At 70.0% G+C, this 41,815-nt stretch carries 32 protein-coding genes and 1 riboswitch; of the genes, 12 read left to right on the top strand and 20 right to left on the bottom strand.

From position 1 onward, the window contains the following. The first annotated feature begins 149 nt into the window (after window positions 1–149). Window positions 150–1,091, top strand: coding sequence for a hypothetical protein (locus ABZ664_RS38115; protein WP_362521881.1), 942 nt, complete (start codon window positions 150–152; stop codon window positions 1,089–1,091). 140 nt (window positions 1,092–1,231) lie between these two features. Here ABZ664_RS38115 and ABZ664_RS38110 read toward each other — a convergent pair whose 3' ends face one another. Further along, the gene (locus ABZ664_RS38110; protein ID WP_362521879.1) at window positions 1,232–1,678 is read right to left on the bottom strand and encodes a sterol carrier family protein; all 447 of its coding nucleotides are present in this window, start codon (window positions 1,676–1,678) and stop codon (window positions 1,232–1,234) included. A gap of 232 nt (window positions 1,679–1,910) precedes the next feature. Here ABZ664_RS38110 and ABZ664_RS38105 point away from each other — a divergent pair, with 232 nt between their 5' ends. Further along, the gene (locus ABZ664_RS38105; protein ID WP_362521877.1) at window positions 1,911–4,016 is read left to right on the top strand and encodes a PhoX family phosphatase; all 2,106 of its coding nucleotides are present in this window, start codon (window positions 1,911–1,913) and stop codon (window positions 4,014–4,016) included. A gap of 173 nt (window positions 4,017–4,189) precedes the next feature. Here ABZ664_RS38105 and ABZ664_RS38100 read toward each other — a convergent pair whose 3' ends face one another. Genes ABZ664_RS38100 through ABZ664_RS38090 form a run of 3 tightly spaced genes read right to left on the bottom strand, consistent with a single transcriptional unit; the run spans window position 4,190 to window position 8,481 of the window. Beyond that, window positions 4,190–5,662: an MFS transporter gene (locus ABZ664_RS38100; RefSeq protein WP_362521875.1), complete on the bottom strand. Its 1,473-nt coding sequence runs from the start codon at window positions 5,660–5,662 to the stop codon at window positions 4,190–4,192. 44 nt (window positions 5,663–5,706) lie between these two features. Further along, complete coding sequence (locus ABZ664_RS38095; protein ID WP_362521873.1) at window positions 5,707–6,375, bottom strand: Crp/Fnr family transcriptional regulator; 669 nt, start codon at window positions 6,373–6,375, stop codon at window positions 5,707–5,709. 57 nt (window positions 6,376–6,432) lie between these two features. After that, window positions 6,433–8,481, bottom strand: a complete 2,049-nt coding sequence (locus tag ABZ664_RS38090; RefSeq protein ID WP_362521871.1) for an adenylate/guanylate cyclase domain-containing protein — start codon at window positions 8,479–8,481, stop codon at window positions 6,433–6,435. Window positions 8,482–8,724: 243 nt separating this feature from the next. Between ABZ664_RS38090 and ABZ664_RS38085 the strand changes: the two genes are divergently transcribed. Next, window positions 8,725–9,696 (top strand): hypothetical protein, encoded by a 972-nt coding sequence (locus ABZ664_RS38085; protein WP_362521869.1) that lies wholly within the window; start codon window positions 8,725–8,727, stop codon window positions 9,694–9,696. Between the two features lie 395 nt (window positions 9,697–10,091). On the opposite strand, the gene purL is transcribed toward ABZ664_RS38085, so the two are convergent. The 4 genes from purL to purS form a co-directional block, all read right to left on the bottom strand. Next, window positions 10,092–12,347, bottom strand: a complete 2,256-nt coding sequence (purL, locus tag ABZ664_RS38080; RefSeq protein ID WP_362521867.1) for a phosphoribosylformylglycinamidine synthase subunit PurL — start codon at window positions 12,345–12,347, stop codon at window positions 10,092–10,094. Further along, window positions 12,344–13,027, bottom strand: a complete 684-nt coding sequence (gene purQ / locus ABZ664_RS38075) for a phosphoribosylformylglycinamidine synthase subunit PurQ (RefSeq protein WP_362521865.1) — start codon at window positions 13,025–13,027, stop codon at window positions 12,344–12,346. Before purQ ends, purL begins: the two co-directional genes overlap by 4 nt. A 261-nt stretch (window positions 13,028–13,288) precedes the next feature. After that, a complete protein-coding gene (locus tag ABZ664_RS38070) occupies window positions 13,289–13,723 on the bottom strand; it encodes an ATP-binding protein (protein WP_362521863.1) in 435 nt (144 codons plus the stop codon). A 175-nt stretch (window positions 13,724–13,898) separates the two neighbouring features. Continuing rightward, window positions 13,899–14,144, bottom strand: coding sequence for a phosphoribosylformylglycinamidine synthase subunit PurS (purS, locus tag ABZ664_RS38065; RefSeq protein ID WP_350950147.1), 246 nt, complete (start codon window positions 14,142–14,144; stop codon window positions 13,899–13,901). Between the two features lie 410 nt (window positions 14,145–14,554). Between purS and pdhA the strand changes: the two genes are divergently transcribed. The 5 genes from pdhA to ABZ664_RS38040 all read left to right on the top strand — a co-directional run bounded on the left by pdhA (window position 14,555) and on the right by ABZ664_RS38040 (window position 21,343). Next, on the top strand, window positions 14,555–15,646 hold the full coding sequence (gene pdhA, locus ABZ664_RS38060) for a pyruvate dehydrogenase (acetyl-transferring) E1 component subunit alpha (protein ID WP_362521861.1): 1,092 nt from the start codon (window positions 14,555–14,557) through the stop codon (window positions 15,644–15,646). Then, window positions 15,643–16,620 (top strand): alpha-ketoacid dehydrogenase subunit beta, encoded by a 978-nt coding sequence (locus ABZ664_RS38055; RefSeq protein WP_362521859.1) that lies wholly within the window; start codon window positions 15,643–15,645, stop codon window positions 16,618–16,620. Before pdhA ends, ABZ664_RS38055 begins: the two co-directional genes overlap by 4 nt. A 14-nt stretch (window positions 16,621–16,634) precedes the next feature. After that, a complete protein-coding gene (locus ABZ664_RS38050; RefSeq protein ID WP_362521857.1) occupies window positions 16,635–18,224 on the top strand; it encodes a 2-oxo acid dehydrogenase subunit E2 in 1,590 nt (529 codons plus the stop codon). Between the two features lie 888 nt (window positions 18,225–19,112). After that, window positions 19,113–20,843, top strand: a complete 1,731-nt coding sequence (locus tag ABZ664_RS38045; protein ID WP_362521855.1) for an ABC transporter ATP-binding protein — start codon at window positions 19,113–19,115, stop codon at window positions 20,841–20,843. Window positions 20,844–21,049: 206 nt separating this feature from the next. Then, on the top strand, window positions 21,050–21,343 hold the full coding sequence (locus ABZ664_RS38040) for a Dabb family protein (protein WP_362521853.1): 294 nt from the start codon (window positions 21,050–21,052) through the stop codon (window positions 21,341–21,343). 39 nt (window positions 21,344–21,382) lie between these two features. On the opposite strand, the gene ABZ664_RS38035 is transcribed toward ABZ664_RS38040, so the two are convergent. The 6 genes from ABZ664_RS38035 to ABZ664_RS38010 form a co-directional block, all read right to left on the bottom strand. Continuing rightward, complete coding sequence (locus ABZ664_RS38035; RefSeq protein ID WP_350950153.1) at window positions 21,383–21,607, bottom strand: DUF6458 family protein; 225 nt, start codon at window positions 21,605–21,607, stop codon at window positions 21,383–21,385. Window positions 21,608–21,659: 52 nt separating this feature from the next. Beyond that, a complete protein-coding gene (locus ABZ664_RS38030) occupies window positions 21,660–22,886 on the bottom strand; it encodes an adenylosuccinate synthetase (RefSeq protein WP_362521850.1) in 1,227 nt (408 codons plus the stop codon). A 296-nt stretch (window positions 22,887–23,182) separates the two neighbouring features. Beyond that, complete coding sequence (locus ABZ664_RS38025; RefSeq protein WP_362521849.1) at window positions 23,183–24,139, bottom strand: hypothetical protein; 957 nt, start codon at window positions 24,137–24,139, stop codon at window positions 23,183–23,185. A gap of 126 nt (window positions 24,140–24,265) precedes the next feature. Then, window positions 24,266–25,231 (bottom strand): lipopolysaccharide kinase InaA family protein, encoded by a 966-nt coding sequence (locus ABZ664_RS38020; RefSeq protein ID WP_362521847.1) that lies wholly within the window; start codon window positions 25,229–25,231, stop codon window positions 24,266–24,268. Next, on the bottom strand, window positions 25,228–25,980 hold the full coding sequence (locus tag ABZ664_RS38015) for an NUDIX domain-containing protein (protein WP_362521845.1): 753 nt from the start codon (window positions 25,978–25,980) through the stop codon (window positions 25,228–25,230). Before ABZ664_RS38015 ends, ABZ664_RS38020 begins: the two co-directional genes overlap by 4 nt. Before the next feature lie 229 nt (window positions 25,981–26,209). Beyond that, the gene (locus ABZ664_RS38010) at window positions 26,210–28,039 is read right to left on the bottom strand and encodes an acyl-CoA dehydrogenase (RefSeq protein WP_362521843.1); all 1,830 of its coding nucleotides are present in this window, start codon (window positions 28,037–28,039) and stop codon (window positions 26,210–26,212) included. A gap of 191 nt (window positions 28,040–28,230) precedes the next feature. On the opposite strand from ABZ664_RS38010, the gene ABZ664_RS38005 reads away from it, so the two are divergent. The 3 genes from ABZ664_RS38005 to ABZ664_RS37995 all read left to right on the top strand — a co-directional run bounded on the left by ABZ664_RS38005 (window position 28,231) and on the right by ABZ664_RS37995 (window position 30,077). Next, complete coding sequence (locus tag ABZ664_RS38005) at window positions 28,231–29,016, top strand: class I SAM-dependent methyltransferase (protein ID WP_362521841.1); 786 nt, start codon at window positions 28,231–28,233, stop codon at window positions 29,014–29,016. A 21-nt stretch (window positions 29,017–29,037) separates the two neighbouring features. Then, window positions 29,038–29,103, top strand: a riboswitch (guanidine-III (ykkC-III) riboswitch). Between the two features lie 19 nt (window positions 29,104–29,122). Next, window positions 29,123–29,446, top strand: a complete 324-nt coding sequence (locus ABZ664_RS38000) for a multidrug efflux SMR transporter (RefSeq protein WP_362521839.1) — start codon at window positions 29,123–29,125, stop codon at window positions 29,444–29,446. Between the two features lie 259 nt (window positions 29,447–29,705). Further along, window positions 29,706–30,077 carry a VOC family protein gene (locus ABZ664_RS37995; protein ID WP_362521837.1) on the top strand — a complete coding sequence of 124 codons (372 nt, stop codon included), beginning with the start codon at window positions 29,706–29,708 and terminating at the stop codon, window positions 30,075–30,077. A 245-nt stretch (window positions 30,078–30,322) separates the two neighbouring features. On the opposite strand, the gene ABZ664_RS37990 is transcribed toward ABZ664_RS37995, so the two are convergent. From ABZ664_RS37990 to ABZ664_RS37975, 4 genes are all read right to left on the bottom strand, one after another. Continuing rightward, entirely contained in the window at window positions 30,323–30,787 is a 465-nt protein-coding gene (locus ABZ664_RS37990) for a hypothetical protein (RefSeq protein WP_362521835.1), read from the bottom strand. Between the two features lie 86 nt (window positions 30,788–30,873). Further along, the gene (locus tag ABZ664_RS37985) at window positions 30,874–32,892 is read right to left on the bottom strand and encodes a molybdopterin oxidoreductase family protein (protein WP_362521833.1); all 2,019 of its coding nucleotides are present in this window, start codon (window positions 32,890–32,892) and stop codon (window positions 30,874–30,876) included. A 217-nt stretch (window positions 32,893–33,109) separates the two neighbouring features. Next, complete coding sequence (locus ABZ664_RS37980) at window positions 33,110–34,951, bottom strand: M20/M25/M40 family metallo-hydrolase (RefSeq protein WP_362521831.1); 1,842 nt, start codon at window positions 34,949–34,951, stop codon at window positions 33,110–33,112. A gap of 136 nt (window positions 34,952–35,087) precedes the next feature. Beyond that, the gene (locus ABZ664_RS37975; protein WP_362521829.1) at window positions 35,088–35,525 is read right to left on the bottom strand and encodes an RpiB/LacA/LacB family sugar-phosphate isomerase; all 438 of its coding nucleotides are present in this window, start codon (window positions 35,523–35,525) and stop codon (window positions 35,088–35,090) included. A 73-nt stretch (window positions 35,526–35,598) separates the two neighbouring features. Here ABZ664_RS37975 and ABZ664_RS37970 point away from each other — a divergent pair, with 73 nt between their 5' ends. Then, a complete protein-coding gene (locus ABZ664_RS37970) occupies window positions 35,599–38,025 on the top strand; it encodes a lysylphosphatidylglycerol synthase transmembrane domain-containing protein (protein WP_362521827.1) in 2,427 nt (808 codons plus the stop codon). Between the two features lie 120 nt (window positions 38,026–38,145). Here ABZ664_RS37970 and mgrA read toward each other — a convergent pair whose 3' ends face one another. After that, on the bottom strand, window positions 38,146–39,174 hold the full coding sequence (mgrA, locus tag ABZ664_RS37965) for an L-glyceraldehyde 3-phosphate reductase (RefSeq protein WP_362521825.1): 1,029 nt from the start codon (window positions 39,172–39,174) through the stop codon (window positions 38,146–38,148). Then, window positions 39,171–41,231 (bottom strand): S9 family peptidase, encoded by a 2,061-nt coding sequence (locus ABZ664_RS37960; protein WP_362521823.1) that lies wholly within the window; start codon window positions 41,229–41,231, stop codon window positions 39,171–39,173. Before ABZ664_RS37960 ends, mgrA begins: the two co-directional genes overlap by 4 nt. Window positions 41,232–41,815: the final 584 nt, after the last annotated feature.

The raw sequence follows: 41,815 nt of genomic DNA, 5'->3' as shown, positions 1-41,815 counted from the left end.
GGGGGGGGCCGGCCCCCCCCGGGGGGGCGGGGGGGGGGGGGGGGGCGCGGGGGGCGGGGGGGGGGGGGGGGGGGGGGGCCCCCCCCCCCCCGACCCCCCCGACGCCGTCGGTTCCCGAGCCGTGGGAGGAGCCGGACCCAGAAACACCCGTGCCCGATCCCAACGAGCCGACCTGGCGGCCGTCCTCCATCCCCACGGAACCGCAGGTGCCGCCGCACCCGGACACGCCGACCGCGCCCGAGGTACCCCCGCCCGACCAGGGGGGTGGCAGGCACGTCACGCCGGGGTCTCCCGGGACCCCGGGAAGCCTCGGGGCGCAGGGATCGCCGATCGGCCCGTCGTCCGAGGGGGCACCCGAGAGGACACCCGAAGGAGCACGGGAGGGGACGTCCAAGGGAGCCGGGGAGCCCGAGGGGCAGCCCTACACGGTGCCCGGCACCACGCCGTCCGCCTACCCCGGCTGGGAGAGCGCCTCGGAGACCTCCGGCGAGTCCGGCAGGCCCGAGACGGATCACCCCGAGATCCCTGAGCCCCCCACCCCGCCCTCGCGCTACGAGCAACCGGGACCGGGACGCTACGAGCAACCGGGACCGGGATACGAGCAGCCGAGATACGGGGAGACGCAGCAGGCCGGGCAGCCCTACGGTGGTCCGGGAGTGCCGCCACCCGGGACCGACCCCTCCCAGCAGCCCTATGCCGGCACCCCGTACCCCGCACCGCCGGGCGCGCCCGCCTACCCGTACGCCACGCCCTATCCGGCGTATCAGGACGAGGGGCGCCGGTCCAGCGGGAAGCTGGGCACCGCCGCGCTCGTGCTCGGGATCGTCGCGATCCTCTCGCTCGTCGTCTGCGGCCTCGGCGTACTGGTGGCGGTCGTCGGCCTGATCATCGGCATCGTCGCGCTCACCAAGCGGTCGGCTCCAGGCCGCGCCTGGGTGGGGATCGTGCTGAGCCTGCTCACCCTGGTGATCGCGGCGGTGTTCCTGAGCTGGGTCTACAGCAAGGTCGGCGACTGCATGAACCTGCCTCCCGAGCTCCAGCGGCGCTGTGTCGAGGACAGGTTCGGCATCCAGGTTCCGCCCGCCCCGTAACGGCGGGCGGGGCTCACGGGCGTACGTGGGGGCACGTGACGGCGGGTGGGGATCAAGGGCGTGCGGTGAGGGCACGTGACGGCGTACCACGGCGTACCCGGGGGCCGAGCGTCGCCGGGGGTGCCCGGCGTATCCGGGGGTTATCGCAGAGGCAAATGGCCGGACAGGTCGGCGCGGGCGCCGCTCGCCGCGATCTTTCCCGCCGCCGTCGCCTCCGACCAGGTCAGGCCGCCGGTGGCGAGTTCCAGCCAGGTGCGCGCGTCGGTCTCCACCACGTTGGGCGGGGTGCCCCGGGTGTGACGGGGCCCCTCCACGCACTGCACCGCCGCGTAGGGCGGGACCCGCACCTCGACGGTCCTGCCGGGGGCCGCTGTCGCGAGCTCGTCCAGCAGGTGCCGTACGGCGAAGCGGGTGATGTCCCGCTCCGGGCGGACCTCCCGTGCGAAGGCTCGAAGCACCACGCTCACGCAGGCGCCGAGCAGCGCCGCGAGCCCACCCGGCCCGTCGTAGGGTGGTTCGTCGAGGGCGCTCAGCTGGGTGTCGAGAGCGGCGCGGACCTTGGCCGGGTCGGGTTTGTGAGGTGGCACGCCCTCCATGATGCCCGCCTGAGCGGCGCCCGCGGACGGCTCCGGGCCCACTCGCACCTTCCGGACGGTGTCGGAGCGGCCCGTACGGGCCCGCTCGTCCGGGGCGTGACGCTCGCCTGAACAGCTCATTCGGACAGACGGTTCATTATCCCGGCAAACGTCGTTCACCTCAGGTTCGGCCGGCGCACGTAGCCTCCGGGCCGGAAGACCTCGCCCCTTTTTGGAGGACCCCGTGGCGAACACGTCACCGCGCCGACTGCTCCCCCTGCTCACGAGCCCGCACAAGGGGGGCCGCAGCGCGCTCACCTGCCGGTTCCGCTGCGGTGACCAGTGCGCTCACGATGTGGTGAACACCAGCGACAACACCTACTTCGGCGACGTGGTCGCCGAGGCGATGACCCGCAGGGGCATGCTGCGCGCCGGCGCCCTGGGCGCGGTCGTCGCCGGAGTCGGGCTCGGTACGGCGGCCCCCGCCCTCGCCGACCCGGACACGGATGTGAACGCGAAGACCTCCGGCGGAGGTCACGGCCACGGTCCGGGCCACGGCCCTGGTCAGAAGGACGGCCTCCGCTTCACCGCCATCGCGCCGAACACCGACGACAAGGTGACGGTCCCCTCGGGCTACCTGTCGGCGGCCGTGGTGCGCTGGGGCGACCCGGTTCTGCCCGGCGCCCCCGCATTCGACTTCGAGAAGCAGACTGCCGCCGCGCAGGCCAAGCAGTTCGGCTACAACTGCGACTACGTCACCCTCTTCCCGATGGGGCAGCACCGGGGTCTGCTCTGGGTCAACCACGAGTACACCGACGAGAACCTCATGTTCCGCGGCTACACGGACGGCACCGCCGCGACGGAGGAGCAGATCAGGATCGCGCTGGCGGCGCACGGCGGCTCGGTGGTCGAGATCGAGCGGGTGGGCGGCTCCGGCCAGTGGAAGCTGGTCACCAAGGGCCCCCGCCGTTACAACCGCCGCATCACCGTGCAGACCCCCATGAGGTTCGCCGGCCCGGCGGCCGGAAGCGCCCTGCTGAGGACCACGGCCGACCCCCGGGGCACCACGCCGATCGGCATGCTGAACAACTGCGCGGGCGGCACCACGCCGTGGGGCACGGTGCTCAGCGGCGAGGAGAACTTCAACCAGTACTTCGTCAACGGCAACGGCGTGCCCGAGGCGCAGAAGCCGTACCTCGCCCGGTACGGGGTGAACACCACCACGGGCATCCCGAGCGGCAACCGCAGGTTCGACCGGGTCGAGGAGCGCTTCGACCTGGCCAGGCACCCGAACGAGATCAACCGCACCGGCTGGATCGTGGAGATCGACCCGTTCGACCCCGACTCCACCCCGATCAAGCGCACCGCCCTGGGCAGGATGGCCCACGAGGGCGCCACCACCTCCCTCGCCGCCGACGGCCGGGTGGTCGCCTACATGGGTGACGACTCCCGGTTCGAGTACGTCTACAAGTTCGTCTCCCGGCAGCGCTACATCCGGGGCTTCGACCGGCACAACCGGACCCTGCTGGACGACGGCACGCTGTACGTGGCGAAGTTCACCGGCGACAGCCCGGCCACCGAGATCGACGGCACCGGCAGGCTTCCCGCCGACGGACTGTTCGACGGCTCGGGCGAGTGGATCCCGCTCGTCACCGGCAAGGTCTCGCACGTTCCCGGGATGACGGCCGAGGAGGTGCTCGTCTACACGCGTACGGCGGCCGACAAGGTCGGCGCGACGAAGATGGACCGTCCTGAGGACGTGGAGCGCAACCCCGTCACCGGCGGCGTCTACGTGGCACTGACGAACAACACCAACCGGACCCCGGCCCAGGTGGACGAGGCGAACCCGCGCCCGGCCAACAAGCACGGCCACGTCCTGGAGATCGTCGAACGGCGCAACGACGCCGGGGCCACGACCTTCGCCTGGTCCCTGCCCCTGGTCTGCGGCGACCCGAACGACCCGGCGACCTACTTCGCGGGGTTCGACAAGACCAAGGTCTCGGCGATCTCCTGCCCCGACAACGTCGCCTTCGACGCGGACGGCAACCTCTGGATCTCCACCGACGGCAGCCAGCTCGGCGCCAACGACGGCCTGTTCGTCATGCCGGTCAGTGGTCCCGAGCGCGGCCACCTGAAGCAGTTCCTGAGCGTGCCGGTCGGCGCCGAGACCTGCGGTCCGCTGGTCAGCGAGGACCAGCGCAGCGTCTTCGTCGCCGTGCAGCACCCCGGTGAGACCAACGGCGCCACTCCGGAGGCCCCCAGCAGCCGCTGGCCCGACGGCGGCACCTCCCAGCCCCGCCCGTCCGTCGTGGTCGCCTGGCACGCGAAGGGCGGCAAGATCGGTTCCTGACCCGCGTCCCCCTCGATCGGCGAGACGACACGCGACGTCGACCGTGCACGGTCACCCCCGGCGCCCACGCGAGAGTCAGGGGGATCCGCCGGGGGACGGTGGGGTCGTCTCGCCGATCACGGGGCGGCGGGGAAGGTGAGTACGCGGTTCGCGAAGGCCGACCGGGGGCGGCGTCACGCTGGACGGTCGAGGAGACGGGGACGGGCGAGGGCGGCCGTGAGGGCGCCCGTGAGCGCGACGACGAACAGGACGGCGTAGGTCCTCTGGAAGCCGGTCATCAGATGCTCGACGGCGACGGGGGACAGGCGCGACAGCGTGCCCGCGTAGACCTGGCCGCGCAGTTCGGCACTGACCGAGCCGGACAGGATGCTGAGCGTGAGGGCGACGCTCAACACGATCCCGACGTTCATGATCATGAGTCGGAAGCCGTTCACCACGCCCAGGCTCCCCGCGGGCAGGGCGGACATGACCTGGGTCGTGTTGCCGGTTATGAAGGTGCCGCTGCCGCAGCCGCACAGGAACAGACCCGCCGCGATGATCCAGTACGGCGTGGCGGGGGCGGTGTTCAGCAGCAGGACGCCCAGCCCGGTCGCGCTCATCAGGGCGCCGCCCACCGAGAGCGCGTACGGCCTGATGCGGCGGCCGAGGGCGCCGGTGATCGGGGAGGCGAGGGCCATGCCGATCGGGACGGGAAGCACACCCAGGGCCGCGGTGACGGCGTCGAGACCCCTGGCGGCCTGGAAGTAGAGGGCGACCAGCAGGATCAGCGCGGAGCGCGCCAGCGCGTTGCAGAAGGAGGCGAGGTTGGCGAAGGCGAGCACGCGCTCGCCGAACAGCCCCACGTCGAGTACGGGATGCGAGGCCCGGCGCTCCACCACGACCAGCGCCGGCACCAGTACCGCCGCGATCGCCACGCCGACGATCACCACGGGGCTCGACAGGCCGCGCGATCCCGCCTCGGACAGCGCGATCAGGGCCGCGGAGAGAGCGGCGAACACGATCAGGTTGCCGAGCGCGTCCACCGGCCGGCGCGCCCCCCGCGGGACGTGGCGCAGCGTGAACGCGCCCCAGACGAGGGCGATCAGCCCTGCGGGCACGTTCATCCAGAAGACCCACTGCCAGCCCGCGGTGTCGGCGATGAGGCCGCCCAGGGTGGGACCGGCGAGCTGGGCGACCGAGAGGGTGCCGATGTAGACGCCCATGCCCTGGCTGAGCCTGTCGGGAGGGAAGGCGTCGGTGATGATCACGGTGCCGTTGGCGAGGATCATCGCGGCACCGATCGCCTGCACCGCGCGCATCGCGATCAGGAACCAGATGCCCGGCGACAGTCCGGCGAGCAGTGACCCCACGGTGAACAGGACGAACCCCGCGAGGTAGATCTCCCGGCGCCCGAGCAGGTCGGCCACCCTGCCGAAGAACACCAGCGTCGCGGTGTTGACGAGCAGAAAGGCGAGCAGGACCCAGCCCGCGGAGAACGCGTCGGCGTGGAAGTGCCTGACCACGGTGGGAAGCGCCACGTTCAGGGTGCTGCCCGAGATGCCGATCAAGACCAGGCCGAGGCTGGTGACCGAGCAGACCCGCCATGCGTAACGGAGCTTAGATGCGTATTCGGGGGATCCGGGTAGGTCTTGGGGGATTGCGACCATACCTCCAAGTCTGCCGGACGTCGTACGTCGCCCCGTCGGGGCCCTCAGCGGGCTCGTTTGCGCAGGCCCTCCATGTCGTGGATGATCACGCGGCGCCGGCCCGTCTCGATCAGCCCGCGATCACGCAGGGAGCGCAGCGCCTTGCTGACCGCCTCGCGGGAGGCCCCGGTCCAGCCGGCGAGCTCGTCCTGAGAGAGGGGCAGCGCCACCCGCACCCCGCCGTTGTCCGGCTCGCCGTACCGCTCGGCCAGCTCCACCAGCCGGGTGGCCACGCGGCCGGTGGTGTCGAACGCGCCGTACTCGATGCGCTTGCGGTCGGAGTCGCGCATCTTGCCGATCACCATCCGCATCAGCAGTACGGCGACCCTCCCGTGGGCACGCAGGTACGAGGAGAAGTCGCGGATCGTGATCCCTTCCACGGGTTCGAGGGCGGTGACCGTGGCGGACCTGGGCAGCCCGTCGATCGCCGCGAACTCGCCGAGCAGCGCACCGGGTCCCCGTACCGCGAGGACCACCTCACTGCCGACCGCGGTGTGCGAGGAGACCTTGACGCGACCGGAGGTGAGGACGAGCACCCAGTCGCTCTCGTCGCCCTCGGTGCACACCGTGTCACCCCTGTCCCAGCGCCGGGGCCTCCCGGCGGCGTACAGAGCCTTCACCTCGTCTTCCGTGAGCAACGTGATGAATTCGCCCGGTTCGGGGGAAGAAATCATGACCACCTCCTGGCGACTTCGATTGTGTTCGCACCGCTCTCGCGGCGAAAGGTACTTTTACCTGAGATCGGCCAGTACGTAGGCATGGACGGGTTGCGCCCTGCCCTTGAGGCTGAGCGGGCCCAGCGGTCGGGTCTCGGCCCGGGGGCCGACCAGGTCGAGGGTGCTCTGGCCGATCACGACGCTGCCCGGCTCGGCGATCCCCTCAAGCCGGGCGGCCACGTTGACGCAGTCGCCCATCGCGTTGAAACCACGCAACTCGGGGCTGCCGATGTTTCCGACGAGCGCCTCACCGGTGTTGATCCCAATTCTGAAGCGAGGATATCCGGGCATTCCCTCCGCGATCTCCTCAGCGGCCCGCTGCATCGCGAGGCCCGCCCGCACCGCGGCGAGGGCATGGTCCTCCTGCCGGGCCGGGGCGTTGAACAGCGCGAGCAGCGCGTCACCCACGAACTGCACGATCGTGCCGCCGTTGCCGAGCACGATGGGCACGGCCGCGGTGTGGTAGCGGTTCAGCATCTCGACGATCTCGCCGGGCGCCACCCGCTCGGAGAAGCTCGTGAAGCCCTTCAGATCGGCGAAGAGCGCGGTTAGCTCCACCAGCTCACCACCGAGCGCCGCGGTCTGGGGGTCGGCGAGCAGCGACTGGGCCACGTCCGGTGACATGTACTGCCGGAAGAGGGTCTCCAGCTCGCTGTAGAGCCGGGCGTTCTCCAGGGAGATGGACATCTGGCCGGCGAGCGTGGCGGCGAGCGCCTCGTCCTGCGGGGTCCTGCCGATCGGCACCTCGATCGCCCCGGCGAGCCTGCCCTTCACCATCAGCGGGTGGATGACCTTCCCCTCCAGCCGGATCGGCCGGTCCTCGGGGAAGTCCCGCCGGCCGTACTCCGTGGAGTTCACGGTGACCCGGCCGTTGTCGACCAGCTTGATCCGTACGTCCCCGTACGCCTGCCGGACGCGGTCGAGGCCCTGGGCGAGCATCTCCTTCTCCGGCAGGCCCACGCGGGCCTGCCTGCCGATGTCGACCAGCGCCGCGAGCCGGTCGCTCAGCTCCCGCTCGTTGGCGAGCGCCTCACCCGCCCGGTCGAGCACCGCCGCCTGCGACTCGGTGAGCCCGAACTTGCCCGCCAGCCTGTCCGCGATCGGGACCCTGCTCTCCTCCCTGCGCCGCAGGTGGCCGACGAGCTCCTCCAGGGCGGCCTCGTAGTCGGCTCTGATCCTGCGGACCGTCGCCGACAGCGCCACCGAGTCGAACAGCCCCGCGCTGGTGCCCTCACGCCGGAACTGCAGGTAGGCGCTGTAGGCGACGAAGACGAACGCGGTGGTCAGCAGCGCGTGCCACAGCCACCACGACAGGTGCCAGTTGCGGTGGGACAACCCCGCGACCAGCGCCTCGGCGAGGAGCGCGTACGCGGTGACCAGGCTGATCAGCACGACCGCCGGGCGTCTGCGGTGCAGCTGGAACATCATCGCCGACGCAGCCGCGAACAGGGCCACCCCGACCCACTCCAGCCCGCCCAGGCCCGTCCCCATGGGAGGCGAGCCGCTGAGCGGGGTGAGGTCCGGTACCAGACAGGCCACCCCCCACCCGATGATCAGGGCGGCGAGTCCTCCGCGCAGCCACATCTGGTTTCTCAGCACGGCCTCGGCCGCCCGCTCGCCCAGGGGGAGCGCCGACGCGAACGCGAACACCGAGGCGACGAGAAGACCGACCGGATGGGAGAGGTCGAAGCCGTAGCTCGTGCCCTCCAGGATGATCCCCGGCGTGGTCAGCCCGTGCACCAGGAACGATCCCGCGCCGCTCAGGAAGACCAGGGAGACCAGCAGCAGGCGGGCGTCCGAGCGCCGGGCCGACGCCTCGCCGACCATGAGCCCCAGGACCAGGTTGATCCCGGCGATGGTGATGATCAGCCAGAAATGACTGGGATTGTCGTGCAACACGATGTTCAGGTCGGGCTCGGCGAGCAGCAGCCAGAGCCCGAGCATCGGCAGCGCCAGATGCAGCGCCCACACCACGGTGCGGATCGGCTGGGTCGCCGGTGGAAGGTACGGTTCCCGCCGGGCGTGGTCTTCCGAGACCGCGTCTGTCGGGTTGATGGTCGGCACGGTGGCCTCCGCGTCTGGAGAACCCTGTCGGTTCCCTGTCTTTGTTCGTCCGCGCCCAGCGGGCGGGTTCCCCCGAACGGCCCGATTATCCCGTACGCGGCAGGTGTCGGCAGGCGAGTCGAACGGCAGGGTTTCGAGGCCTAAGCGTGATGTTTGGCGTGCCAACCCTTGGAACGCTTGAAACGTGTACTACGTGTACCTCTTCAATCACACCAGGCTCTGGTGTCGCAGAAAGGAAGCCCAGTGGCTATCAGGTTGCCGGGCGGACGCTCGCTCGCCGCCGTCACCGTTGGCGTGCTCGTCGGAACGCTGTTCACCGCGGGCGGCAGTGCCGTCGCCTCGTCGGCGGGCGCGGAGATTCACGCGTGCGTTCACAAGCAGACGCGCTACACCCGGATCGTCAACGCGACGGCCAAGTGCAGGACGACCGAGATCCGGATCAGGTGGGGGCAGCAGGGCGAGGCCCAGCAGCAGGGCATCGCCAGCGCCGGCCCGCAGGGCGAGCGCGGTCCGCAGGGCCTCAAGGGCGACGCCGGACCGCAGGGCCCGCAGGGTCCGCAGGGGCTGCGCGGGCTTCCCGGCAAGAACGGCGCCACCGGCCCGCAGGGTGTCAAGGGCGAGGCCGGCCCGCAGGGTCCCAAGGGGGCCGACGGGGAGAAGGGCAACACCGGCCCACAGGGTCCGCAGGGTGAAGAGGGCAAGCCGGGCGCTCAGGGACCCGCCGGTCCCAAGGGTGACAAGGGTGACAAGGGCCTTCAGGGTCCCGCCGGTCCCAAGGGCGACAAGGGCCACCAGGGTCCCGCCGGTCCCAAGGGTGACAGGGGCTTCCAGGGTCCCAAGGGTGACGACGGCAAGCAGGGGCCTGCCGGTCCTGCCGGTCCCAAGGGTGACAAGGGTCTCCAGGGTGAGGACGGCAAGACCGGTCCGGCCGGACCCGCGGGACCTGCGGGTCCTGCCGGTCCCGCAGGTAAGGACGGCAAGGGCGCTGTCCCGACCATCACCACCGTCACCGACTCCTTCTCATTCGGCGGTCAGGGCGGAAGCAAGAGCGTGAGCTGCGGTGCGGGCAAGGTCGTCACGGGTGGCGGCTTCAGCAGCAGCGGTGGTAGCGCTTCAGGTCAGATCTACACGAGCGCGCCCAGCGGCAGCGGCTGGACCGTGGCCGGCAAGAACACCAGCGGCACCGCCTACGCGCTCTGCATGAGCGCCTCCTGATCTACGGCGGCACTCCACCGGCACGTGAGAGATCCCGGACGGTTGTCAGGGCGCTCACGTGCCGTGGAACGCGGACGGCCGCGCGATCCACCGTGTGATGCCACCGGTGGCGGTCACAGGAAGGGAATCCTCGTGCCCGGGCGCCGTCCTCGTGATCCGTCCGGTCGCCCGACCCGGTTCACGGGAACGCGACCCACGTGATCCGTCCGGCCCGTTTTCGCGGGAACGCGAAGGGCGGGCGGCGCGGTGGGGACTCACCGTCCTCACCACGCCGTCTCCCCGCGCCGACCGTGTGATCCATATAGATCGGCCGGGCCCCTCACCGTCACACGACGGTGAAGGGCCCGGCCTCCCAAAGAAAAGACCTCCGAGATCCCTGGGATCTCGTACGAGGATCAGCCGAAGATGCCCGGCAGGGTGGACGTGTGGGTCTCCCTGAGCTCGGCGACCGGGATCTCCAGGACGCCCTCCACCTTCAGCGAGTCGCCACCGGTGGTGCCCAGGCCGTAGCAGGGGACGTCGCGGGCCGCGCACAGCTGCGCGAAGGCGTCGAACGACTCCGGCGCGACGGTCACCAGCGCGCGGGCCGACGACTCGCTGAACAGGTCGACGAACGCGTCGTCGCCCGTCAAGGAGACCTCGCAGCCCACGCCCTGGGCGATGCAGGCCTCGGCGAGGGCGATGGCCAGCCCGCCGTCCGACAGGTCGTGAGAACCGGTGAGCAACCCCTGTGCGGCGGCCTCCGTCAGGACGAGGGCGAGGTCGCGCTCCGACTCCAGCCGCGCCACCGGCGGCAGGCCACCGAGGTGGCCGTGGGCCACGTGCGCCCACTCCGAGCCGCCGAACTCCTCCTCGGTCTCGCCGAGCAGGACGATCCTGTCGCCGCCGCCGGTGAAGCCGGTGCGCACCCGCGAGGCCACGTCGTCGATGACGCCCAGCACGCCGACGACCGGCGTCGGGTGGATCGGGACGGATCCCGTCTGGTTGTAGAACGAGACGTTGCCGCCGGTCACCGGGACGCCGAGGGTCTTGCAGGCGTCGGCGAGACCGCGCACGGCCTCGGAGAACTGCCACATGACCTCGGGGTCCTCGGGGGAGCCGAAGTTGAGGCAGTTCGTCACCGCGAGCGGCGTCGCGCCGGTCACGGCCACGTTCCGGTACGCCTCGGAGAGGGCGAGCTGTGCCCCTGCGTACGGGTCGAGGCGGGTGTAGCGGCCGTTGCCGTCGGTGGCGAGCGCGATGCCCCTGGTCGTCTCCTCGGCGCCGGGCATCGCCTCGCTGATGCGCAGCACGCCCGCGTCGGCGGGCTGGGCCAGCACGGTGTTGCCGCGGACGTACCGGTCGTACTGGGAGGTGACCCACTCCTTGGACGCGAGGTTCGGCGAGCCGAGGAGTTCGAGCAGCGTCGCGCGCAGGTCGGCGGGGCGGGCGAGACGGCCGGGGGCGTCGCCGTTCAGCGCGACCTGGCCGGCGGGCTCGTGGAACGGCCGCTCGTAGACCGGGCCCTCGTCGGCCGCGGTGCCCGGCGGGATGTCGACGATGGTCTCGCCGTGCCAGGTCATCACGAGGCGACTGGAGTCGGTGACCTCGCCGATCACGGTCGCGGGGATGTCCCACTTCGCGCAGATCGCCATGAAGGCATCGATGTCGTCGGGGGTGACGACCGCCATCATGCGCTCCTGCGACTCGCTCATCAGGATCTCCTCGGGCCGCAGCGAGGGATCGCGCAGCGGTACGAGGTCGAGCCTGACGTCCATGCCGCCGGTGCCCTTGGCCGCGAGTTCGGTGGTCGCGCAGGAGACGCCTGCGGCGCCGAGGTCCTGGATGCCGACGACCACGTCCGCCTGGTACAGCTCCAGGCAGCACTCGATCAGCAGCTTCTCCATGAAGGGGTCGCCGACCTGGACGCTGGGGCGCTTGGCCTGCGACTCGTCCTCGAACGTGGCAGAGGCGAGCACGGACGCGCCGCCGATGCCGTCGGGGCCGGTGAGGGCGCCGAACAGGACGACCTTGTTGCCGGGACCCGGTGCCACCGCGAGCTTGATCTGGTCCTTGCGCAGCAGGCCGACGCACAGGGCGTTGACCAGCGGGTTGCCGATGTAGCAGGGGTCGAAGACGACCTCGCCGCCGATGTTGGGCAGGCCCAGGCAGTTGCCGTAGTGGCTGATGCCCTCGACCACGCCGGGCAGCACCCGGCGGGTGTCGTGGGCGTCGGCCGCGCCGAAGCGGAGCGCGTCCATCACCGCGATCGGCCGGGCGCCCATCGACATGATGTCGCGGACGATGCCGCCGACGCCGGTCGCCGCGCCCTGGTGAGGCTCGACGTAGGACGGGTGGTTGTGCGACTCGATCTTGAAGGTGGCGGCCCAGCCGTCGCCGATGTCCACGACCCCGGCGTTCTCCCCCATCCCGACGAGCAGCGCCTCCGACTTGGGGGCCTTGGTGCCGAACTGGCGCAGGTGCACCTTGGACGACTTGTAGGAGCAGTGCTCGCTCCACATGACGCTGTAGATGGCGAGCTCGGAGCCGGTGGGCCGGCGGCCGAGGATCTGGCGGACCCGCTCGTACTCGTCGAGCTTCATGCCCAGCTCGGCGTACGGCTGGCGCTCGTCCGGGGTGTCCTCGGCCCGCTTGACGGTGTCGAGACTCATGCGTTCACCAGATTCTTCAGGATCGAGGAGAAGAAGCCGCGGCCGTCGGTGCTCGGGGCGCCGGTGAGATCCTCGACGGCGTGCTCGGGGTGCGGCATGAGACCGACGATGTTTCCGGCCTCGTTGCGGATGCCCGCGATGTCGTTCAGGGAGCCGTTGGGGTTGCCGCCCGCGTACCTGAAGACGACCTGCCCGCCCGCTTCCAAAGCGCTCAGGGTCGCCTCGTCGGCGACGTAGCGGCCCTCGCCGTGCTTGATCGGCAGCACGATCTCCTGACCCTCGGTGAAGTCGGAGGTCCAGGGGGTGGCGGTGTTCTCGACCCGGATGCCCTGGTCGCGGCAGACGTAGTGCAGCCCGGCGTTGCGCATCAGCGCCCCGGGCAGCAGGTGGGCCTCGCAGAGGATCTGGAAGCCGTTGCAGGTGCCGAGCACCGGCAGCCCGGCCCTGGCGGCGGGGATCAGCTCCTCCATCAGCGGCGCGAACCTGGAGATGGCCCCGCAGCGCAGGTAGTCTCCGTAGGAGAATCCGCCGGGCAGGAAGACCGCGTCGACTCCCTTGAGGTCGGGGTCGGCGTGCCACAGCGGGACGGCCTCACCGCCCGCGTGGCGCACGGCGCGAGCCGCGTCCTGATCGTCGAGAGTTCCGGGAAAAGTGACCACGCCCACGCGGGCAGCACTCATCGTGTTCCTTTCAGCGCGGAGACCCTGCCTTCGGCTTCAGCCGTGGGGAAGAAGACAAGACAGCGTTCCCCTCCACAAACGAGCACCGCGCCGGCGTCTCACACACTCGGACGTCGGTCCGCGGCGGTGCTTCCAGGTTATCCGCTCCCGGTGGGCGCTCAGGCGCGGAGTGTCCGATCGCACAGCTCAGCGGGCGGCCGCCGGGTTCGTACGGCCTCGTACGATCTTGTATGGCCTCGGGTGCGCGGCCGGGCGGGCCTTTCAGACGGCGGCGAGCACCCGGTCGCGGAGGTAGGCGGCGTCGTGGTCCCAGTCGAGGTGCTTGCACAGGTGCACGACGGTTCCGCGGCCGGGAGTGATGTCGAAGGAGATCTCGTCGACCACGGCCTGCATGATCAGCAGGCCCCTGCCGTTCTCGGCGTCGGTCGGCGGGTAGTGCTCGGGCACCCGGACGAGGCCCTGGCCCCGGTCGATGATGCGGACGTCGCAGCGACCGTGGCCGATGGTGGTCTCGACCTCGTAACGAGTGGCCGGACCCCCGTGTCTCACGGCGTTGGCGCACGCCTCGGTCACCGCCAGCAGGATGTCGGCGACGCAGTCTTCCGTGACGCCGAGTGAGCGCAGGGAGTCACCGAGCGCCCTGCGGACCATCGGGATACCGACGGCCTGTCGTGGCAGAGCCAGCGAGAACTCCATGTCCACCGGTTTCCTCCCGGGGTAAGACGTCACCTCGTGAAGGCTTCCCTGCAGAATCCGGGCTAACCGCAAAATAACCGTAATGTTATTGACTGGTGGTCAAGCCGTGGGATTGCTCCGCCCATAAAGCCGGATATAGCCGGATTTGTGCAGTCGATCTGCGTGGAGTGACGGCCTAGGACTCGACGGTGACGGTGTAGTCCTCGATCACCGTGTTGGCGAGGAGGGTCTCGGCCATTTTTCGGACGTCCGCAATTGCCGCCTCGTCGGCGGGCCCTTCGAGCTCCACCTCGAACCGCTTGCCCTGCCGTACCGCTGAGACACCTGCGAAGCCGAGCCGCGGCAGTGCACGGGCGATCGCCTGCCCCTGCGCGTCGAGAATCTCGGGCTTCAGCATGACGTCGACGATGACGCGCGCCACGGTATTCCTCCTGGTTGAGACGGGGACGGTCCGGCGCCTCAAGAGTAACGGGCTCCGGCCGCGCTCCGGTGCAGGGGCCGGACCTACAGATCCCGCGCGAAAGGTCACGGATGGTGAGCGGTCGCGGATCTCTCGGGTGAAGGGACCCGGCGGCGGGTGACGCCCCTGGATCCCCGACGTGGCAGGCGATACGCCGGATCTCGCGCGGAGGTACGGGCGGGTGAAAAGGAACGCGCGGGGAACGGGGATCATATGGACGTCGAGGCAGGTCTTGCGCACAGGTATGTGACCTCTGCCACGATGGCCACAAGCGCGGACGAACCACCACCAGAAGGGTCGAACGCGTCGCGAATCGGCCGGACGACGGTGGAGAACCCATCCAGACGGCCCCGAGCACACAGGAGTGGCACGTGACAGCCGACGCCTCTCGTGGTGCGGAAGCACCTCCGGAGCTCATCCAGCTGCTGACCCCCGAGGGAGAACGGGTCGAGCATCCCGACTACGACATAGATCTGACACCCGAGGAGATCCGCGGGCTCTACCGGGACCTGGTCATGGTCCGCCGCGTCGACCTGGAGGCCGTCGCACTGCAACGCCAGGGCGAGCTGGGGCTCTGGGCCTCGTTGCTCGGGCAGGAGGCCGCGCAGATCGGCTCCGGCCGAGCGCTGACCGAGGCCGACATGGCCTTCCCGACCTACCGCGAGCACGGGGTGGCCTGGTGCAGGGGGGTCGACCCGGTCAACCTGCTCGGCCTGTTCCGCGGCGTCAACCACGGAGGCTGGGACCCCGCAGAGCACAACTTCCACCTCTACACGATCGTGATCGGCAGCCAGACCCTGCACGCGGTCGGCTACGCGATGGGCATCCAGCGCGACGGCGCCGAGGCCGCGAGCATCGTCTACTTCGGCGACGGCGCCACCTCCCAGGGGGACGTGAACGAGTCGTTCATCTGGGCGTCGGTGTTCAACGCGCCGGTGGTGTTCTTCTGTCAGAACAACCAGTGGGCGATCTCGGAACCGCTGGAGAAGCAGTCGCGCATCCCCCTGTACCGCAGGGCGAGCGGGTTCGGGTTCCCCGGCGTCCGTGTCGACGGCAACGACGTCCTCGCCTGCCTCGCCGTCACCCGCAAGGCGCTCGCCGACGCCAGGTCCGGGCAGGGGCCGATGCTGATCGAGGCCTTCACCTACCGGATGGGTGCCCACACCACCTCCGACGACCCGACCCGCTACCGGGTGGCCGCCGAGCTGGAGGCGTGGAAGCTCAAGGACCCGATCGAGCGGGTCAGGGCCTACATGTTCAAGAACCAGTTCGCCGACCAGGAGTTCTTCGACGCGGTCGACGCCGAGGCCGACGAGCTGGGACGCGACGTCCGCAAACGCTGTCTCGAACTACCCGACCCCGAGCCGTCGGCCATCTTCGACCACGTCTACGCCGAGCGGCACTCCCTGATCGACGCCGAGCGTGCCGAGTTCGCCACCTACCTGGAGGGGTTCGAGGCATGAGCATTCTCACGATGGCCAAGGCGCTCAACGAGGGGATGCGCAAGGCCATGGAGGACGACCCCAAGGTCCTCGTGATGGGGGAGGACGTGGGCAAGCTCGGCGGGGTGTTCCGGGTGACGGACGGCCTGCAGAAGGACTTCGGCGAGCAGCGGGTCATCGACACCCCCCTGGCCGAGTCGGGCATCGTCGGGACGGCCATCGGCCTGGCGCTGCGCGGCTACCGCCCGGTCTGCGAGATCCAGTTCGACGGGTTCGTCTTCCCCGCGGCCGACCAGATCATCACGCAGCTCGCCAAGATGCCGCTGCGCTCGCTGGGCAAGCTGAGGCTGCCGGTCGTCGTACGGATTCCGTGCGGCGGGGGCATCGGCGCGGTGGAGCACCACAGCGAGTCGCCCGAGGCCTACTTCACCCACACCGCGGGCCTGCGCGTCGTGGCCTGCTCCAACCCGGCCGACGCCTACACCATGATCCAGCAGGCGATCCGCTGTGACGACCCGGTGATCTTCTTCGAGCCCAAGCGGCGCTACTGGGAGAAGGCCGAGGTGGACGTCGAACCCTCCGGCTGGCCGCCCTTCGACGAGGCCAGGGTGGCGCGGCCGGGGACGGACCTCACCCTGCTCGCGTACGGGCCGATGGTGAAGACCTGCCTTGAGGCCGCGAAGGCGGCCGAGGAGGACGGCCGCTCCCTGGAGGTCGTCGACCTGCGCTCGCTCAACCCGCTCGACATCGCGAAGGTCACGGAGTCGGTGCGCGCGACCGGGCGCTGCGTCGTGGTGCACGAGGCGCCCGTCTTCAACGGCTTCGGCGCCGAGGTCGCCGCCCGCGTCACCGAGGAGTGTTTCTACCACCTGGAGGCCCCGGTCCTGAGGGTCGGAGGACCCTCCACCCCCTACCCGCCCTCGCGGCTTGAGGACCACTACCTGCCCGACCTGGACCGGGTCCTGCACGCCGTCGACCGCGCGTTCGCGTTCTGAGGAGGGGCGGAGAGATGAAGGAGTTCAAGCTCCCCGACGTGGGGGAGGGCCTCACCGAGGCGGAGATCGTCCGCTGGCACGTGAAGGCCGGTGACCCGGTCAAGGTCAACCAGATCATCGTGGAGATCGAGACCGCCAAGGCCGTCGTCGAGCTTCCCTGCCCGTTCGAGGGCGTGGTGGCCGCCCTGATGGCGGACGAGGGCGAGGTCGTGGACGTCGGCAGGCCGATCATCTCGGTGGACGACGGCACGGGCGCCTCTCCGGCCCCCGCTCAGGCCCCTGCTCAGGCCACGGCCCCTGACGGGGCGGCGGCGCGGACGGAGGCCCTCGCCGACGACATGGTGCCGACCCCGCCGGCCGAGGTCCGGCAGCCGGTGCTGGTGGGGTACGGCGTGAAGCCGGGTACGGCCAAGCGTCGTCCACGCAAACCGGTCTCGCCCGGTACGTCCCCCGCTGCGGGGGCGACGCGGCCCGGTGAGGGGACGGCGGGTGCGTCCACGGGGACGGCGCCCACGACGCGGGCCCCCGAGCCGGTGCCGTCCGGTGTGAACGGTCCGGCTCGTCCCGGTATGAACGGGCCTGGTATGAACGGGCCCGGTGTGAACGGGCCCGGTGTGAACGGGCCTGGTCCGGGCGGTCCCGGGGTGGCCGGTCCCGGTGCGGGTCCGGCCTCGTCGCCGGGAAAGATCGCGGTTCTGGCGAAACCCCCGGTGCGGAAGCTCGCCAGGGACCTGGGGGTCGACCTGGCCTCCCTGGTGGGGACGGGCCCGCACGGCTCGATCACCAGGGGTGACGTCCAGGCCGCCCTCGGCGCCGCCTCCACCCCCGGGGACGCCGCCGAGGCCGGGCTCCTCACCGAGAACGACGTCAGGGCACGAGTACCGGTCGCGACCTGGGAGGGCGAGGACGAGGAGCGAATCCCGATCAAGGGGGTGCGGAAGGCGACCGCGCAGGCGATGGTGTCCTCCGCGTTCACCGCGCCGCACGTGACGGAGTTCCTCCAGGTGGACATGACGGCGACCATGGACGCGGTCCAGCGCCTCCGCGGGCTGCCCGACTTCGCCGAGGTCAAGGTCTCCCCGCTGCTCATGGTCGCGAAGGCGGTGCTCGTCGCCGTCCGTCGTCACCCGATGATCAACTCTGCCTGGGACGAGGCCCGCCAGGAGATCGTGGTCAAGCACCGCGTCAACCTGGGCATCGCCGCGGCCACCCCGCGCGGCCTGCTCGTTCCCAACGTCAAGGACGCCCACCGCCTGTCGCTGCCCGACCTGGCCGCCGCCCTCGGAGCCCTCGCCGAGACCGCGCGGGCAGGCCGTACCCAGCCCGCCGACATGGCGGGGGGCACGATCACGATCACGAACGTGGGTGTCTTCGGGGTGGACGCGGGCACCCCGATCCTCAACCCGGGTGAGTCGGCGATCCTGGCCTTCGGGCAGGTGAGGGAGATGCCGTGGGTGGTGGACGGGCAGGTCGTGCCGCGCAGGGTCTGCACGCTCGCCCTCTCGTTCGACCACCGGGTGGTGGACGGGCAACTCGGCTCGCTCTTCCTTCGCGACGTCGGGGCCATGCTTGAGGACCCCCTCCGCATGCTCGCCTGGGCCTGACCCCGCGACGTGGTGACCCCGCGACGTGGTGACGTGGTGACGTGGTGACGTGGTCTCCCCCTCCGCGGAGGGGGAGACCACGTGCGCGTCCCCTCCCGCCGCGGTGAGAACTCCCTCCCGCGCCCGAGAACGCGGATTTCCCGCGGCCGCGAGCGTCTCCTCCCCGCGCGGGTAAGGGCTCTTTCCCGCCTGCCAGGAGAGGGCGGGGTCCTTCCGGCATGTCCGTGAGGGCACCTTTCCCTTCGTGCCCGTCGGGAAAGCGGGGTGGGAGAGAGGGGTGCGATATACCCCCGGCGCTCGCCTTCCCTTTCCCTGCTGCACAGGCCCGATTACCTCGGCGGGAAAACGAGGGCGTGCCTCGGGAGGGTCCGTACCGGACAGTCGGAACGCCGTGCGGGCCGTCGCTCGGCCGGTAATGGGAAACCCCTTTTCTCTCCTGCGGATCGATCTTTAAGGTGCGCGTTCCCGGCTCCGGTGGGGCAGCAGAGCGATGCCGAGAGGTCGAGGCGGTCTTTACTCTCGATCCGTTTTGTGGCCTTTACGAATTGCTTGGTGAAACATCTTGAATACGTGATAAATATGACGGTTTGTCCGGGTATGAGAGTTAGTGCGTGATTGGTAAGCGCGACAAGCTCAGTGCGAAGGGGGAAGCCATGACTTTCAAACAGCTCTTCCCGGCCGGCCGTTTCCTGGACTGGGGAGGCGGCTGCTGCCGTCGTCGCCGCCGCTGTGGATGCCGCTGCGGCGGAGGGTGCGGTGGCGGATGGTGGTGGTGAGCCGGATCCGGTGCTAGCGGAAACAAATGAGAGCCGGCGGGTCAACCGTCGGCTCTCATTCTCAGAGTCGCCCTCGCCCCACGGAGCGAGGGCCACCGTACGCCGTCCTCCGGTGGCACCCACGGTCTCCATCCGCAGGACCTTCCGGGAGTTCTGGCCGTACACCCGCGGCCTCCGTCATCTGCTCGTAGCCGGTGGCGTGCTCGCCATCGTCGCGGCCGTCTGCGAGGTCGCCGCGATCGGCCTGTTCGGGTACATCACGGACGAGGTGCTCAGCAAGCAGAACCTGGGGGCCTTCTGGTTCCCCGCCACCGTCTGGCTTGGCCTCGCGGCCGTCGCGGGTCTGGTCTCCTTCGCGGGGTCCTACCTCACCGCCCTGGGGGGCGAACGCTTCCTGCTGAGGTTGCGCGACAGGGTGTTCGAGCACATCCAGACGCTCACGCCCGACTTCTTCGACAACCGCCGCCTGGGCGACCTGATGGCGAGGCTCACCGACGACATCGAGGCGATCGAGGAGCTCGTCGGCTCCGGCCTGGTCAGACTCTTCACCACGCTCGTCAGCGTGGTCTTCTTCGCCGGTGCCGCCTTCTACATCAGGTGGGACCTGGCGCTGCTGACGTTCCTCCTGGTCCCGGCCTTCCTGCTGGTCGCGAAGGGCTTCGCGAGCAGGTTCAGGATCGTGTCGGCGCGCGAGCGGCTCAGCAACGGGATCATGAACAGTGTCATCGAGGAGGGCCTGTCCAACCAGTCGCTCGTCCAGGCGTACAACCGCCAGGGCGCCGAGGCCGAGCGACTGCACTCCGAGGGACACACCTGGATGCGGGCGAACGTGGCGCAGGCGTGGCTCTCCTCCCTGTACGGACCCGTCGTCCAGGTCATCGAGACCGCCTGTCTCGTCATCATCCTCGGGTTCGGCGCCTGGGAGATCTCCTCGGGGCGCCTCACCATCGGCGGCCTCCTCGCCTTCGCCGCCTACCTCGCCTACCTCTACCCGGCGGTGCAGAGCCTGGGACAGATCGCCCTCACCGTCTCCGAGGCGGCGGCGGGCTCCGACCGTGTCATCGAGATCCTCACGACCCGGCCGACCGTCGTCGATCGCGACGACGCCGTCCACCTGGGGCGCGGACGGGGCCGCATCGAGTTCCAGGGGGTCGGCTTCACCTATCCGAACAGGAGAAGGCCCACGCTGCGGGACCTGTCCTTCACCGTCGAGCCGGGGGAACTGGTCGTGTGCACCGGGCCGAGTGGCGTGGGCAAGTCCACGCTCGCGAAGCTGCTGCTGCGCTTCCACGATCCCACCGCGGGACGCGTCCTCCTCGACGGGATGGACATCCGGGACCTGTCGCGCGAGTCGCTGCGTGACAACATCACCATCCTGCAGCAGGAGAGCCTGCTCTTCTCGGGGACCGTGCGCGAGAACATCGCCTACGGAAGTCCCGGCGCCGACCTGGACGCCATCGTGCGGGCCGCCGTGATGGCGGACGTCCACGACTTCGTCGCCACGCTCCCCCTCGGGTACGACACTCCGATCGGGCAGCGCGGCCGGTTGGTGTCGGGCGGGCAGCGCCAGCGGATCGCCATCGCGAGGGCGATCCTGCGCGACGCTCCCGTCCTCGTCCTCGACGAGCCGATGACGGGTCTCGACGCGCCCACGGCGGCGCGGATCATGGAACCGCTCAAAAGGCTCATGGCCGGGCGCACGACCATCCTGATCACCCACGACCTCAGGTTCATCCCCGAGGCGGCCCACAAGATCGTGCTCGAAGCCGTACCGAGACGCTCCGGCCGGATAAGGATCAAGTCCGCCGGACGCCGCCGAGGGTCCACGTCGCGTCCCGCGTGAGGACGGGCTCCCGTATCCGAGTCCTCCGTCCGGCGTGACGGAGGACTCCCGTGCCCGCAGGTCCACGCCGTCCCCGCGTGAGAGCGGGTCCGCGTACGGGTCCGGCGCCATCCCGTGCCGTGGGGGCGCCGCCGCGTCCCGGCGCGTCTGGCCGTACGCTGGCCGGGCGCTCAGGGCACCTGGGATACCCGAGGGAAGGGAAGATCATGTTCCGGCATGTCGTGCTGTTCACCTGGACGGAAGAGGCCACCGAGGAGCAGAGGGTCAGGGTCGCCACGGAGCTCGCCAAGCTGCCCGGAGCCATCACCGAGATCCGCTCCTACACCATCGGCTCCGACGCGGGCGTGAACCCCGGCAACCACCAGTTCGCCGTCGTCGCGGACTTCGACAGTGCCGACGACTTCCTCGTCTACCGCGACCACCCGCTGCACCAGGCCGTGGTCACCGATCACATCAAGCCGATCGTGGCCTCGCGGGCGGCGGTGCAGTTCGAGGTCTGAGAAGACACAGCCGGCACGGCCAAAGGTCCCCCGGAGGTCCTAGACCTCCGGCGGGTGGTTCTCGCGGTGCATCAGGCGATCCTCGGACGTGTGCCCGCGCTTGGGGGACATCACGATGCTCAGCACGATACCGACAGCACCGACGATCATGAAGATCAGGCCGATCACGTCGATGTGCACCGCCTCGCCGAGGACGTCGGGATCGATGGCGAAGCGGAGGATGGCGCCGAGCGTGAGAAAGAAGATACTGACCCCGACACCCATGAGTTCCTCCGGGTAAGGCTGTACGCCAGGCAAAGAGAGAGTCCGGGATTGGTCATACCCTTTCCGGCGTGATCACACCACCGAGAAGGACCTTGTCTGCGGCGGTGGGTCCCGACGAGCCGAGCCACACCGGCACCCCGAGGGCCTCGGCCACCGCCGCGGGCCAGTCGTCGATCCCGTCGGCGTAGCGCGGCCCGGCCCCCGTCAGCGGTTCCAGAAGCCGTTCCGTGAGCCGGGCCTGCCCGTCGAGGTCGCCCGTCACGCCCACGGGAAGCTCGCCGATCTCGTACGAGACGCACATTCGCGACACCGGCGCGTCCAGGTGGGTGAGCGCGAGGGCGTCGGCCCCGCCGCAGACCGCGAGCGCGTAGCGGTGGGCCACCGCGTCGAAGTGGCCGACGCGGAAGGGGCCCTGCCAGGGACCGGCCCCGTTGTGCGCCTCGGGCGGCGCGAGCGCCGCGTCCTCGGTGACGAGCGGTCCCGGGCCGTGCCGCGGGGTGTAGGTCCGCAGCACGCCCAGCCGGGTGGCGGGCACCCCGTCGAGCAACTCCAGCGCGTTGGCGAAGGTCGTCGTGCTCCAGGTGGTGTACGGATGGAAGCCGTGCCACTCGTCGAGCAGCACGCCCTGTGCCCCCTCGAAGACCACGGGCCGCCTGCGCAGCAGCGCCGCCATGAACGAGGAGCCGACCAGGATCACCCGCTCGGCGAACGCCCGGTAGGCGTCGACGCAGTCCTGCACGGGCGGCCCGCTCCCGCCGAGGGCGTCGCGGAGCGCGCGCAGCTTGCGGGTGAGCCGGACAGGTTCCTCGCAGTCGCCCGCGACCGGCGCGAGATCGGGGTGCTCCAGGGCGTAGGCCATCGTCTCCCCGACGCCCATCCCGCACGACCCGTGCCGGTCCTCACCGCGCGCCAGCTCCCTGGCCCGCCCCGCCGCCACGTGGTACGGCGTGGCGAGCAGGGCGTCCCGGTCCACGGAGAGCAGGCGGAACGGGTCGGGGACGCCCAACGCCTCCAGATGGGCCGCCTCCCCGGCCAGCGAGAGCGGATCCACGACCATGAACCTGGACAGGTGGGTCGGCACGCCTCTGAACGTGCCCGACCCGAACTGCGCGAACGTGTGGTGTCTCCCGTCGGGCAGGACGACGTTGTGCCCCGCCTGCGCGCCCCCGTTGAACCTGACGACCGCCTGGACGGGCTCGCGGGCGCAGAGCCAGTCGACGACGGTGCCCTTTCCCGCGTCGCCGTACCCAAGGTCGGTCACGATCACGTGCTCACGCATACGGCCACCCGTTCACCCTCGTCTCCCCTTCCGCTGCTTCTCTCCCGGACGAGCCGTTCTCCGGCCGGTCTTTTCAGCCGGATGCCCTTGCCGGCCCCTCCGTCGGAGCCGTCGGTCTCTTCCGCCGGAGGCTCCTCGAACGTCCCCGTCATCGAAGGCGCCGGGACGGTCTCCTCCGCCGAGGTCCGTCGAGGCCCCTCCCCGGCGGGTTTCGTCCCGCCGGGGAGGAACCGTCTCCCTTCGTGGTGGCACTCCCCGCCGCTTTTCGCGGTGGCCGCCGCACGGCGGGGAGGTTCTCAGAGCCGCATCACGCCGCTGTCGCCGCCCAGGTCGAGCCCGTCGGACACCACGAGGGTGCCCCGGTCGAGCTTGGCGAGGGCCTTGCCCACGGCGCTCCCGGCGTTCGAGCCGATCTCGTCGAGGTCGTCCAGCCCTTCTCGCAGGTCGATGGCGTCCTCGCCGAGGCCGACGGTGAGCGCGATGGTCTCGCAGACCGCGTCCAGGTCGTCCAGCTCCAGCACGTTCTGGCCGAGCAGTTCGCGCCAGGCGGCGAGCACCCGGCTGTCCCCGGCGTAACTCGATCCGGCGGGGAGGATGTAGTAGACGTCGTAGATCCTGGTCAGTTCGGCGACGAGGTCCTTGGTCGGGATGTCGCGCCGGAGCCGCTCGCCGACCACCTTCTCGACCTCGCGCCGCTTGACCTGCGGATAGGGCAGCTCGTCGCCGATGATGAACAGGTAACCCCGGCGGCCACGCTTCTCGAAACAGTCGATCGAGGTGTGCCTGGCCATGAAGTACATCGCCAGCTCGTACGACTCGGACATCTGGCCGCCGCCCCCGCCCTCAAGCAGGATCTTGCCCAGGTGCTCGTCCATCCGGTTGTCGGACTCGAACTGGCCGACCTGAAGGGGGGCACGGTCGCAGGTGGCGTCGCCGATCGCACCGAAGAGGATCTGCGGGTCGGTGGCGTACCCCTTGCGGAGCAGCAGTCCGAGCAGGTCGGGCAGCTTGGTCTGGAGGGTGCGGGGCACCCCGCGCATCGAGCCGGTCACGTCGAACAGGACGGCCACGGCGAGGGAGTTGGGGTGCTCGTCGGAGTCGCGGCTCTCGCGGAGCGCCACCTTGTGCGGGTCGAGGTCGGGGTGAGCGGAGCGGGCGCCGCTGTCACTGTAGGCGAAGGCGCTCGAACCCTTGGCCGCGCGGTAGCTCGCGGCGGCGGAGTAGACGTCGGTGGACCAGATTCCGCTTCCCACGGGGGATCTCCTCGGATCAGGGGTGGAACGTTCTATGAGGTCGTTCCTGAGGTCGTCAAGGTCGTCAAGGTCGTTTCGAAGGTCGTTCTGGGAGTCGAAGGTTTCGAGGGTCGGAGATTTCGAGGGTCAGAGATGGAGCGGCCGGTATTTCCTCGGCCCGTACAGGTCGTCGAGCAGGTCGTCGAGCTCTCCCAGGAGCCGCCAGGCGTCGTTCGGCGGGCTGAGCAGGCTGCCCCGGACGAAGTGCCTGACCGGGGTGGGGACGCGGTCGCCCATGAGGGCGGCCACGCAGCGGGTGGCGAGGTGGATGTCGGTGGCCGGGGTCGCGGGCCTTCTGGCCAGGACCCAGGGCGGATAGTCGTCGCGGTGCCTGGCCACCAGGGCGGTGATCGGGGTGCCGAGCGGGACCGACTGACTCCAGTCGACGAGCACCAGACCGTGGTCGAGCGGGTGGACGAGGACGTGGTGCCCGAAAACCGCTCCGTGCACGACCCCCGCCCGGTGAGCCGCGCCGACGGCCACCAGCAGCCGCCGCCAGATCCACGCCGCGTCCCGCACGTCCAGCACCGGCCGGCGCCGCCGGACCTCGTCCAGGCTCAGGAACCCGTCCGGCACCCGGCTGATCACGTTGGCCTGCCGCTCGACCCCCTCCGAGCGGTGCCGGAACGACTCCACCAGACGGGGCACGTACGGCAGGAGCAGCGGGTCGCCGTCGTGCGCGATCGTCTTCAGTGACTCCGCCTCACGGCGCATGAGGTCGTTGTCCGCGTGGCTGCGCGGGAGTTTGAGCAGCGTGTCGGTGCCGCTCTCGTAGAGCACGGCCGACGCGCCCCGGCGGAAGACGCCCCCGACCCGGTAGGTGCCCCGCCTGGTGGTGATCACCGTCTCCTTGGCCCGCTCCGAGGCTCCCTCGCGGGCCGCCCACAGCTCCGCCAGCCGGGTGAACGCCACGGCGGCCTCCGCTCCCGACGCGAGGTCGGGGTGGAGCAGCCTCGCGAGCCTCCGGTACGCCCGGTGGGGGGAGCCCTCGCCGAACAGGTCCTCGGGCGTGTGAGCGGCGGTCACCAGCGCGATCGCCTCGGCCGTGGTCATCGGATCTGCTCCTCCCTGGCCGGTCGCAGCAGGGCGGGGTGCAGGAGCCGGGCGTCACCGGCCCGGTAGAGCTTGGCGCGCGGCCCGCCCCTGGCCCCGCCGCTCTCGGTGGTCTCGCCGGTGCTCTCCACGAAGCCGGGCACCGACAGGATCTTGCGGTGGAAGTTGCCCGCGTGCAGCTGCACTCCCCAGACCGTCTCGTAGACGCCGCGCAGCTCGGAGATCGTGAACCTCTCACCGGCGAACGCGGTGGCGAGCGGGGTGTACTCCAGCTTGCCGCGCGCCCGCTCCAGCCCGTGCGCCAGGATGCGGTCGTGGTCGAACGCGAGCTCAGGAAGCTTGTCGACCGAGTGCCAGGAGGCGTCGGCCGCGTCCGAGCCTGCCTGGGGATCGGGCAGGTCGGGGGCGAAGGCGAGGTAGGAGATCGACACGACCCTCATCCGCGGATCACGCTCGGGCGCCCCGTAGCTGGCGAGCTGCTCGATGTGGATTCGACCCAATGGCCCGGACAGGTCGGACAGCCCCGTCTCCTCGGCCAGCTCCCGCGCCGCGGCCTGTGGCAGGTCCTCTCCCGGCCGGATGAATCCTCCGGGTAGCGCCCACAGCCCCGCATAGGGTTGCTCGGCCCGCCTGATCAGCAGAACGCGCAACCCGCCCCCGCGAATGGTGAGCGCCACCACGTCGACCGTCACCGCGACCGCCGGGTATGCCCGAGGGTCATAGCCGGCGAGGAACTCCGATTCATCCATTCCATGTCCTTCTCAAATTGAGACAAACTCAGTATGAGAATAACAGATGGCCGATGTCAATGACTTCGCGGTGATTCGTCCTTGCGGAGAAGCGGAAACGGACGAGGGACCGGCCCCGTGAGAACGGGGCCGGTCCCTCGTCGTGCCTGCCGCGGGAGCAGGTGATCACGCGGCCTGAACCGACAGGCCCAGACCGGGTCAGGCCGGTGTCAGGCCGGGATAAGGCGGGTCAGAAGGCCTCTTCCGGCAGTTCCATCAGATCCTGGTCCGTGGCGTCGAGCGTGCGGCGCTCGGCGGCGATGCGGGGCAGGACGGTCTGCGCGAAGAACGAGGCCGCGGAGACCTTGCCGCTGTAGAAGGCGTGGTCGCTCCCCGCGGCGGTCGAGCCGAGCGCGGCCAGGGCCACCTCGGCCTGGCGCAGCAGCAGCCAGCCGATCACCAGGTCGCCCAGGGCGAGCAGGAACCGGGTGGTGTTGAGGCCGACCTTGTAGACCTCCTGCGGGGTCTCCAGCGAGCCGATCGCCCAGCCCGCCATCGTGTCGGCCATCGCCTTGACCTCGTCGGCGGCCTCGTCCAGGAGCTTGCGCCCCTCCTTCAGCCGCCCGTTGCCCGCCTCGGAGGCGGCGAAGGCCTTCACGTCGTCGTACAGCGAGCCGAGGGCGACCCCCTGGTTGCGCAGGACCTTGCGGAAGAACAGGTCCAGGCCCTGGATCGCGGTGGTGCCCTCATACAGGGAGTCGATCTTCGCGTCCCTGATGTACTGCTCGATCGGGTAGTCCTGCAGGTAGCCGGACCCGCCCAGGGTCTGCAGCGAGCGGGCGAGCAGCTCGTACGAGCGCTCGGAGCCGACACCCTTGACCAGCGGGAGCAGCAGGTCGTTCATCGCCTCGGCGTGCTCGTTCCTGCGGCCCTCGTGCTCGGCGATCAGCACGTCGTCCTGGTAGGTGGCGGCGAGCATGACCAGGGCGCGCATGCCCTCGGCGTACGACTTCTGGAGCATCAGCTCCCGGCGTACGTCCGGGTGGTGGGTGATCGTCACGCGCGGGGCCGACTTGTCGGCCATCTGGGTGAGGTCGGCGCCCTGCACCCGCTGCCTGGCGTATTCGAGGGCGTTGAGGTAGCCGGTGGAGAGCGTCGCGATCGCCTTCGAGCCGACCATCATCCGGGCGTGCTCGATGATCATGAACATCTGCTTGATGCCCTCGTGCACCTCGCCGATGAGCGTGCCCACGGCCGGGTGCTCGCCGCCGAAGGTGAGCTCGCAGGTCGTGGAGACCTTGAGGCCCATCTTCTTCTCGACGTTGGTGACGTACACGCCGTTGCGCTCGCCGAGCTCGCCGGTCTCCAGGTCCACGTGGTACTTCGAGACCAGGAACATCGACAGGCCCTTGGTGCCGACGCCGTGCCCCTCGGGGCGGGCGAGCACGAGGTGGAAGATGTTGTCGGACAGGTCGTGCTCGGCGCTGGTGATGAAGCGCTTCACGCCCTCGATGTGCCAGGTGCCGTCGTCCTGACGCACGGCCTTCGCGCGGCCGGCGCCCACGTCGGAGCCGGCGTCCGGCTCGGTGAGGACCATGGTGGCGCCCCACTGCTTCTCGATGGCGAGCTCGGCGTAGCGCTTCTGCTCCTCGGTGCCGATCACGTGGAGCACGTGGGCGAAGGCCGGGCCACTGGAGTACATCCAGATGGCCGGGTTCGAGCCGAGGACCATCTCGGCCAGTGCCCAGCTCACGCTGCTGGGCAGACCGGGGCCGCCGAGCTCGGCGGGGAGACTGAGGTTGGTCCAGCCGGCGTCACGGTAGGCGGCGAAGGACTTCTTGAAGCCCTCCGGCATCGTCACCGTCCCGGTGGCGGGGTCGAACACCGGCGGGGTGCGGTCGCCCTCCTCGAAGGAGTCGGCGAGCACGCCCGTGGCGAGGCGGTTGACCTCGTCGAGCAGGCTCCGCACGACATCCTCGTCCAGATCGGCGTAAAGACCGGTGCCCAGGATGTCCCGGCGTCCGAAGACCTCGAAGAGGTTGAACTCCAGGTCACGGACATTGCTCTTGTAGTGGCCCATGGGGTCTGCTCCTTGAAACCGGGGGATCCGGAACTTTCCATACTCGTCAGTAACGTTACCTGTAATGCTACCCGTGGGTAACCCCTAGAAAACACCCTTGACTGGGACGTTCATCACGCCGCCGTACTGCTGGAACGACGCTCAGGCGGTGCCGATCGACGGGGAGGGGAGAGCTCTTCTAGGCTCTTCCCATGGACGATCAGTGGCGGGCCGACCTCGGGATGTGGAGCATTCCCGAGGAGATCGCGGCGAGGGCGCCGGCCGATCCCTGGGGTCACTCTCCCGCCAGGTTCGCCGAGCGCACCGACCTCGCCCTCGCGGCCCCCGAGGGACCCACTCTGGCGCGGATCGCCGAGGCGCTCCCACCCGGCGGGAGCGTGCTGGACGTCGGCGCGGGGACCGGGGCCGCCTCCCTGCCGCTGGGCCGGGACCTGGGGCGGCTGATCGCGGTCGACACCTCGGAGGCGATGCTCGCCGAGCTGGCCGTCAGGGCCGAGGTGCTCGGCGTTCCCGCCCTCGTCGTCAACGGCCGTTGGCCCGACGTGGCGGCGCGGACACCGGTGGCGGACGTCGCGGTCTGTGCCCACGTCGTCTACAACGTGCCCGAACTGGCGGGGTTCCTCGCCGAGCTCACCCGCCACGCCCGCGTCCGGGTCGTCCTGGAGCTCACCGGGCGGCACCCGATGAGCTGGCTCAACCCCCTCTGGCAGCACTTCCACGGCATCACCCGCCCCAGCGGGCCCACGGCCCACGACGTGATCGCCATCGCGGAAGGGCTCGGCCACGAGGTTCACCACGAGCGGCGCGTGGCCCCGCTGCCCCGCTTCACCCGCCTGGAAGACCTCGCCGAGAGCGCCTGCCGCAGGCTCTGCCTCGGGCGGGAGCGGGCGAACGAGGTCATCGCGGCGGTGGTCGAGCTGGACATGTGGCCGGTGCCCCGCGACCAGTGGTTCACAATCTGGTGGGAATCAAAGTGAGGTTCGGCTATGTTCCACTGTCACAACGCTCAAAAGGAGCGTTTCCGGACGAGACGCGCCGTACCCGGTAGGCAAAGACGACGCTCCTGATCAAGGAGGAGTTGTCATGGCCTGGATCTTCATCGTGGTCGCCGGTCTCTTCGAAGTCGCGATGGCGTACTCACTCAAGTTGAGCAACGGATTCTCCGTGCCGCTGCCGAGCGTCGGCTTCCTGGTCTTCGGCGCGTTCAGCTTCGGCCTGCTCGCCCTGGGTCTGAAGAGCCTGGAGGTCGGTACGGCCTACGCCGTCTGGACGGGTATCGGAGCCGTCGGCACCGCCACGCTCGGCATCGTCGCCCTCGGCGAGGACGCGTCGGCCCTCAAGATCGCCTCGATCCTGCTCATCGTCGCGGGCGTCGTCGGGCTCAACCTCGCCGCCGGCGGCCACTGACCGCGTACCCGGACGTCCCGGCGGGCTGTACGCGTACATCCGGCGCCACGCTCCGTACGCTCGGCAACCCGACCGGTACGTCCGGCCATTCGACCGGCGAGAACCGAGACGCGTACGTCCGGCGACGCGTCCGGCGCACCCGGCGACGCGTCCGGCGAGAACCGAAACGCGTAGGTTCGACGGCGTGACCCGCCGCAACCGAATCGGGCTATCCGGAAACCGGCTTGACGGCTTTGGTGGTGTCGGGTTGGGTGGAGCGATGATTGACGTTCACTGCGTGACCTTCGACTGCGCCCAGCCGTACGAGCTGGCGACCTTCTGGCGCGACGCCACCGGTGGAAAGCTCCACCCGGATACGGAGAAGAACGACGACGAGGTCCTTCTCCAGGGAGACAGGGTCGACCTGCTGTTCATCAAGGTCCCCGAGGACAAGGCGGTCAAGAACCGCGTCCACCTGGACCTCACCGGCTCCGCGGGCACCACCCGCGACGAGGAGGTCGAGCGTCTGGCCGGGCTCGGCGCCACGATCTCCGAGGACCATCGCGACCCCGAAGGCGGCGGCTGGGTCACGATGCTCGACCCAGAGGGCAACGAGTTCTGCGTCTGCCGCGCCGAGCACGAGAGGGTCTAGCGTCCCCGGACGCCCTTGGCCCGGTCACGCGGAAAGGCTCAGCCGGGCCGCGAGACCGGGCGACACGCACGCCCAGGCCGCTCGCTGGGTCCTGGACGCCCACCGGGACCCTGGACGTCTACCGGAGACCCTGAACCCACTGGGAGCCCGGACGTCCACCGGAGGCCTTGGGCACTCGCCGGGACCTTGAACGCTCGCCGGGAGCCAGACGGTCGCCCAGGATCCGGACGGCCGGGCCGCGGGGTTCAGCGGCCACCGGGGAGCGAGGTCTGGCCACGTCCCTTGAGCGTGAGGGCGACGATCGCCGTGATCAGATAGACCACGACACCCCCCTGGAGCGCGTCCAGCGCCGCCCCGAACACACCCTCACGGTCGAGGACGAGCTGCACCGGATACAGCAGGATCGCGGAGCCGAGCGCGGGATAGAGGGAGAACCTCCAGGGGTGGCGCAGCGCCCAGAGCCGGGCCTGCCGGGTGACCCGGTCGCCGACGTCGGGCTTGCTGATCGCGCCGATGGCCGCGATGAGCGAGAACAGGCCGATACCGACCGCCATCGCCCACGTAAGATCCAGATCCCCGGTGAGCAGGTCCAGCCCCAGGCTGACCGCCGCCACCGCGCCGCCGGTCACCGCCGCGGCCTTCCAGGGAGCACCGCGCAGCGCCGCTCCGGCGAGGGACATCTCGTCACGTCGAGTCAGTTCGTCGTTCATGCCTCCAGGGTGCCCCTCGCCTCCCCTTGCCCACATCGGGGAGTAACCCTGACTCGTCCCCGGAGTCGTCCCCCTGGGACCGCCGGTCATTCCGTGGTGGCGCAGGGGGCGAGTTCGACCAGATTGTCGTGGTAGACCGCGCCCCGGCCCATGTCGGCGTCACGGGCGGCCACCACGGCGTTCGCCGTCGCGCCCCCCGGGCTGAGCTTGCGCCAGTGTCCCTTGGCGGACGCGACCACGCCGGGCCGTACCCTCTCGGTGATCTCGACCACGGCCTCGAACTCGCCCTCGTCGTTGAACACCCGCGCTCGCTGCCCCTCGCTCAACCCTCTCCGCGAGGCGTCCTCGGGGTTGACCAGGACGCGCGGGCCCTTCGAGCGCCTCAGCAGCTCGGGGTTGTTGCCGAAGGTGGTGTTCAGGAAGGTGTGGGAGGCGGGCGTGATGAGCGCGAGCGGGTACGGCCCCGGCGTGGCCGAGGCCGTGTGCGGGGGGACGTAGGCCGGTCCCGAGCCGAACTCCATCCGGCCCGAGGGCGTCGGGAAGCCGTCGGTGAACGGCACGAACGGCCGGGGGACGTTGAGGCGGACCCAGCCCTCCTTGCGCAGCCGGTCGAGGGTGATCCCCTCCAAGGACGGGTGCCCCGAGGTGAGCAGCTCCTCGGCCAGCTCCAGGTCGGAGTCGTACAGGGACGGCTCGGTGAGCCCCATGTGCCGCGCCAGGCGGCGGAACGTCTCGGTGGTGGACAGGCACTCGCCGGGCGGCTCGACGGCGGGCTCGTTCCACATCAGGTACATGTGCCCATAGCCCGCGTGCAGGTCGGCGTGCTCGATCTGCATGGTGGCGGGAAGGACGATGTCGGCGTAGTCGACGGTGTCGGTCGGGAACTGCTCCATCACGACGGTGAACAGGTCCTCGCGCAGCAGCCTCTCGCGGATCCGGTTCTGGCCGGAGGTGGAGCCCATCGGGTTGGCCGCGTACACCCACAGGCACTTGACCGACTCGTCCAGCTCGTCGGCGAGCCGCGTCATCGTGAGCGTGCGGACAGGGCCGGGGAGCAGGTCGTCGCGGGTGTCGATGTTCAGGTGGATGTGCCCGCTGGTGGAGTACACGATCCCGCCGCCCGGGTGGCGCCAGTCGCCCGTCACGCCGGGGATGGAGGCGATCGTGCGCATCGCGGTGCCGCCGCCCGCGTGCCGCTGCATGCCCATGGTGGCCCGGATCCCGGTGGGCCGCGTACGCGCCAGACGCGTCCCCAGGGCCCGGATGTCGGCCTCGGGCAGCCCGGTGATCTCCGCCACGCGCGCCGGAGGGTGGCGCAGGATCTCCTCGCGGAGGTTCTCCCAGCCGTTCGTGTGGTTCTCCAGGTAGTCGCGGTCCTCGGCACCCTCGGCGAGGACGACGTTCATCAGCCCCAGGGCGAGGGCGGCGTCGGTGCCCGGCCGGATCGGCAGGTGCTCGTCGGCCTGCTCGGCGGTGCGGGTGCGGATCGGGTCGATCGCCACCAGGTGCGCCCCGGCCGCGCGGGCGTCCTGGATGAATTTCCACAGGTGGTGCCCGGTCGTCAGCGTGTTCGTTCCCCACAGCAGGATGAGCCTGGACAGTGCGAACGTCTCGGGATCCATGCCGCCCGGCGTGCCGTAGACCTGCCGCAGCCCGAAGTTTCCTGCCGAGGAGCAGATGTTCAGGAAGTGCTTCGACGCCCCGAGGACGTTCCAGAACCGCCTCCCGGCGATCCCCTCCGACCCCTGGACGTATCCCAGCGTTCCGGTGCCCACGTAGGGCCAGATCGCCTCGCCGCCGTGCTCGTCGACGATGCCGCGCAGCCGTACGGAGATCTCCTCCAGGGCCTCGTCCCAGCTGATCCGCTGGAATCGGCCGGACCCCTTGGGGCCGACCCGCCGCATCGGGTGCAGGATGCGGTCGGCCGCCCCGGTGTGCTCCAGGTAGCGGTTCACCTTCACACAGAGCGCACCCCGGGTGTACGGATGGTCCGGGTTGCCGCGCATCTTGACGGCACTGCCGTCCTGGACGGTCACCACCCAGGAGCAGGTGTCCGGGCAGTCCAGCGGGCACGCCCCCAGCACTCGCAATTCGCCTGACGACATGCCCCGACTTTAACCGTGCCCCCCACGTGGGGGCACGCAGGATCGGTCCGACGGTCGCCATGGCCGGATCGAGCCGTGCCCTCTTCCGCGTCCCGCGTCCAGGGGCCCGCATCTCCGCGCTCCGCCCGGCACCCCGCGCCCCGGCTCCTCCGTATCCCGCCGTATCCCGTGTCCGGCCCCCCGCACCCGCGTGGCCGTACGCCACGCGACCCCCGTGTTACCTGAGGAGGCCGCCGTGCTCGTGGTCGTGGCCGGATTCCAGGCCGCCCGCGCCGGTGCCCGGCCTGCCGGGGACGACGGCCCCCTTGCCTGGCACGCCGGGCACCCCGGAGCCCTTGGAACCCCTGGAGCCCCTGGAATCACCGGCATCCGGCGGGCTGTTGGGAGCGTGGGGGAGGTCCTCGGCGTACCCGTAGGTGAACGCCGACGCCGCGATCGCGCCGCTGTTCACCAACAGGGCCTTGTCGTTGATGTTGGCGATGGTGTCGCACGCCTGGTGGTAGCACTTGTCGTACGCGACCCCGGCGGTGCCGCCGAACTTTTTGGCCTCCTCGGTGCTCTTGAGGCCCTCCGCGCCGGTGAACAGGCCGCCGGCGGGGATGCCGATCCCGATGAAGGGGCCGTAGTCGGATCGGCCGCTGAAATCGGCGTCCTGGTACGGCTCGCCCACCGCCTCGAAGTACGCCTGCAAGAGCTTCTCGATCTGGCCGGAGCCGGGAGGAGGGGTCGCGCTGATCACGTTGCCTGACGAGTCGCCGTCGTAGATCCCGAAAACGTAGTTCGGTGAGGCGATCATGTCGAAGTTCAGGTAGAGCTTGACCTTCGCCCGCTCCGCGGGGGTCAGGGCGGACACGTAGTACTTCGACCCGAGCAGGCCCAGCTCCTCGGCGCCCCAGAAGGCGAAGCGCAGCCTGTTCTTCGTCCGCAGCGACTTCGCCGCCAGCGCCGTCTCCAGGATGCCGGCGGTGCCCGAGCCGTTGTCGTTGACGCCGGGGCCCATCATGACGCTGTCCAGGTGGGCGCCGAGCATGACGACTCTGTCGGGGTCCCCCCAGGGGCTCTCGGCGATGAGGTTGCGTGTCCTGCGGTCGGGGGCGATCTCGGTCTGCACGACGAGTGCCACCGTCGTTCCCCGGGCAGCCAGCTGCTCACCGGTCGCGAAGTCGGCGCTGACGACCGGGATGCGCACGGTGGAGGTGTTGATCGAGCCACCGAACAGGGCCTTGTGGTTGTCGGCTCCCTCACCTGCCCTGCCGTCGTTGAAGATGATCACACCGGACGCGCCGGCGGCCTCGGCCCGTTCCGCCTTGGCCTGGAAGCTGCAGGTGCCGCGCTGGATCAGCGCGACGTTGCCCCGGACGAATCTGGAGAAGTCGCCCGCCTCGCACCCCGAGGTGGATTCCTGTCCCTTCCTCGGCGGCAGGACCAGGTCGACCGCCTGCACCGGGGCCGTCACCTCCCCCGAGCCGGAGTACGTCATGGTCCTGAAGTCGGTGCCGGGCACGTACCTCTTGGCCAGGGGCCGTGTCCGCTTGAGCACGGGTGTGGTGACCTCGCGGAAAAAGGAGATCTTGAACTCCTGCGAGGTGAGCCGGTATCCGGCCTCGCGGAGCTTGTCCGCGACGTAGGCGAGCGAGGCGGCGTAGCCGGGTGTGGCCGCCGCCCGGGTGCCGCCGTTGGCGTCGGCGATGCTCTGGAGCCTTTCCAGGTGCCCCCTGAGGGCGGCGAGTTTGATCGACGCCCCGAACGCCTTCGCCTCCGGCGGCAGAGGGCTTCCGGCCGGCGGCGCGGAGTCGCCGCCCCCGGAAACAGGTGCCGCGCCGGCCGGGATGACGGACCCGGCGGCTCTCCCGGAGTCGTCGCCTCCCGCGAGGGGTGCCGCGTCGGCCGCGACGGGTCCCGAGCCTCCTGTGACGGCTGCGGAGCCCTTTGTGAAGGGTGCCGGGCCTCCCACGATGGCTGCCGGGCCTCCCGTGACGGGTGCCGCGTCGGCCGGGGCGGGGGTCGCGGCGGACACCGCGGCCAGGGACAGGACCGAGACCATGGTGATCGCGGTCATCAACTTCCTGGGGACGACGGAAGGGGCTTCCCGCCCCTCGGACGCGACTCGGCGGGACGCGAGCGGGTGACGGAACATGTTGTTCAGCCTTCCAGTCCTTCACCCATCGAATTGATTGTTCTCGCAGGTAGAACGGTCAATTCTCCATCTGTGACAGGTACGCTGTGTTCGCCCGGTCTCCCTCGTCGAGGCTGGGACTCCCCGCGAACCAGGCGTCCAGGATCTCCCCGAGCAGGGGGGCGGAGATCAACCGGAGGCTGATCGCCAGCACGTTGGCGTCGTTCCAGCGACGTGCCCCGTCCGCCGTGACCGCGTCCGCGCACAGCGCGGCCCGTACGCCGGGCACCTTGTTCGCCGCGATCGACGCGCCCGTCCCGGTCCAGCAGCACACGATCGCCTGATCGGCCGCCCCCGAGGCCACGTCTCCGGCGGCACGCGCACAGCACCACGCCCAGTCGGCCCGCTCGTCGGCCAGGGCGCCGTGAGGTATCACCATGTGGCCTCGTTTTTCGATTTCGGAGACCAAGATGGAGGCCACACCGTCAAGACTGTCAGAGGCGACCGAGATACGCATGACTCTGATTGTGAACACTCAACGAGAAGATCGGTGACGCACCTGTAATGCGGAACATGCAGAATCGCAGGCGGTGACGGAAATCAAGGAACTGGACGAAACGGCGTCCGTCGACGGCACACGGCCGCCGACAGACGGCGATCTCGCCGTGCACGTCGTCGAGCCGCTGCTCCCGCAGCGGATCCGCCGCCCCTCCGACCTGCTGCGGTTCCTGGCGACCCTGCTTGTGCTCACGGCCGTGGTCCTGCTCGCCCTCGTCGCCAAGAAGACCCTGAACGGCCTGGAGGGCGACGTCGCCGACGGCACCAGCCGGGCACCGTTCCTGCTCAGCGGTCTGGCCGGGGTGCTGAGCGCGTCGGCCATGCTCGGCGTGCCCGTCGCCTTCGCCATCGAGAGAGTGCTCCACCGCGACGGCCTCAGGGTGGCCGAGGGGCTCTTCGCGGCGACCGCCGCGATGGTGTTCTCCTTCGCGCTCGGCGAGTGGATCCTCAAGGCCGGTCCCGAGGACCTGCGGGTCCTGCTGACCGGTGGGCGGGCCGGGGTCGAGCCGATCAACACCCTGCTCACCCCGATCATCGCCTACGTCACCGCGGTGCGAATATCCCGCCGCCCCACCTGGCGGGCGGCCCTGTGGAGCGCGGTCGCGCTCAACGCCGTCGCCCTGTTCGCAGGGCTCGCCGCGACGATCCTCGGCATCGTCGTCTCCATCCTGATCGGGCTGGCCGTCGGCTACGCCACCCTGTACGGCGTGGGCAGCCCCAACACCCGCCCCCCGGGCAGCACGGTCGTCACGGCGCTCCGCAAGCTGGGTTTCGTCCCCGTCAAGGCCCGCAGGCTCGACGACGACCACCAGAGCAGCCGCCGCTACGCCGTCGACCTCAGGGACGGCAGCCGCCTCGACGTCACCGTCCTCGACCGTGACCGTCAGGTCGCCGGCGTGCTCTACCGCCTCTGGCGGCGCATGCGCCTCAACACCGAGACCCGCCGCAAGGCCATCCGCTCGCTCCGCGCCGAGCTGGAGCGCGAGGCCCTCATGGCGTACGCCGCGCAGGCGGCCGGAGCGAGCACCCCCAGGCTCGTCGCCACCAGCGAGATCGGCAGCGAGGCCGCCCTGCTCGCCTACGAGCACGTTCCCACCCGCGCGCTCGACAGCATCCCCGACAACGAGATCGACGACAACCTGCTCGCCCAGATCTGGGAGCAGGTCCTGCTGCTGCAGGTCCAGCGGCTCGCCCACCGGAGACTGACCGGCGACAGCATCCACGTCGACGGCGACGGCCGGGTCGTCCTGATGGACGCCCGCAGCGGCGAGATCGCCGCCGGTGACCTGCTGCTCCGTCTCGACGTCGCCCAGCTGCTCACCTACCTCAGCCTGCGCGTCGGTGCCCAGCGGGCGGTCGCCGCCGCCGCGGCCGTGGCGGGGTCCGGCGTGCTCGCCGACGCGCTCCCCCTGCTCCAGCGGATCGCGCTGACCCGCGAGACCAGGGCCGCGCTCACCAGGAACAAGGAGCTGCTCACCGAGATCCGCGACCGGATCGTCGAGCTCAAGCCGAAGGTCGAGGCCGAGGAGGTGCGCCTGGAGCGCTTCCGTCCCCGGACCCTGATCACCATCATCGGCACCGCGTTCGCCGCGTACTTCCTGGTCTACTACCTGACCCAGATCAACCTCAACATGATCACGTCGGCCAAGTGGAGCTGGACCGGAGTGGCGCTGGCCGGGGCGATGCTGAGCTACGTCGCCGCCGCCCTCATGCTGAGGGGGTTCGTCCCGGAGAAGCTGCCCCTCGGCCGTACCGTTCTCGCCCAGTTCGCCGGGTCGTTCGTCAAGCTCGTCGCGCCCGCCGCGGTGAGCGGGGTCGCGGTCAACACCCGCTACCTGCAAAAACGAGGTATCCCTCCGGGGCAGGCGGTGGCCAGCGTAGGGGCCTCCCAGCTCATCGGGCTCGCCTTCCACGTCGCCCTGCTGCTGCTTTTCGCCTACATCACCGGTTCCAACACCGCCTCGTCGTTCACCCCGTCGCGCACGCTCGTGATCACGCTGCTCGCCGTGGCCGTACTGACCCTGGTCGCGGTGAGTGTCCCGCGCCTGCGCCGACTGATCACCGCACGGCTCCGCTCACTGTTCTCCGGCGTCGTCCCGCGTCTGCTCGACATCCTCCAGTCACCCCAGAAGATCATCGAGGGCTTCGGCGGCACCCTGATGCTCACCCTGTCCTTCGTGATGTGCCTGGACGCCTGTGTCCGCGCCTTCGGGGGTTCCATCAACTTCGCCGCCGTCGCCATCGTCTTCCTCGCGGGCAACGCCATCGGCTCGGCCGCCCCGACCCCCGGCGGGCTCGGAGCCGTCGAGTTCTCTCTCACGGCCGGCCTCACCCTGGCGGGCGTACCACGCGAGGTGGCGGCCCCGGCCGTGCTGCTGTTCCGGTTGCTCACCTTCTGGCTGCCGGTCCTGCCCGGCTGGGCCTCGTTCACGTACCTGCAGCGACACGAGGCGCTCTGACCCGCTCCGCGTTCGTCTCGGGCTTCTGTAACGGCTTTCGAGGACGGTTCGGACAGGCGGAGGCCGCCGGTCACCTGGACCGGCGGCCTCCTCGGAAACGCGCGGACGGGCGGGGTGGGGTCAGGCCTCGCTGGATCTGGCCCAGATGTTGATGCCCGCGTCGACCGCGTCCTTGTCGATCGTCTCCAGCTCCCTGTCGTCGAACGACAGGTTCTCCACCGCGGAGAGACTGTTCTCCAGCTGCTCGACGCTGCTCGCGCCGATCAGCACCGAGGTGACGCGCTTGTCGCGCAGCGCCCACGCCAGCGCCATCTGCGCCAGCGACTGACCGCGCCGGCTCGCGATCTCGTTCAGGATGCGGATGTGCCGCATCGTCTCGTCGGTGAGCATCTCCGGGGTGAGGAAGCGCCCCTGCGAGGCTCGCGACCCCTCGGGGATCCCGTTCAGGTAGCGGTCGGTCAGCATGCCCTGCGCCAGCGGCGAGAACGCGATGCAGCCCACGCCCTCCTCCTCCAGGACGTCGAGCAGCCCGCCCTCGATCCACCGGTTCAACATCGAGTACGAGGGCTGGTGGATCAGTAGCGGCGTGCCCATCTCCCGCAGGATCCGCGCCGCCTCCTTGGTGTGCTCGGGCGAGTAGGACGAGATGCCCGCGTACAGCGCCTTGCCCGACCGGACCGCGTGGTCCAGCGCGCCCATCGTCTCCTCAAGCGGGGTGTCCGGGTCGAACCGGTGGCTGTAGAAGATGTCGACGTAGTCGATCCCCATCCGCTCCAGCGACCGGTCCAGGCTGGACAGCAGATACTTGCGCGAGCCCCACTCGCCGTACGGACCCGGCCACATGTCGTAGCCCGCCTTGGTGGAGATGACCAGCTCGTCCCGGTACGGGGAGAAGTCCTCGCGGAAGTGCCGCCCGAAGTTGGTCTCCGCGCTCCCGGGCGGCGGGCCGTAGTTGTTGGCCAGATCGAAGTGGGTCACACCCAGGTCGAAGGCCCTCCTGAGGATGTCCCGCTGGACCTCGAAGGACTTGTCGTCGCCGAAGTTGTGCCAGAGCCCCAGGGAGACGGCGGGCAGCTTGAGCCCGCTCTTGCCGACCCTGTTGTACGGCTGACGGTCGTCGTACCTGTCGTTCGCCGCGATGTACGTCACTGGGCCACCTTTGCCGTGTCGAGGATCCAGGAGAGGGTGAAGGCCTCCTCGCGCCAGGAGTCGTACCTGCCGCTGCGGCCGCCGTGTCCGGCGCCCATCTCCGTCTTGAGCAGGAACGGCCCGCCACGCGCCACCTCGCGGAGCTTCGCGATCCACTTGGCGGGCTCGTGGTAGAAGACCCGGGTGTCGTTGAGGCTGGTGATCGCGAGAATCGGCGGATACACCCGGCCGTCCACGTTCTCGTAGGGCGTGTACGACTTCATGTACGTGTACACCTCGGGGTCGTGCAGCGGGTCGCCCCACTCGTCCCACTCGATCACGGTCAGTGGCAGCGACGGGTCGAGGATCGTGTTCAGCGCGTCCACGAACGGCACCTCCGCCACCACGCCCGCGAAGGTCTCCGGTGCGAGGTTGGCGACCGCGCCCATCAGCAGCCCGCCCGCGGAGCCACCCCTCGCGATGATCGCGCTCGACCAGCCGGAGGCGGAGAGGTGCTCGGCGGCGGCGACGAAGTCGGTGAACGTGTTCTTCTTCCGCTGGAACTTGCCGTTCTCGTACCAGTGACGGCCCATCTCACCGCCGCCCCTGATGTGCGCGACGGCGAAGACGAAGCCCCGGTCGAGCAGGCTGAGTCTCGCGACGGAGAACGAGGGGTCGATCGAGATCTCGTAGCTTCCGTAGCCGTACAGCACGGTGGGGGCGGGGCGCTCGGTGCCCTTTTTGACGACGATCGAGATCGGCACGCGGGTGCCGTCCGAGGCGGTCGCCCACTCGCGGAACTGCTCGTAGTCGGCCGGGTCGTAACCGCCGAGCACCACCTTCTGCTTGAGCAGGAGCAGCTCGCCCGCGCCCAGGTCGTAGTCGTAGACCGACGGCGGGGTGATCATGCTGGTGTAGCCGAGCCGCAGCCGTCCCGTGACGAACTCCGGGTTGCCGGAAGGGGCGACGTCGTAGATCGGCTCGGGGAAGGGGATCTCGTAGGCCTCCCCGCCGCGGGGCAGGATGCGGATGCCGGTGAGGCCGTCCCTGCGGAAGTGCACGACGGTGTGGCCCTCGAAGGCGTCGACGTCGAGCAGCCGGGTGTCGGCGCGGTGCTCGATGAGCGGCGTCCAGTCGCCGGGGGCGTCGAGGGGCGCGGTGGCCAGCTCGAAGTTCTCCGCGTTCCGGTTGTGCAGGACCAGGAAATGGTCACCCGCGTGGTCGACGCCGTACTCGACACCGGTCTCCCGGGGCCTGACGACACGGAACTCACCGGAGGGGTTGTCGGCCTCCAGGATGCGCACCTCGCTGGTGATCTTGCTTCCGGCGGAGAGGACCAGGTAGCGCTCGCTGCGGCTGAGCCCGATGCCGACCCAGAACCGCTCGTCGGACTCCTCGTGGACGAGCACGTCGTCCTCGGCCGGGCTTCCGATCGTGTGCCGGTGGACCTGGTTGGGCCGCCATGCTTCGTCGACCGTCGTGTAGAAGAACGTCGTGCCGTCGGCGGACCAGGCGCCGCCGTAGAAGATGCCGGGAATCTCGTCGGGGAGGGTCTCGCCGGTGGCGAGGTTCTTCACCTTCAGGGTGAAGCGCTCGTCGCCGGTGAAGTTGGTCGAGTAGGCCAGCAGGGTGCCGTCGGGGCTGACCGAGCTGGTACCGATCGAGAAGAAGTCGGAGTCTCCGGCGAGCTCGTTGCCGTCGAGCATGACCTCCTCGCCGGGAAGCGACTCCCCGGCCTTCAGCTCGGGCGGCGTCTCGCCGTCCGCGGCCACCCGGCACTGGATGCCGTACTGCTTGCCCTCCTCCGTCCGCGAGTAGTACCACCAGCCGCCCTTGCGGGTGGGAACCGAGAGATCGGTCTCCAGGGTGCGTGCCTTGATCTCCTGGAAGAGCGTCTCCCGCAGGGGCTTGAGGTGGGCGGTCGCCTCCTGCGTGTAGGCGTTCTCCGCCTCCAGGTAGGCGACCACCTCCGGGTCGTCCTTGACCGTCAGCCACGCGTAGTCATCGACCACGGTGTCCCCGTGGTGCACGCGCTCGCTGGGAACCTTCTTCGCCGTCGGCGGCGTCTGGCTGCTCACTCGGCCGAGTCTATGTTTCCGCCGGTGCCTGGTCGGGGGTACCCGCTCGGTCGTCTCGCTTCGTCTCACCTGACGTCGCGGGTCTCCCTTGGCCCTGCCTGTCTCGCCGGGTCTCCTTTGGTCGGTCCGTCCCCGTGGGCGTGCTCGGCTCGGGGGCCTCGGCCCCTGGCTCTCTGGCTCGCCGGCTCCTCCCGGCTCGGGGGAGTCCGGGGAATACGACCGCGAGGTTCGTCGTTGTGTCCTGAGCGGTCCGCGAGGGCTGCTAATCTTTTGGTGTCGGCGAGGTCCGGCGCAAACCACTCCAATCACTCCGGTGACTTCCGTATGGCTTGTGTCGTGTTTGTCGACAATCCCTTTGAAGCCAACGGCCTCGAAGATCGGTTCGCAGAGCCGCTCGGAGGCTGGTAAGTTTGAGGGGTTGCTCTGGAAACGGAGCTGCCTGAATTCCATCAGGATCTGCCAGATCGAATCAACCGGATTAAAACGAGCCGGTTTGACACGAAAAAGCGGGCCTGAAAGAATAAAGGCACAACGAAAGAACAGAATAAAACGAACGCCCCGGAGTTCTGCCGGACCGGTTGGTC

Origin of the sequence: Streptosporangium sp. NPDC006930, assembly GCF_040635605.1 — a bacterium.
GTDB lineage: Bacteria > Actinomycetota > Actinomycetes > Streptosporangiales > Streptosporangiaceae > Streptosporangium.
Note: the sequence above shows the minus strand (reverse complement) of the source record. Positions and strands in the feature narration are given on the sequence as shown.

Bases quoted from the DNA above. Each gene is read 5' to 3' on its own strand.
- ABZ664_RS38100 (WP_362521875.1), bottom strand. From the start codon at position 5,662: ATGGTCGCAATCCCCCAAGACCTACCCGGATCCCCCGAATACGCATCT.
- ABZ664_RS38095 (WP_362521873.1), bottom strand. From the start codon at position 6,375: ATGATTTCTTCCCCCGAACCGGGCGAATTCATCACGTTGCTCACGGAA.
- purL (WP_362521867.1), bottom strand. From the start codon at position 12,347: ATGAGTCTCGACACCGTCAAGCGGGCCGAGGACACCCCGGACGAGCGC.
- purQ (WP_362521865.1), bottom strand. From the start codon at position 13,027: ATGAGTGCTGCCCGCGTGGGCGTGGTCACTTTTCCCGGAACTCTCGAC.
- ABZ664_RS38070 (WP_362521863.1), bottom strand. From the start codon at position 13,723: ATGGAGTTCTCGCTGGCTCTGCCACGACAGGCCGTCGGTATCCCGATG.
- ABZ664_RS38055 (WP_362521859.1), top strand. From the start codon at position 15,643: ATGAGCATTCTCACGATGGCCAAGGCGCTCAACGAGGGGATGCGCAAG.
- ABZ664_RS38050 (WP_362521857.1), top strand. From the start codon at position 16,635: ATGAAGGAGTTCAAGCTCCCCGACGTGGGGGAGGGCCTCACCGAGGCG.
- ABZ664_RS38040 (WP_362521853.1), top strand. From the start codon at position 21,050: ATGTTCCGGCATGTCGTGCTGTTCACCTGGACGGAAGAGGCCACCGAG.
- ABZ664_RS38035 (WP_350950153.1), bottom strand. From the start codon at position 21,607: ATGGGTGTCGGGGTCAGTATCTTCTTTCTCACGCTCGGCGCCATCCTC.
- ABZ664_RS38030 (WP_362521850.1), bottom strand. From the start codon at position 22,886: ATGCGTGAGCACGTGATCGTGACCGACCTTGGGTACGGCGACGCGGGA.
- ABZ664_RS38020 (WP_362521847.1), bottom strand. From the start codon at position 25,231: ATGACCACGGCCGAGGCGATCGCGCTGGTGACCGCCGCTCACACGCCC.
- ABZ664_RS38015 (WP_362521845.1), bottom strand. From the start codon at position 25,980: ATGGATGAATCGGAGTTCCTCGCCGGCTATGACCCTCGGGCATACCCG.
- ABZ664_RS38010 (WP_362521843.1), bottom strand. From the start codon at position 28,039: ATGGGCCACTACAAGAGCAATGTCCGTGACCTGGAGTTCAACCTCTTC.
- ABZ664_RS38005 (WP_362521841.1), top strand. From the start codon at position 28,231: ATGGACGATCAGTGGCGGGCCGACCTCGGGATGTGGAGCATTCCCGAG.
- ABZ664_RS38000 (WP_362521839.1), top strand. From the start codon at position 29,123: ATGGCCTGGATCTTCATCGTGGTCGCCGGTCTCTTCGAAGTCGCGATG.
- ABZ664_RS37995 (WP_362521837.1), top strand. From the start codon at position 29,706: ATGATTGACGTTCACTGCGTGACCTTCGACTGCGCCCAGCCGTACGAG.
- ABZ664_RS37990 (WP_362521835.1), bottom strand. From the start codon at position 30,787: ATGAACGACGAACTGACTCGACGTGACGAGATGTCCCTCGCCGGAGCG.
- ABZ664_RS37985 (WP_362521833.1), bottom strand. From the start codon at position 32,892: ATGTCGTCAGGCGAATTGCGAGTGCTGGGGGCGTGCCCGCTGGACTGC.
- ABZ664_RS37980 (WP_362521831.1), bottom strand. From the start codon at position 34,951: ATGACCGCGATCACCATGGTCTCGGTCCTGTCCCTGGCCGCGGTGTCC.
- ABZ664_RS37975 (WP_362521829.1), bottom strand. From the start codon at position 35,525: ATGCGTATCTCGGTCGCCTCTGACAGTCTTGACGGTGTGGCCTCCATC.